Origin of the sequence: Pedococcus sp., assembly GCF_036000045.1 — a bacterium.
Lineage (GTDB): Bacteria > Actinomycetota > Actinomycetes > Actinomycetales > Dermatophilaceae > Pedococcus.
The window spans coordinates 1-55633 of the sequence record NZ_DASYGF010000014.1 but is presented as its reverse complement, the minus strand read 5'-3'; the positions used below and the strand labels follow the sequence as shown (position 1 = coordinate 55633).

Genomic DNA, 55633 nt, shown 5'->3' with positions numbered 1-55633 from the left:
CATACGGGGAGTCGCCGAGGCGCAAGGTGCCCTTGGCGCGGTGCTCCTCGATGAGCTCCTCGACCAGCACAGAGAGGCCGTGGGCATGTCCCTCACCCGACATCGAGGCGACGATGTACCCCTCGGGGTCGATGACCACCAGCGTTGGCCACGCGCGCGCCGTGTAGGCCTGCCAGGTCGCGAGCTCGGGGTCGTCGAGGACCGGATGGTGCACGGCGTATCGTTCGACGGCCGCTGCGAGGGCATCGGGGTCGGCCTCGTGCTCGAACTTCGGCGAGTGCACGCCGATGAGGACCAGGGAGTCGGCGTACTTCTCCTCCAGCGGTCGCAGCTCGTCGAGGACGTGCAGGCAGTTGACGCAGCAGAACGTCCAGAAGTCGAGGACCACGATCCGCCCACGCAGGTCGGCCAACGACACCTGTCGGCCGCCCGTGTTGAGCCAGCCGCGACCGACGAGCTCGGGCGCGCGCAGCCGCGCCACCACCCGCGTCGAGCCCATCACAGCCGCCGGTCCCGCAGTACGGGGAACTGCTCACGCCAGGCCGTCACGGCATCCAGGTCGATGTCGACGCTGAGCACCTCCTCGCCCGCTCCCGCCATCGCCAGCGCCTCACCGGAGGCGGTGACCACCTGCGAGTGTCCGCCCATCGCTGTGCCGGCATGCGTCCCCGCGGTGTTGCACGCGATGACCACGCACTGGTCCTCGACGGCACGAGCATGGGCGAGCAGCGTCCAGTGCCGCACGCGCGCCGCGGGCCACGCCGCGGGCACGATGAAGACCGTCGCCCCCGCGTCGAGCTGGCGGCGGTACAGCTCGGGGAAGCGCAGGTCGTAGCACGTCGACAGCCCGGCCTTGCCGACACCGCCGGGCAGGTCGACGAGGACGATGTCCTCGCCGGGGTCCATCAGCTTCGGCTCCCCCGCCCCGAAGCCGAACCGGTGGATCTTGCGGTATGCCGCGAGCAGGCCGCCGTCCGGACCGTAGACGAGCGAGGTGTTCCAGAGCCCGTGCCCGTCGAGCCCGACCTCACCGGACGACGGCCGCTCGACGATCGAGCCCGCGTGCAGCATGACGCCGGCGTCTCGGGCCGCGGCAGACATCGCGGCGCCGATCGAACCGCCGACCGGCTGCGCGCGCGCCTCCCAGTCGCGATAGGCGAACCCGCCGGGCGCCCACAGCTCGGGCAACACCACCAGGTCGTGGCCTGCCTGCCCTCGGACCAGGTCAGCCACCCGCGAGACGCGGTCCTCCGTCGGCTCCTCGTCGCCATAGGCCACCTGCACCACTGCCACTCGCATGGTTCAGCCTCTCCGCTCGGACTGCTGCTTCAGCTGGGCCAAGTGTGCGTTGTAGGCCACCAGCGTGGCATCTCCGTCGCGGTCGGCCTGCCGGTCGGTGCGCCGGGTCTCGGCCCGGTCGCTGCGCACCCATGCCACCGCCACGAGCAGGGTGAGCACGAGCGTGGGCGCCTCGCCGATCCCCCAGGCGATCGCGCCGGCCTCGTGCTGGTCCTTGAGTGGCTGCGTCATCCACGACAGGTGGATCGCCTCGAAGAACCCGGGCGCCAGCAGGGTGGTGCTGCTCGTCATGACCACCCCGAAGAACGCGTGGAACGACATGGTCGCGAAGAGGATGACGAGCAGCATGAGCGGCGGCCACTTCTTGGGACCGGGGTCGATGCCGATGAGGACCCAGGCGAACAGGTACCCGGTCGCCAGGAAGTGCAGGATCATCAGCACGTGCCCGGTGTGCGTGCGCAGTGCCAGCTCGAACAGCGGCGAGTAGTAGAAGACGGCGAGGCTGAAGAAGAACAGCACCGCCGCGACCACGGGGTTGGCCAGCGTTCGCAGGGCTCGGGAGTGGACCAGCTGGAGCAGCACCTCGCGCGGCCCCCACGTCTTGTCCCGGCGCGCGGGCAGCGCCCGGAGGGCCAGCAGGATCGGACCCGCCGGCACGAGCAGCACGGGCACCAGCATGGCCACGACCATGTGCATCACCATGTGAGCCGAGAAGAGGACGGCTCCATAGACCCCGGGCGCCGCGCAGGTGGCATAGACGAACACCGCCCAGCCCAGCACCCAGAGGATGGGGCGGTGGACGGGCCAGCTGTCGCCGCGCCGGCGCAGCTTGACGACACCGGCGAGATAGAGCCCCACGGCGACCAGGGCCAGGCTCAGCCAGAGCCAGTCCGTCCGCCAGGTCGTGGCCCAGCTCGACCCGACCAGCGGCGGTGGCGCCGGGTAGCCGGTCAGCGAGAAGGCCGGCGTCGCATCCCGCACTGGGGAGTCCGGCGCCGGCGGGGCGCTGCGAGCGAGCGCCACGGCGGTGCCGACGGCCACCCCCATCACCGTCAGCTCGGCCACGAGCAGCCGCACGAACGCCGCCGTCGAGCCGTCCCGACCCAGACGAGGCAGCAGCGAGCGGCGATGCCGCCACCCGGCATACCCGAGGACGAGCAGGGCCGCCGTCTTGACCAGGACGAGCGCGCCATAGCGGGTGGCGAGGTCGTTCCAGCCGTCCAGGCGCAGGACGGCACTCAGCACACCCGATGCCGCGACCGCGCCGTAGCACCACCCGGCGAGCACGGAGAACCGCGAGGCCGTGGGGGCCAGGTCCGCCCCGAGCGAGGCACCGGTCATGGCCAGGGCCAGGACGCCGCCCACCCAGACACTGACCGAAACGAGGTGGACGGCGAGCGCGTTGACGGCGGTCGCGTGGTCGCCGGACGCTGCCGCGTGGCCGGTCAGCGCCAGGGGCAGCAGGGCCAGCACCGAGCCGAGGGCGAGCCAGGCCATCGTGGACCTGGCCCTGGCGACCAGCGCGCCGATGGAGACCACCGCGGCGGCGATGGCCATGATGAGGATGACGCGGGTCTGCTCGAGGGAGAACGCGAAGGTCGCGAGCTGCGACCCGAACGACGGGTCGGTCAGCGGTACGCCGATGAGGTCCGCCATCTCCAGCACAGCACCGGCGATGCCCGCGAGCGCCCACAGCCCGGCAGCCAGCGCAGCCAGCCTGGTCGCAGTGATGCGCCGGTTCGTGCGGGTCGTCTCCGGGACGAGGAAGGCGGCATGGATGAGCAGGCCCACGGTGGCCGCGGCGGCCAGGTCCTGCACGACCCTCGCGTAGAGCAGCGCCCAGCGGACGAAGGCGCCCGGGTCCCCGATCACGGGGGCGGCGGCCGCCCCGCCCAGGGCTGCCAGCAGCGGCAGCGCGGCCAGCCCGGCGACCACGAGCACCACCCCGGGGAGTCGGGCGGGCGCAGTCGACGGCAGGCTCATGGGGACAGCGTAAGTAGGGTGGGGGCATGCCTCTGCACCCGGCAGCCCCGGAAGACCTCGCTGGACTCGTCTCGGCGTACCAGCAGACCGTTCAGGCGGTGGTCGACCTGGGACGTGCCTGCACCGACAAGGACTTCGACCGGCCGACCGCGTGCCCGGGCTGGTCGGTCAAGGACCAGATCTCCCATGTCGTGGGACTGGAGTCCTGGCTGCACACCGGTGAGGTGCCTCGCGTCACCGTGCCCGACTACGCCCATGTGCGCAACGAGCAGGGCGCCTTCGTCGAGCGGGCCGTCGAGCAGCGCCGCGCCATGGTCGGCAGCAAGGTCGTCGACGAGCTGGAGACGGTGCTCGGCAAGCGCGTGGAGCAGTTCAGCGCCCCCGGGATGACCCTGGAGACGGTGGTCCGGGGCGCCTTCGGCCCCAGTCCCGCGGGTCAGAGCCTGCGCCTGCGCATCCTCGACATCTGGACCCACGAGCAGGACATCCGCCAGGCCCTGGGCCGCCCGGGCAACCTCGACTCCGGCGGTGCGGCAGTGTTCATGGACGTCCTGTTCTCGCAGCTGCCCAAGCTGGTGGCGCGCAACGCCGGCATCGAGCCAGGCAACGTCGTCATCGTCGACGTGACCGGTCCGGTCATGGGCCGGGCCGGTGTCTGGGTCGAGGAGGGCGAGGAGGGCGGCAAGGCGCGCGGCATACCCCTGTTCTCCGGGGTGGCCCACGACGGGGACCCGCTCGACGTCTTCACCACGATCACCCTCTCGACCGACGCCTTGACGCGGCGGGCGGCCGGGCGCGGCACGGTGGACGACATCCACTTCACCGTGCACGGCGACGAGGGCGTGGGCCGGCGGGTGCTCGAGAACCTCGTCTTCGTGCCCTGAGAGGCGGCGCCTCGCCTCGCTTTATTTGCATCATACAAACACCCTGTGATATTTGTATGTCGCAAGCAAGTTCATAGCTCGACGGTTCCACCAGAGGTTTCTCATGTCCGACCACTCCATCGAGCGCGACACTGCGCAGCGTGTCAGCTTCGGCCTCATCCGCCTGATGAAGCTCATGCAGGCCGTCCGCCAGCACGCCCCCCGCATCCACCCCGCCGTGGACGCGACGGCCTACCCCGTCCTGTTCAACCTCGCCGCAGAGCCGCGGCGGGTGTCGGCCCTCGCCGAGTGCGTCCACTCCGACGTCTCGACCGTCAGCCGCCAGGTCAGCACCCTGGTGGGACACGGACTCCTGGAGAAGGTCAGCGATCCCGACGACGGGCGGGCCCAGGTGGTCCGGCTCAGCGACGAGGGACAGGCCCTGCTCGCCGACATCGCCCAGCAGCGCACCGAGTGGTTCCGCACGCTCATGGACGACTGGACGCCCGACCAGGCCCGTGACTTCGCGGCCAGCCTCGAGCGCTTCGGCGCCGCGGTGGAGGCCTCCGGCGAACATCAACCCGCACGACGCACCCCCCAACCGACTCTCAACTCCCCGGAGAACTGACATGGCAGCCACCGCCCCGGCGCGGCCCGACGGACCCCTCACCCATCGCCAGATCCTGACGATCCTGGTGGGCCTCATGATGGGCATGTTCCTCGCCGCCCTCGACCAGACGATCGTCGCCACCGCGATCCGCACGATCGCCGACGACCTCAAGGGGCTCGACCAGCAGGCGTGGGCCACCACCGCCTACCTGATCACCTCGACGATCGTCACCCCGCTCTACGGCAAGCTCTCCGACATCTACGGTCGCAAGAAGTTCTTCTCCACCGCGATCACGATCTTCATCCTCGGCTCGATCCTGTGCACCTTCGCCACCTCGATGCTGCAGCTCGCCTTCTTCCGGGCCTTCCAGGGCCTGGGCGCGGGTGGTCTCTTCTCCCTCGCGCTGGCCATCATCGGCGACATCGTCCCGCCTCGTGAGCGCGCCAAGTACCAGGGCTACTTCCTGGCCGTGTTCGGGACCTCGAGCGTCCTCGGCCCCGTCGTCGGCGGGTTCCTCGCCGGGCAGAGCAGCATCCTCGGCATCACCGGCTGGCGCTGGGTGTTCCTCGTGAACGTGCCGATCGGCATCGCGGCCCTGGTCGTCGTCTCCCGCACGCTCCACCTGCGCCACACGCGTCTCGACCACCGCATCGACTGGTGGGGGGCCGCGACGCTCACCATCGGCCTCGTGCCCCTGCTGCTCGTCGCCGAGCAGGGCCAGGACTGGGGCTGGGCCTCGGGCCGAGCGTTCCTCTGCTACGCCATCGGCGCCGTCGGTGTGATCGCGTTCCTGCTGGTCGAGCGCGCCATGAAGGAGGAGGCGCTGCTCCCGCTCACGCTGTTCCAGGAGCGCACCGTCGCGGTCGCCTCAGGCGCCTCGGTCCTCATCGGTATGGCCATGTTCGGCGGCCTCGCGTGCCTGCCGCTGTATCTGCAGATCGTCAAGGGGTCCAGCCCCACGAAGGCGGGCCTGCTGTTGCTGCCCTTGACGCTGGGCATCATGGGCGGCTCGATCATCTCGGGTCAGATCATCAGCCGGACGGGCCGCTACCGCGTCTTCCCCATCATCGGGTCGGCCCTGCTGGCACTCTCGCTGTTCGTGTTCCACTACGTCCACGCAGACACCCCGCTGTGGCAGACCATGATCGTGATGGTGTTCTTCGGGTTGGGACTGGGCTTCAACTTCCAGCCCCTGACCCTGGCCGTCCAGAACGCCGTTTCACCGCGCCTGATCGGGGTCGCGACCTCCTCGGCGACCTTCACCCGTCAGATCGGTGGCACGCTCGGCACCGCCATCTTCCTGTCGATCCTGTTCTCCACGGTGCCCAACAAGATCACCTCAGCCATGCAGAGGGTCGCCCCCACCAAGGACTTCCAGGCGGCCCTGCACGACCCGGCCAACGCGGCGTTCGCCAAGAGCTTCGCGGCGTCGCAGTCCGGCGGCCCGGGAGCGGCCGGTTCCTCGGGCGGCGTCCTGAAGGACTCCTCGTTCCTCAACCACCTGGACCCCCGTCTGGCCAAGCCGTTCCTGCAGGGCTTCTCCGACTCCATGGACCTGGTGTTCATCGTCGGGGCCGGCGTGATGGTGGTCGGGTTCCTCGTGATGCTGCTGCTGCCTCACGTCGAGCTGCGCGGCGGGTCGGCCTACTCGGAGCGTGGTGCCGCTGACCGGGCGGATGCCGAGGCGGCGACCGCCGCGACGGTGACCCCGGCCCACTGACCCGAGTCACCCTCCCCAACGAGTCGAGGTGAACACGCCGGCCATCGCCAGCGTGTTCACCTCGACTCGTTCCTCTTGGCGCTAGCCCCAGACGAGGCCTCGCGCCGGGTCGGCCAGGATCGCCCCGACGTCCGCGATGAACTTGCTGCCGAGCTCGCCGTCGACCAGTCGGTGGTCGAACGACAGCGCCAGCTGGGTGACCCAACGGGGCTCGATCGACTCGGTGCCGTCAGCCGCCTGCACGACCCACGGCATACGGCGGATCGCCCCGAACGCCAGGATCGCCGACTCGCCCGGGTTGATGATCGGGGTGCCGGTGTCGACCCCGAACACGCCCACGTTGGTGATGGTGATCGTGCCGCCCGACATCTCCGCGGGCTGCGTGCGACCCTCGCGGGCGGTCGCTGTGAGCGCGCCGATGGCATCGGCGAGCTCGCGCATGGACATCCGGTCGGCGTCCTTGATGTTGGGGACGATCAGCCCACGCGGGGTGGCGGCCGCGATCCCCAGGTTGACGTAGTGCTTGACCACGATCTCCTGGTTGGCCTCGTCCCACGTGGCGTTGATCTCGGGGTGGCGTCGCACGGCCACGCACAGCGCCTTGGCCAGCACCAGCAGCGGCGTGACCTTGACGTCCTTGAACTCGCGGTCCGCCTTGAGCCGCTCGACGAGGTCCATGGTCGCCGTCGCGTCGACGGTCACCCACTCGGTGACATGGGGTGCGGTGAAGGCGGAGCCCACCATGGCCGCGGCCGTCATCTTGCGGACGCCCTTGATCGGGGTGCGCGTCTCCCGCTCGCCCGCTCCCTGCACGACCGGCGCGTATGCCGGCTGGCCGGCACGCTCGGCGGGTGCACCGCTCGTGGCACCAGAGGCATGCGCCTCGACGTCGGCCCGGCTGATGATGCCGCCCTCGCCGGAGCCGGCGACCTGGGTCAGGTCGACCCCCAGGTCCTTGGCGTACTTGCGCACCGGTGGCTTGGCGAGCGCGCGGCCACCTCCCTCGCGGGCCACAGGCGCGGCGGGCGCGGGGACGGCTGGAGCCGGGGCGGCGACCGCGGGCGCGGGGGCCGCAGGAGCCACAGCCTGCACCGCCCCCTTGCGGGGGCGCCGCTTGGCCTCGGTCTGCTTGACGCCGTAGCCGACGAGCACGGCGGTGCGACCGGTCGAGGTCGTGCCCCCGATCTTGCCCTCCTCGATCTCCTCCTCGGCAGCCGCGGCGCGAGCAGCGGCCTCGAGCTTGGGAGCCGGAGAGCCCTCCATGCCGGGCTCGACGGCGCCGGCCGGAGGTGCGTCGTGGACGGACGTCGGGGCGCCGGCGCCGCTGCCACCGGAGGTGTCGACCGCGATGATCGGCGTGCCGACCTCGACGGTGTCGCCCTCGTTGACCAGCAGCGACGTGACCGTGCCGGCGAACGGCACCGGCAGCTCCACCAGGGACTTGGCGGTCTCGATCTCGACGACGATGTCGTTGACCTTGACGGTGTCGCCGACCTTGACGTTCCAGGTGACGATCTCGGCCTCGGTCAGGCCCTCACCGGGGTCAGGAAGCTTGAACTCGCGTACTGACATTGGTTTCGAGCCCCTCTCAGAAGGCCAGCGAGCGGTCGACGGCGTCGAGCACCCGGTCGAGGTCGGGGAGGAACTCCTCCTCGAGCTTGCTGGGTGGGTAGGGCAGGTTGTATCCACCGACCCGCAGCACCGGGGCCTCGAGGTGGTAGAAGCAGCGCTGCTGCAGCTCGGCCGCGATCTCGGCACCCATGCCGAGGAACGTGGACGCCTCGTGCACCACGACCGTCCGACCGGTCTTCTCCACCGACGCCGCGACGGTGTCGAGGTCGAGGGGGCTCAGCGAGCGCAGGTCGATGACCTCCAGGTCCTTACCCTCGGCCGCAGCCGCCTCGGCTGCCTGCAGGCAGGTCTTGACCATGGGGCCGTAGGCGACCAGCGTCGCGTCGGTGCCCTCGCGGCATACCTGCGCCTTGAGCAGCTCCCGCGGAGCGGCACTCTCGTCCACCTCGCCCTTGTCCCAGTAGCGGCGCTTGGGCTCGTAGAAGAGCACCGGGTCGTCGCTCTCGATGGCCTGCTGGATCATCCAGTACGCGTCCTCGGCGTTGGAGCAGCAGACGACCTTGAGGCCGGCGGTGTGCGCGAAGTACGCCTCGTTCGACTCACTGTGGTGCTCGACTGCGCCGATGCCGCCACCCACGGGGATGCGGATGACCATCGGCAGCTTCACCTTGCCGAGCGAGCGCGCCCGCATCTTGGCGACCTGGCTGACGATGTGGTCGAACGCGGGGTAGATGAACCCGTCGAACTGGATCTCCACGACCGGCCGGTAGCCGCGCAGCGCCATGCCGATGGCGGTGCCGACGATGCCGGCCTCCGCGAGCGGGGTGTCGATGACCCGGTCCTCGCCGAAGTCCTTCTGGAGGCCGTCGGTGACGCGGAAGACGCCGCCGAGCTTGCCGATGTCCTCACCCATGAGGACGACCTTGGGGTCGCGCTCCATGGCGGCCCGCAGGCCGTTGTTGATGCCCTTGGCAATGGTCATGGTGCCCATGTCAGTGGCTCCCCTCACCCTCGAAGCCGGCATGGTAGGCAGCGAACTCGGCGCGCTCGGCCTCGACCAGCGGGTGAGGCTCGACGTAGATGTGGTCGAACATCGAGTCGCCACTGGGGTCGGGCATGCTCAGGCAGCCCTCGCGGACCTCGGCGGCGAGCGCGTCCGCCTCGCGGTCGATGGCCTCGAAGAACTCGTGGTCGGCCTTCTTCTCGTGCACCAGGTAGGCCTTGAGCCGCTCGATCGGGTCGCGGTGTTTCCACACCTCGACCTCCGCGGAGACGCGGTACTTCGTCGGGTCGTCCGAGGTCGTGTGGGCACCCATGCGGTAGGTGTAGGCCTCGACGAAGGTGGGGCCCTGTCCAGAGCGGGCGGCGTTGAGCGCCTGGGTGGCCACGGCATAGACGGCCAGCACGTCGTTGCCGTCCACGCGCACACCGGGGAAGCCGAAGCCGCGGGCGCGCTGGTAGAGCGGGATGCGCGTCTGGCGCTCGTTGGGCTCGGAGATGGCCCACTGGTTGTTCTGGCAGAAGAAGACGACCGGCGCGTTGTTGACCGCCGCATAGACGAACGCCTCGTTGACATCGCCCTGGGCGCTGGCTCCGTCACCGAAGTAGGCGATCACCGCCGCGTCGCGCTCGGCGTCGCCCGTGCCCACGTCGCCGTCGCGCTGGATGCCCATCGCGTAGCCGGTCGCGTGCAGCGTCTGCGCGCCGATGACGATCGTGTAGAGGTGGAAGTTCTTCTCGTTGGGGTCCCAGCCACCGTGGTTGACCCCGCGGAACAGGCCCAGCAGGTTGAGCGGGTTGACCCCGCGGCACCAGGCCACGCCGTGCTCGCGGTAGGTCGGGAAGGCATAGTCCTGGGGACGCATGGCGCGGCCGGAGCCGACCTGGGCGGCCTCCTGCCCGAGAAGCGAGGCCCAGATGCCGAGCTCGCCCTGGCGCTGCAGGGCGGTGGCCTCGGCGTCGACCCGGCGGATCAGGACGAGGTCGCGGTAGAACCCGCGCAGGTCCTCGTCGCTCAGGTCCTCGAGGTAGTGGTCGTACTCGGCGTTCTCGACGCGCTGACCCTCCGGGGTGAGGAGCTGGACCATCTCGGGTCCGCCGTCACCCACCTCGGGCACTGGGGCGATGAGCTCGGCCAGCACGTCGTCCTCGGCGGGACGGGTGCTGGCTGCGCTGCCGGAACTGGCGACTGCGTTGTCGCTCACAGGCACTCCTTCTTCCTCCGGTGCCGCGGATGACGGCATCGTCGGCTCGGGCCGCGGTCACCCGGGCGGGGTCTCCGCTGCTGGATCATGCGGCAGGCTGGTCCCGCCGTGGGTGACGGCGTTCACATGTGGGCCTTGCTGCGCCCAAGATATCCGCCTCACCGAAAATCTCAGAATCCGGACTCCTCCACACCCCGGCCAGCGAGGGAGTGGGTCAGGAGAGCTGGGACTGGGTGCGCCAGAGGTCGATGCCCGCCTCGACGGCGTCGCGGTCGATCTGCTCCAGCTCGGCGTCGGAGAACCGCAGGTTGGCCACGGCTGCCGCCGAGTCCTCGAGCTGGGCCACAGACGAGGCGCCGATGAGCACCGAGGTGACCCGCTCGTCGCGCAACGCCCACGCCAGCGCCATCTGCGCGAGCGACTGCCCACGCTCCTGCGCCAGGTCGTTGAGCTTGCGGACGTGGGTGAGGGCCTCGTCCGACAGCAGGTCGGGCGACAGGGACTTGCCCTGGCTCGCCCGCGAACCCTCCGGTATGCCGGCGAGGTACTTGTCCGTGAGCATCCCCTGCGCCAGCGGGCTGAACGCGATGCAGCCGATCCCGCGCTCGCCGAGGGTGTCGAGCAGGCCTCCCTCGATCCAGCGGTTCACCATCGAGTACGAGGGCTGGTGGATGAGCAGCGGGACGCCCATCTCCTCGAGCAGGTCGGCGGCGCGGGCGGTGAGCTCAGGGCCGTAGCTGGAGATCCCGGCATACAGCGCCTTGCCCTGCTTGACGATGGACGCAAGCGCCCCCATCGTCTCCTCGAGCGGGGTGTCGGGGTCGGGCCGGTGGCTGTAGAAGATGTCGACGTAGTCGAGGCCGGTGCGCTGGAGCGTCTGGTCGAGGCTGGCGACCAGGTACTTGCGCGAGCCGCCGTCGCCGTAGGGCCCCGGCCACATGTCCCAGCCGGCCTTGGAGCTGATGACGAGCTCGTCGCGATAGGGCTTGAAGTCTGCCGCCAGGTGGCGGCCGAAGTTGGCCTCCGCGGCGCCGTAGGGGGGCCCGTAGTTGTTGGCCAGGTCGAAGTGGGTGATGCCGATGTCGAAGGCGCGCCGCAGGATCGCGCGCTGGGTCGCGAACGGCTTGTCGTCACCGAAGTTGTGCCACAGGCCCAGCGAGACAGCAGGCAGGCGCAGGCCGCTCTGGCCGACCTTGCGGTAGGGCATGGGGCCGTAGCGGTCAGGGTGGGCGAGGTACGGGGGGAGCCAGGTGTCGACCATGGCGCCCAGTCTGCCTGCCGTCGTGGCCGGCGGCAGCCCGGGGCCCGGCTAGGAGCCGAGGAACTCCCCGGCCACCCGGATGAGGGTGTCGTTGGCATCCGTCTCGCCGATGGTGGCGCGGACCCCGTCGCTGCCGTACTGCCGCAGCGTCAGCCCGGCCTCCTGGGCGGCCGCGGCGAACTCGCCGGAGCGCTCGCCCAGCCCGAACCAGACGAAGTTCGCCTGCGTGTCGGGGATCGACCACCCCTGGCCGCGCAGCGCTTCGACGACCCGGGTGCGCTCCGCCACGAGGGCGTCCACCCGCTCCTTGAGCTCGTCGAAGGCCGCCAGGGAGGCCACCGCCGCGGCCTGCGCGATGGAGCTCACGCCGAAGGGCACTGCGGTCTTGCGCAGAGCCGCGGCCACGGGTGGGTGCGCCACGGCATACCCGACGCGCAGGCCGGCCAGGCCGTACGCCTTGGAGAAGGTGCGCAGCACCATCACGTTGGGGCGGTCGCGGTAGAGCTCGAGGCTGCGGGGTGCGTCCTCGCCGGTGACGAACTCGACGTAGGCCTCGTCGACCACCACGAGCACGTGGCTGGGGACGGCGTCGAGGAACCGCTCCAGCTCGGTGTGGGTCACCATCGGGCCGGTGGGGTTGTTGGGCGTGCAGACGATGACGAGCTTGGTGCGGTCGGTGACCGCGGCGAGCATGGCGTCGAGCTGGTGCCGGGCCTGGTCGTCGAGGGGGACCTGGACGCTGGTCGCCCCGGCCAGCGCGACGACGATCGGGTAGGCCTCGAAGGACCGCCACGCGTAGACGACCTCGTCGCCGGGGTCGCAGGTGGCCTGGACGATCTGCCCGAGCACACCTACAGACCCCGTGCCGGTGGCCAGGTGCTCAGCGGGCACGCCGAGGCGGTCGGCCAGCGCCTGCGTGAGCGCGGTGACCGCCATGTCGGGGTAGCGGTTGACAGCGCCGGCGGCGTCGCGGATGACGTCGAGCACCGACGGTAGGGGCGGGTAAGGGTTCTCGTTGGAGGAGACCTTGTATGCCGTGACCCCCTCGGGCGCGGACGCAGGCTTGCCGGGGACGTAGGCCGGCACCTGGTCGAGGGCCGCGCGCAGTCGGACGTCGCTGTCGCTCATGGGGTCACTGTATGCGGCGCGTCGGCGGGCTCACTCGTCGCTGTCCGGGATGACCCAGTGCAGGATCATCGAGACGACCGTGATGACCAGGGCGCCGAGGATGGCGTCCCAGAAGAAGTGCCGGATCGTGAACGAGAGCCCCAGCGGCTGGGAGAGCCACTCGGTGAGCTGGAGCATGAAGGCGTTGACGACGAACGTGAACAGCCCCAGCGTCAGGATGATGAACGGGAAGCTGAGGAACTTCGCGATCGGCTTGACGACGGTGTTGACGAGCCCGAAGACGAGTGCCACCAGGATGACGGTCCCGAACGTCGAGCCGAGCTTGCCCCCGCCGAACGAGATCCCCGGGACCAGCCACGCCGCGGCCCACAGGGCGATCGCGTTCACCGCGATCTTGATGAGGAAGCGCATGCCCCGATGGTGCCAGAACGGCGGCGTCTAGACGTGGCGGCGGGAGGTCACCACCCTGAACCGGTTGGCCACGAAGGCCGCGTCGACGTAGGCCGCGTTCGCCGCGGGGTTGGCGCCCGTGCCGTGCAGGTCCGAGAACGCCGCCGTCTGGTTGACGAACACCGGCCCCGTGAGGTTCTCCGAGAGCGCCACTCCGGCATCGGCCGCAGCGTCGCGTGCCGCGTCGAGCACGTCCTCGGACGTCGAGTAGACCGCCGCCGTCATCGCCCCGTGCTCGCGCACCGTGTCGCGGAACTGCGCCAGCGACTGGTCCGTGCCGGCGGTGGCGATGAGGAAGCCGACCGGCCCGAAGCACTCCTGGGTGTAGACGTCCTCACGGCTCGCGTCCATGCTCACCAGCCCCGGGGCCCGGACCACTGCCTCGGGGTATGCCGGGTGGGTCACCTCGCGCGAGTCCAGCACGACCGTGCCGCCCGCCTCCTCGGCGAGGGCAGCCAGCCCGGCGGCGTTGGCGCGCACGCCGTCGTTGACCGTCGCGCCGAGCAGCTCCACGGCCTTGGCATCGTCACCGGTCAGCTTGCCCACCGCCGCCGCCAGCCGGGCCCCGAAGTCCTCGAACGACACCGTCCCCTCGTCCGTCGCGATCCCGTCACGCGGCACGTAGAGGTTCTGGGGTGTCGTGCACATCTGCCCGGAGTACAGCGTCAGCGAGAACGCCAGGTTGCCCAGGACCCCACGCAGGTTGTCGGTGGAGTCGACGACGACGGTGTTGACCCCGGCCTTCTCGGCATAGACCAGCTGACCGCGAGCGGCGCCGTTCTCCTCCAGCCAGGCGCCGAACGCGGGCCCACCCGTGTAGTCGACGATCCGGACCTCGGGCCGCTCGGCGAGCACCTTCGCGAGCCCCTCGCCAGGCGCGTCGGGGGCGAGCTGGACCAGGTCGGCGCTGAAGCCGGCGTCCGCGAGCACCTCGCGGCATACGGCGACGGAGAGGGCGAGCGGCAGCACCGCCCGCGGGTGCGGCTTGACCACGACGGGGTTGCCGGTGACCAGGGACGCGAACAGGCCCGGGTAGCCGTTCCAGGTGGGGAAGGTGTTGCAGCCGACGACGACAGCCACCCCGCGGGGCACGACGCGGTAGTCCTTCTGCATGCGGATGGGGGCCGGGTTGCCCTGCCTGTCGCGCCCGGGCTTCTCCCACACCACGGAGGCGGGGATCCGCTCCTGCTCGACGAGGCCTGCAACGATCGACTCGAGGGCGCGGTCCTGCGCGTGCGGTCCGGCCGCCTGGAACGCCATGACGAACGGCTGCCCGGTCGTGTGCATCACCGCGTGAGCCATCTCGAACGAACGCTGGTTGATCCGCTCCACGATCTCGACGCAGACCGCGGCTCGGGTGCGCGCACCGGCGTCGCGCCAGGCTGGCATCGCGTCGGCGGCCGCCGTGAGCGCGGCGTCGAGGTCGAGGTGGGGATAGGTGATGCCGAGCGCAGGCCCGTAAGGCGAGACCTCCTCGCCCACCCACTGACCGTCCGTGCGCACGTCGCCGAGACCGCCGAAGGCGTTGTCCCGCAGCGCCTCGTAGGCCGCGAGCCCGGCCTCCGCGGCCCCCTCGCCGTAGACCCGCGGCGAGGGCGACTCGGGGTACCGCGAGTAGTAGGAGCGGGCGGCGAGCGCCGCAGCTGCCTCGTCGAGAACCGACTGGTGCTTGTCGACGAAGGGATGGGAGGCGGGCGCCGTTGCCGTAGTCATGGCCTCATCGTACGAGCGCGCATCTGACAGTCGAAATGTCGTTCTGCGAGACTGCGTCACATGACGACGCCGCCTGGACCCAGCCATGTCTCCGTGGTCGGCGCGGGCGCGATGGGTGCCGGCATCGCCCAGGTGGCCGCCATGGCCGGCCACCCCGTCACCCTGGTGGACGCCGTCACCGGGGCGGCCGAGGACGGTGTCGCCCGCATCATCGCCGGACTCCAACGCCTCGAGGCCAAGGGCCGGATCGACTCCGCCCGGCTCGAGGCCGTCGCCCAGGCTCTGAGCACGGTGACCCACGTCGCCGAGCTGCCCCCGTCCGCCGTGGTCGTCGAGGCGGTCCGCGAGGACCTGGGCGTCAAGCAGCAGCTGTTCGCCGAGCTCGCCGCCCACCAGCCCGCCGACACCATCCTGGCGAGCAACACCTCGAGCCTGGACATCACCGCGATCGCCGAGGCGGTGCCGGACCCCGCGCGCGTGCTCGGTCTGCACTTCTTCAACCCACCGCCGGTCATGCGCCTGGTCGAGGTCGTGCGGGGCGCGCACACCAGCGACACCGTCGTGACCACCGCCACCGAGCTCATGACGGCCTGGGGCAAGACGCCGGTGCGCTGCGCCTCCACACCCGGCTTCATCGTCAACCGGGTGGCCCGCCCGTTCTACGGCGAGGCCCAGCGCCTGCTGATGGCCGGGGTCGCCGACGCGGCCACCCTCGACGAGGCGCTGCGTCGCGCCGGGTTCCGGATGGGGCCACTGGAGCTCACCGACCTCATCGGCCAGGACGTCAACCTCGCGGTGGGCACGAGCGTGTGGGAGCAGACCGACCATGACCCGCGCTACGAGCCGACCGCCGTGCAGCGCGACCTGGTGGCCGCCGGCCGGCTGGGGCGCAAGACCGGCGAGGGCATCTATCGGTATGCCGCCGACGGCACCATGCGCGACGCCGTACCCGACGAGCGGCGGCTCGAGGAGCTCGTGGGCGGCCCGGTGGAGACCGACCCCGTCGCCAGGACGGTCGCGATGCTCGTCAACGAGGCGGTCGACCTGGTCCACCGCGGTGAGGCCACGGCCGACGACGTCGACACCGCGATGCGCCTGGGGACCAACTACCCCCGCGGCCCGCTCGAGTGGGGCGCCGAGATCGGGTATGCCGTCGTCGCCGAGCAGCTGGCCACCCTCGACCGCGCCTTCCCCGGGGGCCGGTACCGGCCCAGCCCGGCCCTGGCTGCGAGGGTGGACCTGTGAGCGAGCCGCACGACAGCGCCCCAGCCGACCTGAGCCACGTGCTGCGGATGTGGGAGGACGACGAGGCCTCCCGCGCACTGGGGATGGACGCGGTGGTCATCGAGGTCGACCACGCTGTGGTCCGGATGACCGTCACGACCGAGATGGTCAACGGTCACGACATCGCCCACGGCGGCTACATCTTCACGTTGGCCGACTCGACCTTCGCCCTGGTCTGCAACTCGCGAGGACACCTCACCGTGGCCGCCGGCGCGGACATCACCTTCGTGAGCTCGGCCCGGCGCGGGGACGTCCTCGTCGCCGAGGGACGGGCTCGCACGGCATACGGGCGCAGTGGCCTCACCGACGTGACGGTGACCAGGGAGTCCGACGGTGCGGTGGTGGCCGAGTTCCGCGGTCGGTCGCGCCAGCTACGGTGACCCTATGCGCGTCCTCGTCACCGGCGGTGCCGGCTACATCGGGTCCCACACCGTCGTCCAGCTCGTGGCGGCGGGCCACGATGTCGTCGTCGTGGACAACTTCTCCAACGCCAAACCGACCGTCGTCCCCCGGCTCGAAGCCCTGACCGGCGGTCCGCTGGAGGTGCACGCGTTCGACCTGACCGACCGCGACAAGACCGAGTCGCTGTTCAGCGAGCGCCAGTTCGACGCAGTGGTGCACTTCGCGGGGCTCAAGGCGGTGGGCGAGAGCGTCGAGATCCCGCTCGAGTACTACCAGACCAACCTCGACTCCACGTTCGCCCTCGTGCGGGCCATGCAGCGGCACGGATGCTTCCGCCTCGTCTTCTCCTCGTCCGCCACCGTCTATGGCGAGCACGCGCCGGTCCCTATGCGCGAGGACCTCCCGACGTCGGCGACGAGTCCCTACGGCTGGACCAAGGTCATGATCGAGCAGGTCCTGCGCGACGTCGCGAAGACCGACGAGCGGTGGCGGATCGCGCTGCTGCGCTACTTCAACCCGGTGGGAGCGCACGCGTCGGGCACCATCGGCGAGGACCCGTCCGGCATCCCCAACAACCTCATGCCGTTCATCGCGCAGGTGGCCGTGGGCAAGCTCGACAAGCTGCGGGTGTTCGGCAACGACTACGACACCCCCGACGGCACGGCGATGCGCGACTACATCCACGTCGAGGACCTGGCGGCGGGCCATCTGGCCGCACTGACCAGGCTGGGCAGCACCGACGAGCGCGTCTCCACCTGGAACCTCGGCACTGGTCAGGGCACGTCGGTGCTCGAGGTGCTGCATGCCTTCGAGGCCGCGTGCGGTCGCGAGCTGCCCTACGAGATCGTGGGGCGCCGCGCGGGTGACATCGCCGCCTCGTACGCCGACCCGAGCCGGGCTCAGTCCGAGCTGGGCTGGAGGGCCACGCGCACTATCGAGGACATGTGTGCCGACCAGTGGCGGTGGCAGGAGGCCAACCCGCTCGGATACCCGGACTGACATGGCGACTACCCCGACCGGTCCGGCTCGCGCCGCTGGGCCTTACCGCGTCGTCGTCGTCTGCACCGGCAACATCTGCCGCTCGCCGATGGGCGAGTTCATCCTGCGCGAGCGCTTCGCCGAGGCCGGGCTCGGCCACCGCGTCGTGGTCGAGTCCGCCGGCACGCACTCCTGGGAGGTGGGCAACCCGGCCGACCCGCGCACGCTGGCCGTGCTCGAGCGCAACGGCCACGCCGACTTCGGCGGCGCCGACCATGTGGCCCGCCAGTTCGAGCGGGCGTGGTTCGACCAGGTGGACCTCGTCCTGGTGGCCGACCGCGGGCACCAACGCGACCTGACCCGGCTCGCCCGCACCGACGAGCAGCGCGCGAAGGTGCGGCTCTTCCGGTCGTTCGACCCCGAGTCGGCCCGGGCGGGCGACCTCGAGATGGACGACCCGTGGTACGGCCAGGACGACGCGTTCGACCAGACCTATGCCGAGGTCACGGCCGCCGCCGACGGCGTCGTCGACCACGTCCGCCGCGCCCTCGACCACCATCGGAATAGTCGAATCCGCAATTAGGTTCTGCGGGCATGACCACCATGTCGCGCCGAGTCGGGCCTGCGCGAGCTCGTCGCCGAGCGACCCACCGACGGCTACGTGCACCGGCTGCTCGGCCGGACTCTCCAATGGCAGGGACGCCACGACGACGCTCGACAGCACCTGGCCCTGGCCGAGGTCCTGGAGGTGTTCGAGCGGCCCAGCGCCTACGGTGAGCGGAGGGCTTCGGCGCCGCCTGACGCGGGGCGCTCCGGCGGGTGGTCGACCGGCTGTCCCAGACCCTGCTCGAGCACCTGTCCTTCGAGGAGGACGAGCTCGTCCCGGCGCTGGACCGCTATTGCTTCGGCTGAGGGCCCCCGAAGCCGAGGTTCAGCGGCCGCCCTCGAGGTTCCGATCGCGCTGGGCCACGCCGGCGGTCCCGTAGGGGTAGTCGTCGGGACGCGGCGCGCTGACCTCCGAGAGCCTCTGGAGCTGCTTGGCAGAGAGGTCGAGGTCGGCCGCGCCCAGGTTGTCGGTGAGCTGCTCGACCGTCCGCGCGCCCAGGATCACCGAGGTCACGGCCGGCTGGGCTGCCACCCATGCCAAGGCGACCTGCGCCCGCGACACACCGAGCTCGTCGGCGACCTCACCCACTGCATCCACGACGGCCCAGGTCCGTTCCTGGGCGTTGCGCGGACCCCAGGCCTCCATGCCCCGCTCCGGGTCCTCGCCCAGTCGGGACTCGCCCTGGGGTCGCTGGTCGCGCTGGTACTTGCCGGTGAGCCAGCCGCCGGCGAGCGGCGACCAGGGCAACAGCCCGAGACCGGCGTCGAGGCAGGCGGGCACGACCTCGTGCTCGATGTCGCGGACCAGCAGGTTGTACTGCGGCTGCAGCGTCGCCGGCGCGCTCCAGCCGTGCGCCCGAGCCGTCAGCGCCGCCTTGGTGACCTGCCACCCGAGGTAGTTCGAGAAGCCGTAGTACGAGATCTTGCCGGCGGTCACCGCATCGGCGAGGAACCGCAGGGTCTCCTCGATCGGCGTCACGGCGTCCCAGGCGTGCATCTGGTAGAGGTCGATGTGCTCGACCCCGAGGCGCCGCAGCGAGTCGTCGAGCGCCTGGCGCAGATGCCGGCGCGACAGCCCCAGGTCGTTGGGCCCGTCTCCCATCGGGAAGCGCCCCTTGGTAGCGAGTACGAGCTGGCGGGCCTCCGTCGGATGTGCGGCGAGCCAGCGACCGATGATCTCCTCGGACACGCCCTTGCTGTAGACGTCGGCCGTGTCGACGAAGTTGCCGCCGGACTCGACGAACGCCTCCAGCACCGCCCCCGATGCTCGCTCGTCCGCCTCCGAACCGAAGGTCATGGTGCCGAGGCACTGTGTGGAGACGACAGTGCCGCTGTTTCCCAGAGTCGTGAAGCGCATACCTGCCACCGTATGCCGCGGGCCCGACACCCGCGCGCTGTGCGGCTCCGCGGCATACCGGTGTGCGGCGCAGTCGTCGCGCTCTGGGAGACTGTGACCCATGGCCTCGCTTGCTGACGCGACCCCGCCCATCGCCCTCGGCGCCCTCGACGGGCGGTACCGGGGCGCGGTGGCGCCGCTGGTCGACCACCTCTCCGAGCCGGCGCTCAACCGCGAGCGGCTGCACGTCGAGGTCGAGTGGCTCATCTTCCTCACCACCCACCAGGTGGTCCCCGGCGTCCGAGCGCTCACCGACGACGAGCAGCGGCAGCTACGCCAGGTGGTCGCCGACTTCGGGGCGGCCGAGATCGCCGAGCTGGCCGAGATCGAGCGCGAGACCCAGCACGATGTCAAGGCCGTCGAGTACTTCCTCAAGCGGCGGCTCATGCGGATCGCGCCGCGCGAAGAGGACCGCGGCCTGGCCGAGCTCATCCACTTCTGCTGCACGAGCGAGGACGTCAACAACCTGTCCTACGCGCTCATGGTGAAGGGCGCCGTCACCCAGGTGTGGCTGCCCCGCGCGACCGCCCTCGCCGAGACCGTCGCCACGATGGCCTCCGACCTGCGCGACGTGCCGCTCCTCGCGCACACCCACGGGCAGCCGGCGACGCCGACCACCATGGGCAAGGAGCTCGCCGTCCTCGCGCACCGGCTCGGCCGGCAGCTGCGCCGCGTCGAACGTGCCGACTACCTCGGCAAGCTCAACGGCGCGACCGGCACGTATGGCGCGCACCTCGCCGCCGTCCCGGGTGCCGACTGGCCCGCGCTGAGCAGGGAGTTCGTGGAGTCCCTCGGTCTGCAGTGGAACCCGCTCACCACGCAGATCGAGTCGCACGACTGGCAGGCCGAGCTCTATGCCGACGTGGCCCGCTTCAACCGCATCCTGCACAACCTCTGCACCGACGTCTGGACCTACATCTCGATGGGCTACTTCGCCCAGGTGCGCGGGCAGGGGACGGTCGGCTCCTCGACCATGCCTCACAAGGTCAACCCGATCCGTTTCGAGAACGCCGAGGCCAACCTCGAGGTCAGCAACGCACTGTTCGACGTGCTGGGCTCGACGCTCGTCCAGAGCCGCCTCCAGCGGGACCTGACCGACTCCTCGATGCAGCGGAACATCGGGACGGCGTTCGGGCACTCGCTGCTCGCGATCGACAACGCCGGTCGCGGCCTCGCCGGCTTGGACGCGGTGCCCGAGGCGATGGCCGCCGACCTCGACGCCAACTGGGAGGTGCTGGGCGAGCCGGTGCAGTCGGCCATGCGCGCCCTCGGCGCCCAGGGCGTGGCCGGCATGGAGAACCCCTACGAGCGGCTCAAGGAGCTCACCCGGGGGCGGCGCATCACGGGCGACGACCTGCGCGAGTTCGTCGCCGGTCTCGGCCTGCCCGACGACGTCGCCCAGCGGCTGTCGGAGCTGACGCCCCAGACCTACATCGGCGCCGCTCCCCAGCTGGTCGACTTCCTCGACTGACGGCCTTCCCCCACTGACAGACTTTCTCGACCGACCGGGCGACGGGCAGACTGGCCCCGTGGTCGCTGCCGGATGGGTCGTCCTTGCCGCCGTCTTCCTCGACGAGCTCCTCGCCGCGGCTGCGGCCGCCGTCTGGGGGCACGCAGCGGGGGGTGCGCTGCTGGCCACCGCCATGGTGGTGCTCGTCGTCGCGCTCTGGTGGGGCTTCGCCTCGCCCAAGGCGCCCATGGGTGGACCCGTCGTGCGGCCGGTGACCAAGGTGCTGGTCTTCGGCCTCGCCTCGATAGGTCTCTGGGCTGCTGGTCACCACGGCTGGGCGGTCGGTCTGCTGGTGTTCTCGATCGTGGTCAACGGACTCGCCCAGCTGCCCGCGGTCCGCGGCCTCGCCACCGCGGAGCCGGCGACCCCGCACTGACCGGGCTCGTATCCCGTTCGCCCCGTATGCCGTTCACAGAGCGATGAGCACGTCGGGATGACGTGGGGAGCAGCCAGCGCCCCCAGGGGTCAGACGGTGACCTTGCCGTTCGGGGTGTCGAACGTGACGGCCAGCAGACCCGGAGTGCCGTGCGGGGCCACGAAGGTGAAGTCGATCACCGAGGACGTCTCGTCGGCCGGCAGGTCGAGCCACTCGCGGACGCGCTCGGGGTCGCCGGCGATCTGGAGGTTGTCGATGGTGACCTCGGTGTGCGCCCCCACTGACGGGTGCAGGCTGGGGTCGGCCCACTGGACGAAGAACGGCAGCTGTGGGTCGGAGATCAGCCCCTTGACGCCGAGCTGGCGCCACCGGATCTCGGTGCCGTCCGGGCGGTAGCGGTTGCCGTCGACGGCGTGCCGCCCGATCCGCTCCTCGAACGGGGACAGGTCGTCGACCGCCACGACCCAACCCAGCCAGCCTCCGCCGTTGGCGGAGCGGGCCCGCACGGCCTGGCCGAAGGGCGCCTTGTCGGACGCGGGGTGGTCGAGGACCTCGACGACCTCCACGTATCGGTCGTGCGCCAGCGGAAGGATGATGTTGCGAGTGCCGAACCTCGGGTGCACGCCCCCGTCGACAGGATCCACCCCGATGCGCTTGGACAAGCGCTCAGCTGTCGCGCGAAGACCGTCGTGCTCCGCGGCATACGAAACGTGATCAACTCGCATACCCGACATCGTTACACACCCCAGACAGTGCCCCTGACACGGGTCTGCTCAGTGGTGCTGGCTTGACCTGCGGCGTTGCCGCACCGCCTCGTAGATGACGATCGCAGCCGAGGTGGCGACGTTCAGGGAGTTGGCGCGGCCCACCATGGGGATGCGGACCCTGTATGCCGCGTGGCGCAGCACCTGCTCGGTGAGGCCGTACTTCTCGGCGCCGACGGCGATGGCCACGGGCCCGGTGTAGTCGACGTCGGTGTAGTCGAGATCGGTGTCGGGAGTAGTCGCCACGAGCGCGATGCCCTGCTCGTCGAGCCAGCGCAGCGCCTCACCGGTCGGGTCGCTCGCGACCGGCACGCTGAACACGGTGCCCTTGCTCGAGCGAACCAGGTTGGGGTTGCCCCAGTCGGTCACCGGGTCGGCGGCGATGACGGCCTCGGCCCCCGCTGCATCGGCCGTCCGCAGCATGGCGCCGAGGTTGCCGGGCTTCTCGACGCCCTCGCACAGGACCGTGAGGGCACGAGGCCCCACCTCGAGGTCGGCGCATCGGCGCACAAGCGCGGGCACCACGGCGAGGAAGCCGTCCGGTCCCTCGCGGTAGGCGGCCTTCTCGAAGGCCACGCGCGAGACCTGGACCGTCTCCACGCCGTCGGCGCGCGCCCGCTCCACGACCGCGAGCTGGGACGGCGCGTCCAGCATGAGCTCGGGGCAGTAGTAGACCGACTCCGGCAGGACGCCTGCGTCCAGAGCCAGGGAGAGCTCCTCGAAGCCCTCGACGAGGGTGCGACCGAGCTCTTCGCGGGTGCGGCGGCGGCGCAGCGCCGTCAGCGACTTCAGGCGCGGGTTGGCCGGGGAGGAGATCAGCAGGTCTGGCATGGCGGAGCCCAGTGTGACAGCCCGGAGGCGCTCGCCGGGGAGGCCACCCGGCCGCCCCGTCTCACAGGAGCGACCGCAGCACTGGGACGAGACCGTCCTCGTCGACGTCGAGCGTGACCTCGTCGGCCACCGCCTTGACCGAGTCCGGCGCGTTGCCCATGGCCACGCCCCGGGCCGCCCACTGCAGCATCTCTATGTCGTTGCGCTGGTCACCGACCGCGAGGGTGTGCCGTGGGTCGACACCGAGCCGGCGCCTGAGGATCTCCAGGGCGGAACCCTTCGAGACGCCCTCGGGGTTGAGGTCGAGCCAGGCGCTGAACCCGACTGCGTAGCTCACGCCGTGCAGACCGATCCGCTCGGTCAGCGCGAGGAAGTCCTCGGCCGTGCCGTTGGGTGCCCGGAACGTCACGCGGGTCACGGGGTCGGCGACCAGCTCCTCCCACGGGACCACGCGCAGCTCGCCCTGGAGCTCGCCGTCGGGGAACGGGGCGCTGAGCTTGAACCCCACGCCCAGCTCCTCCACCGCCACCACGGCGTCGGGCCACTCGGCGCGGAGCAGGTCGAGCGCCGGGGCCGGGTCGAAGGTCACCGCCTCGATGATGCGGAAGCCCCGGCGCTCCATGGGGTCCAGCTCGAGGGTGACGGCACCGTTGGAGCACACGGCATACCCGTCGTAGACCCCGAGCTCGTCGAGGACCGTGGTGGTCGCGACGATCGACCGCCCGGTCGAGACGATGAGGTGATGGCCCGCGGCGACCACCTCCTGGACCGCCGCACGCACCGCCGGCGAGAGCTCGCCGGCGTGGTTGATCGTGGTGCCGTCGAGGTCGAGGGCGACCAGGTGGGGGGCGACCGTCATGCCGGTCTGAGGACCTCGAGCCCGAGGAACGGCCGCAGCGCCTGGGGCACGACGACCGACCCGTCGGCCTGCTGGTGGTTCTCGAGGATCGCCACGAGCCAGCGGGTCGTCGCGAGCGTGCCGTTGAGGGTCGCGACGGCGCGGGTGCCCGAGCCGTGCGGGTCGCGCTCGCGGGTGTTGAGCCGCCGGGCCTGGTATGTCGTGCAGTTCGAGGTGGAGGTGAGCTCGCGGTAGCGGCCCTGGGTCGGCACCCAGGCCTCGCAGTCGAACTTGCGCGCCGCCGGTCCGCCGAGGTCGCCGGCCGCGGTGTCGATGACGCGGTAGGGGACCTCGATCTTGGCCAGCATGTCCTTCTCCCAGGACAGGAGCCGCTGGTGCTCGGCGGCGGCGTCCTCGACCCGGCAGTAGGTGAACATCTCGACCTTGTGGAACTGGTGCACGCGGATGATGCCGCGGGTGTCCTTGCCATGCGACCCCGCCTCGCGGCGGTAGCAGGCCGACCACCCGGCATACCGCTTCGGGCCCGCAGAGAGGTCGAGGATCTCGTCGGCGTGGTAGCCGGCCAGGGCGACCTCGGACGTGCCGGTGAGGAACAGGTCGTCGGCCTCGAGCCGGTAGACCTCGTCGGCGTGCTTGTCGATGAACCCGGCACCGGCCATCACGTCGGTCTTGACCAGCGTCGGCGTGATCATCGGCGTGAAGCCGTGCTCGACCGCCTGGGCGATCCCCATGTTCAGCAGGGCCAGCTCGAGGCGCGCGCCCACGCCGGTCAGGAAGTAGAACCGGGACCCGGCCACCTTGGCGCCCCGCTCCATGTCGATGGCCCCGAGCGCCTCCCCGAGCGCCAGGTGGTCGCGCGGCTCGAAGTCGAACTCAGGGATGGCGCCCACGGTCTCGAGCACGGTGTAGTCGTCCTCGCCGCCGACCGGCACGCCGTCCTCGACGATGTTGCCGATCTGGCGGACCAGGAGGTCGAGCTGCGCCTCGGCCGCCTCGGCTTCGGCCTGCAGGGTCTTGACCCGCGCCGACATCTCCTTGGACCGGGCGAGCAGGGCCTGCTTCTCGTCACCGCTGGCCTGAGCGACCTGCTTGCCGAAGGACTTCTGCTCGGCCCGGAGCTGCTCGAACTCGGTCAACGAGGAGCGGCGGACCTGCTCGGCCTTGAGGATCGTGTCGACGATCCCCTCATCCTCACCACGGGCGCGCTGGCTCGCCCGGACCCGGTCCGGGTCCTCGCGCAGGAGCTTGATGTCGATCACCGGGCCAGCCTATCGAGGCCTGGTCAGGCGCCGACGTCGACCAGATGGTGGGCCAGGTCGTGCAGGAAGTACTGGCCCAGGGTCAGCACGGTGAACTGCGAGCCGTTGCTGCGCAGCCCCCGCCGGTCCCACTGGACGTCGCCCACCTCGTCGAAGGCGGAGGATGCTCGAGCAGCCGCCTCGGCCAGAGCGGCGGCAACCACGCCAGGGTCCTGCTCTGCATAGCCCTCCTGGACCGCGGTGGCGTCCTGGTCCCAGTTCTCGAACCGCGGGTCGTCCTCGGCGAGCATGAGCCGCACACGGGCCTCGAACACACGGCATACGTCCCGCACGTGGCACCCGTACTCCAGAGGCGACCAGACGCCCGGCTCCGGACGCCGACGCACGTCAGGTCGTGACAGCACCGCGGGCCAGGGGCCGGTCAGGGACAGGACGCGCTCCGCCACCTCCGGAGCCTGGACGGCAGAAGCCTCGAACCCGCACTCGGGACAAGCGCGGGCGATGGTCCACGTCCAGTCCTTGGTGTCGGCGACCACCGCCTCGCTGCCGCTGGTCTGCACGTCACCGGTCCGCTCGTCGCCCATGGCGCAAAGGTATGCCGCCAGCGAACCGTGCGAGCGGGCGCCGTGCGTGAGGTAGCGTCGGCCCGTGCTTCACGACCATGCCGGCTGGCTCACCATCGGCGCCATCGCCCTCGTCCTGATCGTGGCACTGGGCATCGCCGGGTGGGCTGCGGCGCGGCCCCGGCGAGGTGGCGACGGCTCGACCAGGCCCGGCCGCTGGGGACGGCGTCCCCACCGCAACGAGTTCCGCCCTGAGGGCACCGTGGCCGACGACACCCCCCGGCGCCGGGCGGCAGTGATCGTCAACCCCACGAAGTTCGACAACCTCGAGTCCGTGCAGCGACGCATCACCGCGCGGTGTCGAGAGCTCGGCTGGCAGGAGCCGTTGTTCATCAGCACGACCGAGGACGACCCCGGCACGGGCCAGGCCAAGGAGGCGCTGTCCCAGGGCGTCGACCTGGTCTGCCCGTTGGGCGGGGACGGCACCGTGCGCTCTGTCGCCGCCGGACTGGTCGGCACGGACACCCCGATGGGCCTGCTGCCCGGGGGCACCGGCAACCTGCTGGCCCGCAACCTCGACCTGCCGGTGGACGACCTCGACGACGCGCTCCGCGTGGCTCTCACTGGTCAGAACAAGCGCATCGACGCCGGTGAGCTGACCCTCGACGCGTCCGGCGAGCACGAGCGGCCGCAGCGCCACGTCTTCGTCGTCATGGCCGGACTCGGCTTCGACGCGGCGATCATGGCGGGTGCGCCCGAACGTCTCAAGGCGACGGTCGGACCGGCGGCGTACGTCGTGTCGGGAGCCAAGAACCTGCGTGGACCCCAGTTCAAGGTGCGCATCCAGGTGGACGAGCAGGAGGAGTTCAGCCGACGCACCCGCACGGTGGTGGTGGGCAACTGCGGCCGGCTGCTCGGCGGGCTCGTCCTGATGCCTGAGGCCGTGCTCGACGACGGGCTGCTCGACACCGTCATCCTCTCCCCGCAGGGCGTCGTGGGCTGGGCGGCCGTGGCAGCACGGATCGCCTCGCAGCGGCGCAAGGGCCACGAGCGCGTCGACCACCACACGAGCACGCAGATCCAGGTGCGCGCGGACCGGGCGCAGGAGGTCCAGATCGACGGCGACCCCATCGGCAAGGCCATGGCCATCTCGGCACGGGTGCTGCCCGGGGCCCTGGTCGTCCGAGTCGGCGCAGGCAGCTGAGCCCCACGGGGCTGTTCGCTGGGTGAACCCTGCCTCCAGGCACTACGTTCTCCCCATGTCTCGGATCCACCGCCAGGACGGCGTCGACCTGCTCACCCGGGCCATCGCGCCCGGAGTCGTCGTCTGGGGGGTCATCGTCGGTATCGGCCTGCTGCTCAAGGGGCCGCTGCTCCCCCTGTCTCGTGACGAGGAGTCCGTCAACAAGGACCTCGCGAGCCACCGCACCGCAACCTGGAACTCCATCACGGCGGTCTGGTCCCACCTGGGCAACACCGAGATCGTCATCGGCGTCTGTGTCGTGATGACGGCCATCCTGCTGTGGCGCACGCGCAGCTGGCGGCTCTCGGTGACCCCGGCCATCGCGATCGCCCTCCAGGCCACGATCTTCGTCATCGCCACCCACGTCATCGGGCGCCCCCGGCCACACGTGACCGAGCTGGACCCCGCTCCCCCGACCTCGAGCTATCCCAGCGGGCACGTGGGCGCCTCGTTCGCGCTCTACCTCACCCTCACGCTGCTCGCCATGGCCATCAAGCGCGCCTGGCTGCGATGGCTCACCTCGGTGGTGTGCATGCTCGTCCCGCTGCTGGTGTCCTATGCCCGGCTCTACCGCGGCATGCACCACGTCACCGACGTCGTCGTCGGCATGGCGAACGGCGTCGTCTGCGCGCTCCTTGCCTACGGCTGGTACCGCCACCGGCAGCAGGAGGAGTCGCCCGAGCGGGTCAAGAGCACCGAACCGACGCCCGCTGTCGCCGCCTGAGCGGTGGCGTGAGCCCGCTCAGCGCAGGGTCGGCCTCCACTCACGTGACGCGTGCGCCCGCTGGGCCCCGGTGACATGATCGGAACGTGTCCGAGCAGGCGAGGCGAAACGCCCAGACCATCAGCTACCCCGCAGCCGTGAGGTCGACCTCCAGGTCGCCGATCGAGGCGGCCGACCCGCACGTGGTCGTGCTCTTCGGCGCCACCGGGGACCTGGCCCGGCGCAAGCTCCTCCCGGGACTGGCACACCTGGACGTCTCAGAGCTGGCGCCCGAGATGCGGCTCGTGGCCACCTCGCTGGACGACCTCGACGCCGAGGGCTTCCGCGCTTTCGCCAAGCAGGCATTCGACGAGTTCACCCACCGGCCGCTCACCCAGGAGCAGTGGGACTCCTTCGCGAGCACCCTGACCTACGTTCCCCAGACGGCCGGCCCCGAGGCGCTGGCCAAGGCCGTCGCGGAGGCCGAGGCCGAGCTCGGCCCGGACGTGCGGCGCCTGCACTACCTGTCCGTGCCCCCCAAGGCTGCGGTCAACGTCATCACGATGCTGCGCGAGGCCGGACTCGTCGAGCGCTCCCGCGTCGTCATGGAGAAGCCCTTCGGCACCGACCTGGCGAGCGCGATCGCACTCAACGACCAGGTGCACGAGACGTTCGACGAGAGCCAGGTCTTCCGGATCGACCACTTCCTGGGCAAGGAGGCGGCCCAGAACATCCTGGCGTTCCGCTTCGCCAACGGGCTGTTCGAGCCCATCTGGAACCGCAACTTCATCGACCACGTGCAGATCGACATCCCCGAGACCCTGGGCCTGGACCAGCGGGCCAACTTCTACGAGTCCACCGGCGCCTACAAGGACATGGTGGTGACGCACCTGTTCCAGGTCATGGCGTTCGTGGCGATGGAGCCTCCGACGGCCTTGGAGCCGCGCTCCATCAGCGAGGAGAAGAACAAGGTCTTCCGCTCCCTGCTGCCGATCGAGCCGGCCAACGTCGTGCGCGGCCAGTTCGCCGGTTACACCTCGCTCGACGGGGTGGCGCCGGACAGCGACACCGAGACCTTCATCGCTTTGCGCGTGGGCCTGGACAACTGGCGCTGGGCCGGCGTGCCGTTCTACCTGCGGACCGGCAAGCGGATGGCCGAGGGTGCCCGCATCATCTCGATCGCCTTCAAGGAGGCGCCGCGGACGATGTTCCCGGCGAACTCGGGGGTGGGGTCGGCCGGACCTGACCACCTGACCTTCGACCTCGCCGACGAGTCCAAGGTGTCGCTCTCGTTCTATGGCAAGCGGCCCGGACCCGGCATGCGGCTGGAGAAGCTGTCGATGCAGTTCTCCACCCAGGAGACCGAGCGCGCCGGTGACGTGCTCGAGGCCTACGAGCGGCTGATCCTCGACGCGATGCGCGGTGACCACACGCTGTTCACCACCGCGGAGGGCATCGAGAGCCTGTGGGAGCGCTCGGCGCCGCTGCTGGAGAACCCACCCGAGGTCAAGCCCTACGGGGTCGGCACCTGGGGTCCGAACGCGATCCACCAGCTCATCGCGCCGCACGCCTGGCGGCTACCGTTCGAGCGGGCCTGGCGCGAGAAGAAGTAAGCGTTCCTACACGCTGCGCAGCGAGCGCAGCCAGGCCCGAGCCTCGCCGAACGCCTCGTCGCTGGTGTGCGGCGTGACGCGCACCGCCGTGCCGTGCGCGGCCGGGTAGCTGCCGAGGAAGCGCACCTCCGCGCACACCCGCTTCAGCCCCAGCAGCGCCTCGCCCACCCGCTCGTCGAGGACGTGGCCCTCGATGTCGATGGAGAAGCAGTAGCTGCCCATCGAGTCCTTGGTGGGCCGGGACTCCAGGCGGGACATGTTGATACCGCGGACCGCGAACTGCTCCAGCAGCTCGAGCAGGCCACCGGCGTGGTCGTCGCGCTGGAACAGGACCAGCGTCGTCTTGTCGGCCCCGGTGCGCTCGGGAAGGACACCCGGCCGCGAGACCAGCACGAACCGGGTCACGGCCGCGGAGTTGTCACCGATGTTCTCGGCGAGCACCTGCAGACCGTGGTCGGTGGCCGCGACCGGTGCGCAGACCGCCGCGTCGTATGCCGCGTGCCCGCCGCCGTCGCCCAATGCGGCCGCGGCGGCGGCGGTGGACAGGGTCGGGACGTAGACCGCGCCCGGAAGCTTGGCGTCCATCCAGCCGCGCACCTGCGCCCACGCGTGGCTGTGGGTGCCGACCGCACGGACGTCGCCAAGCGCCATACCGGGCCGCGCAGCGAGGACGAAGGTGATCGGGACGAGCACCTCGGCCACCACCACCAGGGGGTCACCACTGGACAGGGCGTCGAGGGTGGCGCTCACGCCGCCCTCCACAGAGTTCTCGATCGGCACCATCGCGCCGTCGACCTCGCCGTCGCGCAGGAGAGTGAGGGCGGCGTCGACCGACCCGCACGGCCGGTGCTCGGCACCCGCCGCAGGCGGCCAGGCGTCCAGCGCCATCTGGGTGAACGTGCCCGCCGGCCCGAGGTAGGCGTAGGTCGTCATGCCTTCTCCTGTCCGGTGCGCGCCGAGGCCAGCGCCTGCTGCTCCTCGGGGGTCAACGTGGCGTCGGAGGCGCCCCCGACGACGCCCTTGGCATAGGTGCGCGACTCGCCGCGGGCGTGGATCGAGGAGAAGACCAGGCCGTCGCCGCGGTCGTCGACGACGGCGGCGCTGAAGGACAGCCGCCCACCCATGTCGCCGAACGCGTCGTAACGGACGACCGCCACATGTCTCAGCGCCTGGGCGATGTCGGCACGCAGGGCGGCCAGGTCGCCCGAGCCCACGGGCCGCTGGCCCTCGTACTGACGGAGCCGGGCGCCCACCCTCGCCAGCCGGGTCAGGGCAGCCGCGGCCACCGCGAGCGCCACCACGGCGACGCCGAGCGCGAGGGTGGAGGTCGTCTGCGGGTCGGGCACGACGTCAGCGTATTAGGGCCGCGTCGATAGAGTCGACGCGATATGGAACTCCACCTCCTGACCGTGGCCATCGTCTTCGCCGCCATCTTCGTGGTCGAGCTTCCTGACAAGACGTTCATCGCTACGCTCGTGCTGGCGACGCGGTTCCGTCCGCTGTTCGTCTGGATCGGGGTCTCGCTCGCGTTCCTGGTCCAGACCGCCGTGGCGGTCACCGTGGGCGGCCTGTTGGCGCAGCTCCCCAAGCAACCCGTCGAGATCTTTGCTGCGGTGATGTTCGTCATCGGTGGTGTGATCCTGCTGCGGGGGGCCGGCAACGCCGACGAGGAGGAACGCGAGACCGAGGAGGAGTTCGCGCACAAGGGGCCGCCCAGTGCGCTCGGGCTCAGGGTCATCCTCGTGTCGTTCACCGTGCTGTTCCTGGCCGAGTGGGGCGACCTGTCCCAGCTCCTGACCGCCTCGATGGTGCTGCGGTTCCACCAGCCGGTGTCGGTGTTCCTGGGCGCCTCCCTCGCCCTGGTTGCCGTCTCCGGGTTGGGGGCGCTGCTCGGGCGCGCACTGCTCACGCGGGTGCGGCTGTCGACCATCCGGCGCGTGGGCGGCGGGCTGTGCCTGGTGCTGGCGCTACTCAGCGTGCTGCAGATCCTGGGCGTGCTCGGCGCCTGACGACACAGTCACCGGGCGCGTGGGTGGCGGCTCCGCCTCTGTGTCGGGAACGGGACGGCGGTGCAGGGCCCACCACATCAGGGCCAGCGACCCCAGGCAGAAGAACGTGTCGGTGTTCTGCAGGATGCGGCCGGGCCACGCCGGCAGCTCGGGGTGGGTGAGCCAGGTGATGCCCCACCACGGCATACGGCACAGGAACGCGCCGGTGACGGCGGTCGCGGCCAGCAGCCGTCGCCGGTCGCGCAGGGGGTCCGGCCCCAGGATCGCGAAGACCACGACGACCATCCAGTGCAGGTGGTGGATCCAGGCCACAGGCGACAGCAGCACCGCCATGAGCCCGACCACCGCGACCTCGCTGATCGAGTCGTCGGCCCGGTACGCGCGCCGCGCGAGGGCGAAACCCAACACACCGACGATGGCGATGAGCACGATCCACACGACGTCGCCGAGGTGACCCGAGGGACCCACCCGGAGCAGGAACCCGCGGATGCTCTGGTTGGAGGTGCCCGCGTTCGGGCCCAGGCGGGTCGGATCCTGCAACGCGCCGTCCCAGAAGGCGAAGGACGCCTCCGGCAGGAGCACCCATGACCCCACCGTCACGACCGCGGCGGTCGCGACAGCGGTGAAGGCCTCGCGCCAGCGCCGGTTCACGAGATAGTGCACGACGAACACGCCCGGCGTGAGCTTGATCGACATGGCGAGGCCGACGAGCACTCCCGGCGGGACCTTGCGCAGGATGCCCGGGCGGGGCCGGCGCAGGTCCATCAGGCAGGCGAGCACCATGAAGGCGTTGACCTGGCCGAACCGGATGCCGTCCGAGACGGGCTGGATCCACAGCATCGGGGCGGTGAGGAGTGCGAGGACGATCGGCACCCAGGGGCCGGCACGGTGGATGAGCCGCCAGGCGGCATACCAGACGATCGCGGTGGTGGCCGCGATCTGCGCAAGCGTCCACAGCCAGCCCACCGCCCCGAACGGGATCAGTGCGAGCGGGATGGCCAGCACGGCCGCGAAGGGCGGGTAGGTGAAGGGCAGCAGCTGCGGCGCCTCGGTCATCGCCGAGTAGATCGGGCGACCGGTGAGGATGGAGACGCCGGCCTCGCGGTAGACCTCGACGTCCACCTGCCACTGGTCGATCGGCCAGAAGACCAGGTAGCGCAGGACGGGGATCGCCGCCGCCGCGAGGATGAGCACGACCGCGAGAGCCCAGCGCCCTCGGCGCGGCCAGGTACCGATGCGAGCCCACGCGGCGCGCAGGCGGCGGCCACGACCAGAGGACACGGGGGCGGTCGAGGTCGTGGTGCTCACGCCCCCCATTGTTGCGTGTCGCCGCCCCGTAGCCTGTACCGGTGACCCGCCGTGCCCTGCTCCTGCTCGCCGGGCTGCTCATCGCGTGCTCCGGAGTGCTGCTCCCCGCCCCGTCCTGGGGAGCGACCCGTGACGCCTCCGTCGGCACCACCCGCCTCAACCCGACCATCCTGGTGGGCACCGGCGGCGTCACCTGGAGCGAGGTGTCCCCGCGCATCACACCGGCGCTGTGGTCCCTCCTGCGGGACGGTGCCACCGCCGCGCTGTCGATCCACTCGGTGTACCTCAACACCTGCCCCGTCGATGGCTGGCTCGGCCTCTCGGCCGGCAACCGCGCGGCCGCTCCCGGACCGGGCCAGGACGGGTCCCGCCAGGCCGGCGACGCGTGCCCGCGAATCCCCACCGTGGACAGTGGCGTCGTCCCGGGGTGGGGCAGCGACGTGGCCGCCGCGGCCGCGACCAAGTTCGACTCCCGGCTCGGCACCCTGGGCGAGACCCTGGCCGCCAACGGCCAGTGCGTGCAGGCGGTCGGGCCGGGCGCCGGCCTCGGGGCGGCCTACCTCTCCGGCTCAGTGCCGCGGTATGCCGCGTACGACGCCGCCCAGCTCACCGACCGGCTCTCGCGCTGCCGCGTCACCCTGGTCGACGTCGGCTCGCTGCGTGACCCGGCGGATGTCGCACCGTCGGAGCGACAGGGCGGTCTCCCGTCTCGCGACGCCCAGCTCAGGGCCATCGACGCGCGCATCGCCGAGGTCCTGGCCGCCGCGCCGAGCGGTTCCGACGTGATGGTCGCCAGCATGGCCGACGCCGGCCAGACCGCCCGGCTCGGCCTGGTCGCCGCGAGGGGCCCGGACTTCGGGTCGGGCACTCTCCGGTCGACCTCCACCCGGCAGACCGGTCTGGTCCAGGCCCCGGATCTCACAGTCACGCTGCTGGCGGCTGGGGGGGTGCCAGCGCCCCCAGAGCTCGGGGGAGCCGTGCTGCGACGCGACTCCGCCGGGGACAGCTCGGCCGACGGCGCCACCGCCCGGCTACGCGGGCTGGTCGACCAGGACGAGGCGAGCCAGGAGGTCCACGATCTCGTGCCGCCCTTCTTCTACGGCCTCGTGGGCGCTCAGCTGGCGATCTACGTCATCGCCCTGCTCCTGTGGCGCAGCGGTCGCGGCTCGACGGCGAACCGCCGCCACCTGCTGGCGACCATGCGTCGCATTGCCGTCGTCGGGTCGGCCGTCCCGGTCTCGACGTTCCTGGCGAACCTCCTGCCATGGTGGCGGTTCTCAGTGCCGATGGTCTCCCTCGTCGCCAGCGTGGCCGTCTTCACCGCCGTGATCTCGGCCGTTGCCCTGGTGGGCCCCTGGGCCCGTCGGGTGACCGGCCCGATGGCGGTGGTCTCGCTGGTCACCGTCATCGTGCTGGCGGCGGACGTGGTGCTCGGGTCCCACCTGCAGCTGTCCTCGTTGCTCGGCCTGCAGCCGGTCGTGGGGGGTCGCTTCTACGGGGTCGGCAACGTGACGTTCGCCGTGTTCGCGAGCGCCGCCCTGCTGTTGGGGGTGGCCGTGTCGGGTCACTTCGTGAACCAGGGGCGACCCCGACACGCGGCTGGCGCCGCAGTGGCCATCGGGCTGGTGGCGCTCGCCGTGGATGGGGCTCCCATGTGGGGAGCGGACGGCGGCGGTCCGCCCGCGCTGCTGCCAGGCCTGGCGTACTTCGTGCTGGCCATCCTGGGCATCCGGATGACCTGGCGTCGGGGCCTGCTCGTGGTAGCCGGCACCGCCGGGCTCTTCGTGCTCGTGGCCGTCGGGGACTGGCTGCGCCCGGCTCAGTCGCGCTCGCACCTCGGCCGATTCGTGCAGTCGATCATCGACGGAGGCGCCTCCGACATCGTGACCCGCAAGCTCGACCAGAACCTCTCGATCCTGCTCAGCACTCCGCTGGCGATGCTCGTCCCGGTCGGCCTCGTCCTCGCGATCGTCGTGCTCGCCAGACCCGTCGAGCGTGGGCCTCGCGCCCTACGTCCGGTCTACGAGCGGTGCCCGACCCTGCGCCCCGGCCTGGTCGCCCTGCTGATCACGCTGACGATCGGTTTCGTCGCCAACGACTCCGGCGTGGCGATCCCGGCCAACGGCGCCATCATCGCCATCCCGCTGGTCATCGCGCTCTGCCTTGGGGTGCTGGAGGAGCAGGTTCGCGCCAGCGGCGCGACCCGTTCCCCGCGTCGCTGAGCCTCACCCAGGCCACCAGGCCCCCGGGCCACCAGGCCCCCGGGCCACCTAGCGGGGGCGCCGAAGCCGGCGGCGCGCCCGCCGTGCCGCGAGGGCGAGCGCGACATCGCGGTACTGCCGCCCGCGGTGGAGCTGCCCACGCCAGTCCGACCCACTCACGCGGTGGTGCAGCTCGCAGGGCACCTCCTCGATGCGCAGCCCCGACAGCAGGACGTCCACGGTCAGGCCGACCTCGACGCCCCAGCCCCGGGAGAGCGGGGTGGCCGCCTCGAAGGCTGCCCTCGTCAGGCACCGCATGCCCGACAGCGGTTGCACCGCTCGGAACCCCGTGAGGTCTTCGATCCCCTGACGCGCCAGCCGGACCACCAGTCCACGGCCGCCGCCCGGCGTGTGCTGGGGAGGCAGCGTCGCCACCGTCATGTCGACCCGGCCCTCGATCACGGGGGTCACCAGGACGTCGAGGTGGGCGGCGGACGCCTCGAGGTCGGCATCGACGAAGAGCAACGGGCGAGGCCCATCCGGTATACCGGCCTGCTCCACCGTCTCGTGCCTGGCCACGTAGTCGGCGCCGGTCGCCAGGGCGGCGGCCTTGCCGCGGTTGCGGGCGTGACGCACCACCTCTGCACCGGCCGCGCGAGCCAGGTCTGCGGTCGCGTCCCGGCTGCCGTCGTCGACGACCACCACGAGGTCCACACCCGGCAGCTCACGGACCGCGCGGACGGTGGCGCCGATGCGCTGTGCCTCGTCCTTGGCCGGGACCACCGCGGCGATACGCGCGCTCATGTCGACGCCCTCAGCGCAGGGTGACCTGGCGGCTGAGCAGGCCCGACCGGGCGCGCCGCTCCTGCGCGGTCAGGGCGTCCTGGGTGTCCAGCGCTTCGGCATACCGGCGCATGAAGGCCGCGAGCGGCTCCTCGTAGTCGGCCGCCGCCTGCTCAGGGTCGAGATCCCACACCGGGACCAGCAGGCCACACGCGCGGAAGGCGCCGAGGAGCCGGGTGTCCTCGCCCAGGCCGCTGTCACCGGCCGCATGCAGCCGGGCCAGAGCGTCCGTGGCGAGGTCCTCCTCGTCGGGCAGCACGAGGCGGATGTGGGTGCGCTCGCCAATGCGGCACCAGTACGCGGAGGGGGCGGCGGCCATCTTCGCCGTCGGGACGACCGACTCGTTGGCCCGCTCGAGCGAGGCCTGCCCCTCCTCGTCCAGCTCGTTGTCACCCACCCAGAAGTCGAAGCCGTCGTGGATGGTGACGTCCAGGGGGCTCGAGAGGTCGAGCAGGTCCTGCAGCCTCGGAGACTCGGCCGTGGCCGGGGGCGTGCTGGCGACGGGCGTGCCCAGCTCGGCGGACGCCGCCGCCAGCAGCGAGATCGCCAGGTCGCGGGAGGCGTCACCGGAGACCGAGCCGGACTGCGTCCCGAAGAACACGGTGCCGTCGGCGCGATGCAGACCCGGCCATGCCAGCGGCAGCACGGTGGCGACGGTGGCCTCGTCCTTCGCGCCCTCGGGCGCCTGGCCGGCGGCGAAGCTCACCACGGCCGTCGCCGCGGGCAGGATCTCGCGCATCGCCACCCACTCGGTCTCACCCGGTAGGCCCTCGAACGGGCGGCGCACGAAGGGCGCGGGGTCGACCCGGGTGGTGGTGGAAGCGTGGTCTGCGCCCTTGCGACGCCGTGATGCCTTACCCATGGGACAAACCCTAGTGGCCTGGTCTCAGGCGTCAGCCGCGGTGGCTCCGGCGCCTGGAGGGACCTCCGAGGGAGGCCCAGACGGTGGAGCCGGTGCGGTCCTCAGTGACGCCCCACTCGTGCGCGAGACTGCGGACGATCCGCAGTCCGCGCCCCGACGGCGCCCAGATCGTGCGTGGAGCCGGACGCGGCGTACGGTCGCCGCCGCCGTCGGTGACCTCGACCTCGACCACGCCCGCCTTGACCTTCCAGTGCACCCGAAGGGTGCCGTCAGGCAGAGCGCGGGCGTGGCGGACTGCGTTGGAGACCAGCTCAGAGACCACGATCTCTGCCTCGTCGATGACGTCCGGGGCAACGTCGCGCTCCTGGAGGTCCTGGACGACGACCTTGCGAACCTCGGCCACCGAGGCGGCGCTCCAGGGCACCCTGACCGTGCGCGAGACCTCGCCGCCGCCCCGTGGCGTCGGCGAGGCCGACGGCACGGGTGGCTGCGGGTGCGGAGCGGAGGTCATGCGTGGTCCGGTGGTCCTTCGTGGGGGGTCGAGCTGACGGTGGCGCTGATGGCAGGCAGACGATCTCGGAGGGAGACTACCTAGTCGCCCTCACAGCGTCGAGAACCGCACGTGGATGGTTGCTGATGATGGCCTCCACACCCAGGTCGAGGCACAGTGCGACGTCCTCAGGCTCGTCGACGGTCCAGGCGAACACCTGGTGGCCGCGAGCGTGCTGGCGCTCGACTGTCTCGGGCCAGCGGCGCAGGATCGCGATGTCGACGCCGAGGGTCGTCACCCCCCGCGGCAGCGCGCCGTCGCGGAACCGCAGTGGCACGGAGTCCTCGACCAGGAAGACGGCCGGGACGTCCGGGCAGAGCTGCTGCATCCGCTGCAGGGCCAGCTGGCTGAACGACATCACACGCACCCAGGGCCGGCCCGGAGCGGGGACGCCGTCGAGGTCGAACTCGGCGAGCATCCGGGCGAGCTGGCGCTCGACGAGCCCGGCATAGCGGGTCGGGTGCTTGGTCTCGATCGCCAGCCCGAGGGGTCGGTCGGAGTGGGCCGTCAGCGTGGTGAGCAGGCGGCGCAGCGTCAGCAGCCGATTGCGGTCACGGTCAGGGAGCTCCTGGTCCTCGGGGTGCTGGGCCTTCCAGGACCCCCAGTCCAGACCCTCGAGCTCGGCGAGCTCCAGCGTGGACACGGTGCCCCGGCCGTTGGAGGTGCGGTTGACCCGGCGGTCGTGCACGCAGACGAGGTGCGAGTCGGCGGTGAGCCGGACGTCGCACTCGAGGGCGTCGGCCCCCTCGTCGATGGCGCGGAGGTAGGCCGCGAGGGTGTGCTCGGGCTCGGCCAGGCTTGAGCCACGGTGGGCGATCACGAGAGGGGTGTGACGGGTGGTCACGGCAAGGCGTCGGGAGACGGCGTCGTCGAGCACTCGACCATGGTTCCACACGGGGCACGAGGGTGCGGCACGATGGCCGGCAGGCACGCGGCATACGGGCTGCGGGTCCACTCACACGGGTGGGAGGCACGACGTTCCATGGGGGTGACACTGCCCGCCTTCCAGACCCTCGTCGACGCGCACTGGCGCGACGTGGCTCGCCTCGCCCATGCCCTGACCGGACCCGTCGACGGCGACGACGTGGCCCAGCAGGCGTGGACCCAGGCACTGGCCGCCTATCCGTCACTGCGCTCGGCGACGAACCTGCGGGGGTGGCTGCTCACCATCACGCACCGGTGCGCCATGGACGCGCACCGGGGACGGGCCCGCCGCGCGGTGCCCCACGACGACCCTCCCTCGTTGGCCAGTGTGCCGCTGTCGCCGGGGGCCGACGCCGACCTGCCCGACGGCGCCCTCTGGGCCAAGGTGGCCGCGCTGCCCGAGCGGCAGCGCGAGGCGGTCGTCCTCAAGTACGTCGCCGACCTCGACCACCCCACCATCGCCGCGGCGCTGGGCACCACCCCCGCGATGAGCCGCCGGCTCGTCAGCGACGCGCTCGCGACTCTGCGCAAGGACCTGCCATGACCGATCCCGTGGACCTGCTCCGCTCCTACTCCCCCGGCATCCGGCCGCCCGTCCTGGAGCCCTCGGACGTCTCGTACGTCGTCGAGGACACCGCGATCGGCCGGATGTTGTTGGCGCGTAATGCGTCTGGGGCACTGGTGGCCTCGACGTTCGTCCCCGACGCGGTCGCCGAGGAGCACGTCCTCACGCGGCTGAGTGCTCGCGTCTCACCTCGGGTGCTGCGTCAGCCGGGCCGGCTCGACGACGTGCGGGCCGAGCTGGACGCGTATCTGGCGGGGCACTCGCACGGTTTCTCCGTGCGCACCGACCTCGCCTTGGCGTCGGACTTCCAGCGGGCGGTGCTCCCGCGGCTGGCCGCCAGCGTCGGCTATGGCGAGCGGGCGACCTACGGCCAGCTCGCGGCGCTCGTGGAGCGGCCCAGCGCAGCCCGCGCGGTCGGCGCCGCGCTCGGCGCGAACCCCCTCTGTGTCGTCATCCCGTGCCATCGCGTGGTCGCGTCCAGCGGTGCCCTGACCGGGTATGCCGGCGGGCTGGCCGCCAAGCGCTTCCTTCTCGACCTGGAGGCGGGCGCTCAGCCGCGGGGCTGAGTGGCCCAGGGCGAAGCATCGGAGGCTCCCGGGGCCTCCCCATCCGCACCCCCGGCCGGGTTCGGTTCGCGAAGCGAAACTGGCTTTCGCATATCCACAGGCGACTTTCGCAACGCGGGACTCGCGGGGGCCTCCGTTGGGCGGCCGATTCCAAGGACCCCTGGTCAGAGGCCTGGCCCACGAACGCTTCGGACCGAGGAAGGCAGGTCGAGGCACCAGCGAACAGGGCCCAGCTTGGACCTCCCGCTGGCGAACAGCTCGAGCCGCCGAGCTCCGACCAGTTCTGTTGGGGAAGCGAAAGTGGCTTTCGTACTTCCACAGGCGACTTTCGCAACGCGGGACAACGGTTATCGGAAACCGAAGGGGGTTCCATCGGCGGCCTTGTGGTGGTCGACTGGATGGTTACCGGTGCAGGGTCAGGCGGTGACAAGTAGGCCCTGCGGATCGTCCCGATCGAGTCCAGCTGCCTTGCCGACGGCGCCGGTCGTGGGCAGGTTCGCCACTCTGACCCGTTCGAGTGACTCGGCGCCTACGGCCACGGTGTAAACGTGAGCTGGACGCTCGCTGAGTGCTCGGAGTCAGGTCGTGCGCAGGTAACGGCCGAAGTGCGGGACGGTGAAGGCGATCCGGCCGCGCTCCCCCGAGTAGATCAACCCCTTCTTCAGGAGCGCGTCACGAGCGGGAGACAGTGACTGGGGCTTGCGGTCCAGCACCGAAGCCACAGCCGAGGTGGGCACGGACTCGGTCTCGTCGACCTCTTCGCCGGCCTCGGCCAGGGCGACGGCCGCATCGGCCATGGCGCGCAGGTACTCGCGCTCGGCGGGCGTCGCCCGCTCGTAGCGCGACCCGAAGAACCCGACCGCCAGCTCGGCCTCGGCCTCGGGGGCGGCAACCGACACGTCGTCGGCAGTGATCGGCGACCTCGGCGCGACGTCCCAGGCGACCTTGCCGTAGGCCTGGACGAAGTACGGGTAGCCCGCCGTCGCGGCATACAACGCGTCGAGCGCCTCGGGGGTGAACGCCGCCTCCTCGTCGGCTGCCGGCGCAACGAGCGCCAGGTCGGCCGCGGCACGGTCAAGACGGTCGATGCGCTGGTACCGGAACAACCGCTCGGAGTAGGACTTGGAGGCCGACAGCACGGCGGGCAGATGCGGCAGCCCGGCACCGACGACGATCACCGGCAGGCCCGACTGGGAGATCTCGTGGCATGCCGCGCAGATCGCCGAGACGTCGTCGGGCGCCAGGTCCTGCATCTCGTCGATGAACACGGCGACACCGCGTCCGACATCTGCGGCCAGTCCACCCACGTCGGTGAGGAGCTCCACGAGGTCGATCTCGATGTCACCGGAGTCGGCGCGCCCGGTGATCGCCGGCGCGTCGATGCCAGGGTTCCACCGGTCGCGCAGCTTGGCGCCCGCCGCGGAGTCGCGCTGCGCGAACGCCTTGATCACGCCGAGCACGTGGTCGACCTCGTCGCCAGCAGGGTGTCCGAGCTCGCGGACAGCAACGTGCAGTGCAGCCGACAGTGGTCGGCGTAGACCCTGGTCGGGCCTCGCCTCGAGCTTGCCGGTGCCCCAATGGGCGCGCACGGCAGCCGACCGCAGGGCGTTGAGCAGCACGGTCTTGCCGACGCCCCGCAGACCGGTCAGCACGATGGAGCGCTCCGGGCGCCCGCGCGCGATCCGCTCCAGCACCACGTCGAAGGCGTGGAGCTGCTCGTCGCGGCCGGCCAGCTCGGGCGGTCGCTGGCCGGCGCCGGGGGCATAGGGGTTGCGAATCGGGTCCACGATCGCAGCGTATGGCCATCTCTAGGAAAAGCCCGAGATTTCGGCATACGCGCCGATCGTGTTGGGTGCCGTTGCCTATCGGCGGTTGCGGCGTCGCACGATGTGTCCGACGACCGGCTCGACCCATCCGGTCTCGCCACGCATCCACCGGCCCGCGACGAGGTTGTGGGGCACGACGACGAAGCTGCCCTTGAAGCCCTCGGTGAGCGCCAGGTCGGTCCCGAAGACGTCGGTGACCACCTGCCAGTCGAGGTCGGTGTGGCGGTCAAGGTGCTCGCCGATGCCGAGGGCGTAGCGCTCGACGACCGCAGCATGGTCCGGACGCGCGCCCTCGGGCGCCTCCGACCACGAGGCATACGCCCGGTCCAGCCCGGCCCCCAGGGAGTGGAGGTCGTCCACCTCGACGCCCTCCGCGCCCAGCGCTGCCAGGGCCGCAGCGATCCGCGCCCGCTCGTCCTCGCCGAGGGGCTCGACCACGGGCTGCAACGACGCGCCCATGTCGAGACTGTCGCCCGCGTCGGGCAGCCTCCGCTGCGACGCACCGTCATCGGCACGATCCGAGGGTGTCTCCTGCTGACGACGGCCGAACCAGGCCATGACCCGGGCTACTTCACCGACGGGGAGCCGGAGTCGGCTACGAGCTGCTTGCCGGCGCTCTCCCAGGCCTTCATCCCGCCGTCGAGGTTCGCGACGTCGAAGCCCTGCTGGCTGAGCCAGGCCACCGCTCGGGCCGAGCGCCCGCCGCCTCGACAGGCCACGGCCAGCGGGGCCGTGTCGCTGTCGGGGAGCTCGTCGAGCCGCGAGGGCAGCTCGCCCAGGGGGATGTGGACAGCGCCGGGGGCGTGCCCCGCGTCCCACTCGTCCTGCTCGCGGACGTCGAGGACCACGGCGTCGTCGGAGACCTCGTGAACGGCGATCTGCGGGATGCTCATGCGCGCCATCCTCTCATCGGCGCCGTCCTCGTGGCGCCGGACGGGTCACTTGAGCAGCCGGGACATGCGGCGGTCGGCCAGCGGCTTGCCACCGGTCTGACACGTGGCGCAGTACTGCAGCGACGAGTCGGCGAAGGACACCTCGCGCACCACGTCGCCGCACACAGGGCAGGTCTCGCCGGTGCGCCCGTGCACCCGCATGCCGGCACGCTTGGCGTCCTTGAGCTCCTTGGCCGGCTTGCCTGAGGCAGCGGCGACGGCCGTCGACAAGGTCGAGCGCAGCGCGGCATAGAGCCGGTCGACCGCCTCGTCGTCGAGGCTGGAGGCCATCGCGAACGGTGACATCTTGGCCACATGGAGGATCTCGTCCGAGTAGGCGTTGCCGATCCCCGCGATGAAGCCCTGGTCGCGCAGCAGCCCCTTGACCTGCGACCGGCGACCGGTGAGCAGCGCGGCGAAGGCGTCTCTCGTGAACTCGGGTGAGAGCGGGTCGGGGCCCAGCGTCGCGATCCCGGGCACGTCGTGAGGGTCACGGACCAGGTATGCCGCGAGCCGCTTCTTCGTGCCCGCCTCGGTCAGGTCGAAGCCCGACCCGTCTGAGAACCGGGCCCGTAGGGCGATGGGCGACTTGCCGGGTCGCAGGACCGTGTTGGGGAGGGCATCCGACCAGCGCAGCCAGCCGGCGCGGGCGAGGTGGAACACCAGATGCACGCCGTCGCAGTCGAGGTCGATGAACTTGCCGTGCCGCGAGACCGAGTCGACCGGCGCCCCCGCGAGCGCCTGCGGTGGCGGGTCGAACGTCTTGAGCACCGAGAACGAGCCGAGCTCGACGCCCGTGACGCCCAGGCCGACGACCCGCCCGCCGAGGAAGTCGACGAGCGCCTGGACCTCCGGCAGCTCTGGCACCCCGTCATTGTGGCGCAGTGGTGCGACGATGGTCGGCATGTCAGCCACGGCGCCACCCACCGAGCTGCTGCGGATGAGCTCTCGGCCCGGCCGGCTGGTCCTCGCCACGACCGTGCTGGGCAGCGGCATCGCACTGCTCGACGGCACCGTCGTCAACGTCGCGCTCCCGACGATCGGGCGCGAGCTGCACGCGGACCTGGCCGGACTTCAGTGGGTCGTCAACGCCTACGCGCTCAGCCTCGCGGCGCTGATCCTGCTCGGCGGCTCGCTCGGTGACCGCTTCGGCCGCCGCCGGATGTATGCCGTGGGCGTCGGCGGCTTCGGGGTCGCCTCGATCCTGTGTGCGCTCTCGCCGACCATCGGTGTTCTCGTGGCCGCGCGCGGGATCCAGGGCATCTGCGCGGCCCTCCTCGTGCCCGGCAGCCTGGCCATCCTGCAGGCGTCGTTCCACCACGAGGACCGCATGGCCGCCATCGGGGCCTGGACCGGGCTGCTGGGCGTCGCCACTGCGTCGGGACCCGTCGTGGGGGGATGGCTCGTCGAGCACAGCTGGCGCTGGGCGTTCTGGCTCAACGTCCCCCTGGCGGCACTGGTCGTCGGGCTGGCGGTCTCGGTCGTCCCCGAGTCACGCAACCCACGGTCCGCCAAGCACATCGACCTCTCGGGCGTGCTGCTGGCGGCCTTCGGCCTGGCCGCAGTGACCTATGCCTTGACGATCACCGCCTCCCGGCCAGGCCCCTGGTCGCTGGTCCTCGGCGCCGTGGGGGTGATGGCGCTGGGCGCCTTCGTGATGGTCGAGCGCGGCTCCTCGCACGCGATGGTGCCCCCGAGCCTGTTCCGCAACCGCGTCTTCACGACGATCAACCTGGTGACCCTCGTCGTCTATGCCGGCCTCTCGGCCGCTCTGCTGTTCCTCGTGCTCGACCTGCAGACGGTCGGACGCTGGTCGGCGCTGCAGGCGGGCAGCGCCACCCTGCCACTGAGCCTGGTGATGCTGGTGCTGGCCGGACGGTTCGGCCGGCTTGCCGCGCGAACGAGCCCACGCCCGTTCATGGTGGGCGGGACGCTCGTGGCGGCGTCGGGCTTCGGGCTGCTGGCGTTCCTGCCGAGCGACCCGTCATACCTGACCAACGTCCTGCCGGGGATCGCGCTCGTCGGACTCGGCCTCTCGATGACGGTCGCGCCGCTGACCGGCACGGTGCTCGCCGCCGCGCCCGACGAGCTCGCCGGGACGGCGAGCGGCGTCAACAACGCCGTCTCGCGCACCGCGGGGCTGCTCGCCGTAGCGGCTCTGCCGCCGCTCGTCGGACTTCGAGGTGAGGACTACGCCAACGCGCTCGCGCTGGCCCCGGCATACCGGACGGCGATGCTCGTCTGCGCGGGGCTGCTGGTCCTCGGCTCGGCCATCACCGCCGGCGGCCTCCAGCACGAGAAACCGGCCTGCGCCGACCTGCCGCACCTGGACGTCACGGCCCGCTGACCGGTCAGCGGTCGGGTGACCCCTGCGCGGGGTGGCCGAGGACCACCTGCAGCTGGCGCAGCAGGCCGTAGCCGTCGGGCGCGCGGCAGACGGGGGCCTCCTCGAGCTGACGGTCACGCGGTGCGGCGAACTCCTCGAGGGACATCGGTATGCCGTGGGACAGCACCTGCTCGGACGGCGTCAGCTCGCGGATGGCGATGGCCGCCACCCGGTCCGGCCTCTGCTCGGAGAAGTCGCCGTAGATCTTGGGGTCGTGCTGACCGTCATCCCCGACCAGCACCCATCGGATGGCAGGGAACTCGTTCGCCAGACGGTGCAGGCAGGCGCGCTTGTGATCCTGGCCCGAGCGGAACCAGCCGGTGTTCGTCGGACCCCAGTCGGTGAGGAGGAGAGGGCCTGCGGGGTAGCCATGGCGACGCAGGAACCGGGTCAACGTCGGCGCGGTGTTCCACGCTCCGGTCGACACGTAGACCATCGGGGCGCCCGGGTGGCCGTCCAGCAGGGTGCGGTACATCGTCGCCATGCCCGGGACGACGTGGCGGGCGTTCTCGTTCTTCACGAAGGTGTTCCAGGCGGCGATCATCGGCCGCGGGAGATAGGTCGAGATCACCGTGTCGTCGATGTCGCTGATGAGCCCGAACGTCTGGTCGGACCCCACCACGACCACAGCGGCCCGCACCTGCTCGGCATCCGGCGAGTCGAGGATGGCCTCGTGCCACCCCGGCTCGAGGCCGTGGCCCTTGACGCGCACGTCGAAGTGACCGCTGCGGTCGCTCATGGTCTCGACCCGCGCCTGACCCAGGGTGATGGTCACGGGGACGCCCATGGCGGGCGCGGTGATGAAGGCGCGCCAGCCGCGGCGCTCGTCCTCGGCGGAGCGCAGCTCGGACGAGGAGGCTCCGGCGTCCTCGCGCGCGTCCGCCTCGGGGCGGCGCGTCAGCAGCACGCGGCCGAGGACGCGGGCGAAGTCCTCCGAGCCGTAGCCCGTGTGGCCGACGATGCGCGTACCCCAGCCGCGGGCTCGCAGGACGGCGTCGACACGTCGGTGCCAGGCGTCCTCGACGATCGCGGCGGCGTGCGGTCTGGCCATGGTCAGACCCTACGGCCTCGCCAGCACGCTCCTGAACTGGTCCACGAGGCGGGCCCCGGTCGCGCCCAGACCGTCGAACTCGAACACCCGGCCGGCATGACTCGCCAGGAGCAGTGGGCCTCCGGCCTGGTCGAAGTCCATCGCCATGGCGAAGTCCTCCGCCGCGAGCTCGCGCGCCCGAGGCGTGTCGGCGAAGACCTCGATGGCGTGACCGTCCACGCCGAGCCGGTCGCCCAGTGAACGCACCACGCCTGGAGTGTTCAGGGGCCGTCCGTGGACGAAGAACTCGTCCTGCACCGCGCTCAGCACCTCGGTGACTGACAGGTCACCCGCCGCGAGCAGCCCGATCATCGCGGCGGCGGCCTGCTCGGCGTCCAGGCGCACTCCGCCCCGAGACAGCAGGTCGACGAACCCGTCGCCGAAGCGGATGTCGGTGGAGGCGGCCACGGCCGCCGCGGCCGGTGCGAGGTCGCCGACGTCCCACCCGGCATACCGCCCGGTGTTGACCAGCTCGACACCCACGAGCGGCGACGCGGCGACGAAGACCTCCGCGACGGACGGCAGGTAGGCATAGGACCACGGGTCGTACACGTCGAGGACGTAGACCAGCAGGGTGTGGTCATGCGCTGCGGCGCCCCCGGGCACTCGACGGCTCGCGCTGTTGGGTCGCCGACAGACCGGCCGCACACCGCGTGGGCTCTGGCCGAAGGCACACCACGACTCCACCCCGTGGGTTCTTTCCATCGAGCAACCTCCTGGCAAACAAAAAAAGCAACCGGGCGGCCGTGTGGCCGGACCCGGTTGCTTCAGGTAGTCAGGAGACTAGCTCACAACGCCTGCGAACGGGGAGATCGCGCCTCGGCAACCAGCTGGGCGGCCAGCACGCGCAGCTTGAGGTTCTGCTCCTGGGACTGCTGCCGGAGCAGCTCGAAGGCCGCTGTCTCGGTGATGCCGTGGCGGGCGATGATGACGCCCTTGGCCTGCTCGATGACGGCGCGGCTGGCCATCGCGTGCTCCATCTGGCCGGCGACGGCGCGCGCTCCGACGAGCGCCACGGCGGCGGCCACCGCATCGGCGGCGCGCCGGGCCGCCATCCGGACGACCACGAGGTCGGTGTGGTCGAAGGCGTGCGGCGCGTAGGCGTAGAGGTTGAGCGCGCCGAAGCGTCGCCCACCGGACTCCAACGGCAGCGCCAGGAGCGTCTGCACGTCACCCGGGTCACAGGCCTCGATGAACGCTGGCCAGCGCTGCTCGGCCTCGCTGAAGTCGACGAGGTTCTCGCGACCGTTGCGGAAGGCGTCGAGGCAGGGACCGTCGCCGACGGAGTACTGCGCCGCGTCGATCTCGAGCGTGCCCGCAGTGGTGTATGCCGCGGTGCGCGGCCGGTCCTCCATCACCACCGTGACGCCGACCGCGTCGCAGCCGTCGATCGCGACGTTGACCGCCTGGACGAGACGCTCGAGATAGGGCGCGAGGTCGTCGAGGCTCTCCAGGTTGCCGGCGAGCTCGTTCATCAGGCGGTGGGCGGCGTCCAGCGCGTCGGCCGGCTGGTCGGAATCGCTGCTGACGGCGACCAGCTCTGCCATGGGAACTCCTCGTGCGTGGACTCAACTGCCGGGACACCGTATACCTACGGCCGCCGCCTGCTACACCGTTTGGCGCAAGGATGTGCGGGTGAGCGACGCCGCCGTCTTCCGCAAGGGCAGCAGCACCGCGCCCCCGGGGTACTTCCGATGGGAGGCCGCGGGTCTCGCGTGGCTTGGCCAGGCTCCGGGCGGCGCCTCAGTGGCTGAGGTCCTCGAGGTCGGCGAGGACCATCTCGACCTACGGCGCCTGACGTTCGTCAACCCGGACCCGGCGATGGCGGAGGCCTTCGGCGCGGCCCTGGCCCGGACCCACGACGCGGGGGCACCCGCCTTCGGCGCGGCACCCCCGGGGTGGGAGCGAGACGGGTTCCTCGGACCCCTCTCCCACGTGCTTCCGCTACCGCTGCGTCCGGTGCCCACCTGGGGTGAGCTGTATGCCGGGCAGCGCCTCCTGCCTGCGCTGGCGATGGGAGTCGATAAAGGTCTCTACAGTCATTCCGATACAGCGCTACTCGAGGCAATCGCGCGCAGGGTGGCGGCCGGCGAGTTCGACGACGGGAGCCTGCCCGCACGACTGCACGGCGACCTCTGGTCGGGCAACATCCTCTGGACCGCGGGAGGAGCGGTGCTCATCGACCCCGCGGCATACGGGGGTCACCGTGAGACCGACCTCGCGATGCTCGCGTTGTTCGGATGCCCGCACTGGGACTTCGTCATCGGCGGCTACCTCTCGGCGCATCGGCTCGACGCGCAGTGGCCGACCCGAGTGGCGTTGCACCAGCTGCACCCGTTGATGGTGCACGCGGTGCTCTTCGGCGGCGACTACGCCCGTCGGGCGGTCCAGCTCGCCAAGCGCTACCGCTAAGCCAGGAGACCGCGGACGTAGGCGGCCTGGCCGAGATGCTGCGCGTCGTCGTTGATGACGCTGACCAGGCGGACGCCCAGCGTCACGGGCGGGTCCCAGCGCTCGTCCACCACGCGGTCGAGGTCCTCGGCGGTGAGCGGCTCGAGGTAGCGCACCGTCTGTTGATGCACGGCACCGAGGTATCCGACCAGCTGGTCGGCCCCGATGCCCTGCACCTGGGCGACCTGCTCGGGGCGGTGGCCATAGCCCGTGTCCCTGGCGGGGAAGGGCAGGCCCAGCCGCTCCTTCCAGCCACCCGCGGTCCATACCTGCTCCACCCCTGCCACATCGGCGATGTGGTCGTCCTGGATGCGGGTCAGGTGCCACACCAGCCAGCCGATGGAGTTGGCGTCCTCGGCCGGGCGATGGGCCAGCTGCTCCGGGCTCAGCCCGCTCACGGCGTCCTCGACACCGCTGCGGATCCGTGCGAAGGCGTCGAGGAGCAGGTCAACTGGGGTCATGACTCGAGCCTAGGACGAGAGCAGCAGTCCGGCCACGACTTCTGCCGCGTCGTCAGTGCTCGTGGTGGAAAGGCAGCTGCGGCCACGAGGGCTGTCCTCATGCCAGCAGTCGTGAGATGGGTCGGGACTGCCGGTCGGCATCCTTCACGTCAAAGTGAACTTCAGGTCAAGGAGCGATGTAGCGGCTGGCGTTCATCCGCGCGGCGAGCAACGTCGGGCTGAGCCTGGAGCAGGTCCGCGGCGAGCTCGACCAGCCCGACTCCCGCATCGGTGGCTCAGCCGCGCTCGACCCGGTCTCGACGCGCCTGCCGTGCGATCCGCCGGTCCGTCCCCACGATCCACACCACGAGGGTCCCGCCGCCCAGAGCGGCCAGGAGGAAGAAGACCATCGCGATCGCCGGATAGCCCAGGATCGTCGAGCGCGTGGGGACCTGCATCATCAGCGCTGCGCCGACCACGATGGCGGCCAGCACCAGCCCCATCGTCAGCCGGTTGGCGAGGCGCTGCAGCACGGTCAGCAGTCGCTCCTCATCGATGGCGTTGACGCGAACGGTGAGCTCCCCGTCGGCCAGCGCGTCGAGGATCCGGTTGGCGCGCCGGGGCAGCTGGGCGGTGAACTCCTTGGCCTCGATGGCGGCCGCCATGATGCCGCCCGGGCTGACCGAGAGGCCGCCACGCAGGATGCTCGACGCGTTGTCGCGGATCGCCTCGGCCGGGGAGAACGTGGGGTCCAGGTGCAGGGTGGCCTGGTCGAGGTTGAGCAGAGCCTTGCCGATCATCGCCATCTCGGCGGGCGGCCGCAGTCCGTGCACTCCGGACAGGCGGCTGAGCTCGACGAGCACCGAGCCGGCCTGCAGGTCTCCGCCGAGCTCCACCGAGCTCGACACGAGGTGGCTGACGTCCTCGCGGAACTGCGCGGCGTCATACCCGGGCAGCGGGTGTCCCATCGACGCGAGCACGACCGCCGTCTCCTCGCCGTCGCCGTCGCTGATGGCGAGCAGGAGCTTGACGACCTGGGTCTGGATGCGGGGCGGGACCGTCGCGACCATGCCGAGGTCGAGGAGGGCGACCCGCCCGTCCGGGGTGAGCAGCAGGTTGCCCGGGTGCGGGTCGGCGTGCAGGACGCCTGCGTCGAGGATCATCCGCAGATAGCACGCGAACAGCTCCTCGACCAGCGGCCGGGCGTCGATGTCGAGCAGCCCGAGGGGCCCGACCTCGGTGACCTTGCGGCCCTCGAGGTACTCCATGGTCAGGACTTTGGAGGTGCTGAGGTCGCGCAGTGGCTCCGGGACGACCAGGTGCTCGTAGTCGGCCGTCAGCTCCCGGAACCGCTCGAGGTTGCGCGCCTCTCGCGTGTAGTCGAGCTCGCCGGCCAGCGAGCGGCGGAACTGCGCGAGCAACCGGGCGAAGCCGAACCGTCGCCCAGCCCCGGTGTGAGAGTCGGCGAGGTTCGCGAGCTTCTCGAGGACCTCCATGTCGTCGCGGACCGTCTCGCGTATGCCGGGCCGCTGCACCTTGACGACGACCTCGCGGCCCGCTCGGGTCCGGGCCCGGTGGACCTGGCCCAGCGACGCCGCAGCGACGGGGGTCTCCTCGAAGCTGTCGAACAGGTGCCGCAGGCTCGCCCCGAGCTCGGCCTCGACGATCTCGCGCACCTCGTCGAACGGGAACGGCTGGACGCTGTCCTGCAGGCGGGTCAGCGCGGTGGTGTAGGCCGGCGGCAGCAGGTCGAACCGGGTCGAGAGGAGCTGCCCCAGCTTGACGTACGTCGGGCCCATCGCCTCGAGGTCGTCGGCGAGCTGGAGGGCCTTGTCGGTGTCCCCGGTCGGCAGGTCCTCGTCGACCATGAACTCGTCGAGGCCGGCACCGCTCACCAGGTCGGGCCGCCCGTGGCGCATCAGCAGCCGGACCAGGGCCGCGTAGCGCGCCGCGTGAGCGCGGGACGGCGTCGACATCACAGCGTCACGCAGGGGCGACAGCGCAGGTCAGACATGGAACCGGAGCCTAGCCGCCCCGCACGAACGCTGGGCTCAGGCTGGGCCGGCCGCCACCGAGTCCCGCCAGGGCGCGGCCTGGTTCACCGACCTCCCCACGCGTGCTGCCGTGTCGTCGATGCACGCGCCCAGCAGGGTCACGAGGCGCGAGCCCGGGTCGTCGACGCACGCCGCGGCGATGCCCTCCACGGCATACGAGACGATGTGCGGTGCGGTCTGGCGGCGGAACGTGCGCTCGGAGGTCCGCGCGTCACGCGCGTAACGCCTCGCCCACGCGTGGGCCTCCGGCGCGGCGATGAACGCCGCGCGGCACAGTGTGTGGAGATCGTCGTAGCCGTCGCCGAGGCCGGCCAGCGCGCGCTGGCTGGTGAGCAGGCCGACAGCCATGACGTTCTGGCGTGCTGCCGGGGCGATGGGCAGCGCAGCGGCAGCCGCCCTCGTCGCGATGGCCACGTCGATCTCGAACGCATCGCTCGTCAGTCCCACGACGTCCGGGATCCGCACCACGATTCGTGACCGGTCAGCGTCGGACAGGCAGTCGTTGACCATCCGGGCCAGCGAGGCGAGCAGGGGGTGGGTGCACTGGGGGTGGTCGCTCCAGCGCTCCCCAGCGAGGAAGGACGCCATCTCCATGAAGCAGGCGCCCTTACGGGGGTTTCGGTGACGACCCGCCGACAGCACCGGGACGATGTCGGGGATTGGCGCGACGCGTGACATGGGCGGCTCCTCGTCCGGATCCGGTCCTGGCCGCAGCCGGTCAGCGCGGCTAGACGTCCACTATGCGCCTGCGGGAGGCGTGGCGCCACCCCTCACCGGACGTACCTCTTCAGACCAGTTCTGCGTCGTCCAAATGGTCAAGAGAGAGCATGGCAATGGTAAGGGAATGGTAAAGTCACGACTGCGTGGAGGCCTCGCCGGATCGACCACCTGGTGGAGGTCAGCTGCCGTCATCTGACCGATCTCAGGTCCCGGCGAGCCACACATGCTGGGGGACCGGGCGCACTTCGCCCGCACTGGCTCCATCTCGACTGCAGGGATCCGCGATGACTGTCACCGAACGCCTTTTCGACAACGCGTGGTTCGTCGCCCATGCCGCCCCCGGGGTCCGCGAGGAGCTCGCCGCCGACGTGACCCGGACCTGGATGAACTGGGAGACGGCGCGCGAGGACGCCAACCGGGCCAGGGCGGTCGCCGGCGTGATGCCGGGCCGCTTCGCTCTGGCCCTCTCCAGCGGCAACGCGGTGCAGGCCGACTACCACCGCGCCAAGATGCGGGCCGAGCAGGCCGCCCGGTGCACCGACATCGTGGGTGGCCACGCGTTCACCATCCGGCGGTCGCGGTCCGTGGGCGGGGCCATGACGGTCGAGATCGCCTCGTGCACCCTGCTGCGGCGGGTCACCCTCACGGTTGCCGGACGCGACCACGCCTGGACCGCACAGCTCGACGACCCTCAGGCGCGCTGGGGCAACGCGCAGACGGTGCCGCTCGGACCCGACCCCTGGGAGAGCCTGCACTGGGCTTGCGACTGGATCGTCACTGGCCGGCGCTGAGCGGCGCGTCAGGCCTCGGGAACGCCATCGCGCAGCTCAGCCAGCCACAGCCGCGAGCTCACGTCGGACGGCATACGCCAGTCGCCGCGTGGGGACAGCGAGCCACCAGCGAGCACCTTCGGCCCGTTGGGCACCGCCGACCGCTTGAACTGGTTGGCGAAGAACCGCGTGAGGAACACCTCGAGCCAGTGCCGGATCTCGGCGAGGTCGTATGCCGTGCGTCGGCTCTCGGGGTAGCCGGGCGGCCACTCGCCGGCGTCCGCATCGGCCCAGGCGTGCAGGGCAAGGAAGGCGATCTTGCTGGGGAGGTAGCCGCGGCGCAGGACGTGGTAGAGCGTGAAGTCCTGCAATGCGTAGGGGCCGACGACGTCCTCCGTGCTCTGGATCGGCTCGCCGTCCCTGGCGGGGACCAGCTCGGGACTGATCTCGCGGTCGAGGATCTCCAGCAGCGTGTCGTTCACGTCGCCCTCGAACTGGCCTGTGCTCACGACCCAGCGGATGAGGTGCTGCATGAGCGTCTTCGGGACTCCGGCGTTGATGCCGTAGTGCGACATCTGGTCACCCACGCCGTAGGTGCACCAGCCGAGCGCGAGCTCCGACAGGTCGCCGGTGCCTAGGACGATGCCGCCTCGCTGGTTGGCGGCGCGAAAGAGGTAGTCGGTGCGCAGACCGGCCTGGACGTTCTCGAAGGTCACGTCGTAGACGGGCTCGCCCTCCCCGAACGGGTGGCCGAGGTCCTTGAGCAGCTGGGTCGCCGCGGGCCGGATGTCGATCTCCTCCCAGGTCACGCCCAGCGAGGTCATCAGGTGGGTTGCGTTGGCCTTGGTGGCCTCGCTCGTGGCGAAGCCGGGCAGCGTGAACGCGACGATGTCGGTGCGCGGTCGCTCGAGCCGGTCCATCGCCTTGGCGGCGACGATCAGCGCATGGGTCGAGTCGAGGCCGCCGCTGACGCCGATGACGAGCCTGGGGTTGCCGATGGCGCGCAGCCGCTGCTCGAGCGCCGAGACCTGGATGTTGTACGCCTCGTAGCAGTCGACAGCCAGCCGGGCCGGGTCGTCGGGCACGAAGGGGAACCGGTCGACCGCGCGGCGCAGCCCGATGTCGCCCGTGGGCGGCTTGAGCGCGAACCCGAACGTCCGGAAGTCGGAGCCCTCGGCCGCGTCGACGCCCTCGGCGCGGCGGTTGTCGTCGAACGTCCCCTGCCGCATCCGCTCCTGCCGGATCCAGTCGAGGTCCACGTCGACGACCGTGGCCGCCGGCCCCTGGGGGAACCGCTCGCTCTCAGCAAGCAGGGTGCCCAGCTCGTAGACCATCGTCATCCCGTCCCACGACAGGTCCGTGGACGACTCACCGGCCGACGCGGCGGCATACAGGTATGCCGCGGTGCATCGCGAGCTCGCGGAGCGCGCCATGAGGTGACGGTCCTCGGCGCGGCCCACCGTGATGGGTGAGGCCGAGAGGTTGAGCAGGACGGTCGCACCGGCGAGCGCGGCCTTGGCGCTGGGGGGTACCGGGACCCACATGTCCTCGCAGACCTCGGCGTGGATCGCCAGGCCGGGGACGTCCTGCGCCTCGAAGATGAGGTCGGGACCGAAAGGCAGGTCGCCGTCCTCGTCGGCTCCCGGCCAGTGCGGCGCGTGGAACCAGGCTCCGCGCGCGTCGTCACCGGGCGCGAAGTGCCGCTTCTCGTAGAACTCGCGGTAGTTCGGGAGGAAGGACTTCGGGGCGATGCCCAGGACCGCACCGCGATGGATGACCACGGCGCAGTTGAAGAGCCGGTTGCCCAGGCGCAGGGGAGCCCCGACGACGATCACCGGCAGCAGGCCCGTGCTGGCGTGGGCGATCGTGACGATCGCCTGGTCGACGGCCTCCAGGAGCACGTCCTGCAGGAGCAGGTCGTCGATCGCATATCCCGACAGGCTCAGCTCGGGGAAGAGCGCCACTGCGACACCCTCCTCGTGCAGGTGCCGGACCTGCTCGATGACAGCCTCCGCGTTGCGCTCTGGATCGGCGGCCGCGACGGGCAGGCTGCAGGCCGCGACACGGGCGAACCCGTGCCGGTAGGCAGAGGCGAACTCGCGGTGGTCCATGCGCCGAGTCTGTCAGAGCACCTCCCGCCGGGTCCGGGGAGTTTGCTCCATTTGCCTGCCAGGGCGCCGGGGCGGTCGCTATGTTGCCCCAGCGTGGCCAGGGCATTCTGTGGAGGTTCGCCCCCTCGCGCATCAGGCCACTCGTCGATCCTCCGTCACGAATCGGGTGAGCTATGTCTGGTCCACGTCCTGTCGTCCACCCAATCGGGTCCGTCTCTGCCCGGGTCTTGGCGATCGCCGCCGGAGCAGGCCTGGCGACGGCGATGACGGCCTCGGGCGCGTCGGCGCTGACTGTGCCGTCCGTGCCGGTCGGATCCGTCTCGGTGCCGTCGGTATCGGTGCCGTCGGTCCCACTCCCGGTGCCCTCGGTGTCTGCCCCCAAGCTGCCGGTGCCCTCGGTGTCAGTGCCCTCGGTGTCGGTGCCCTCGGTGTCGGTGCCCAGCGTCCCGGCACTGCCCCTTCCCTCGGTGCCTGCGCCCAAGCTGCCGGTCCCGTCGGGGTCGGTGCCGCCGGTGTCCGTGCCGTCCCTCCCGGTTCCCGTGAGCACCGCCCCGGTCCCGGGCGTGCCCTCGGTGCCCGGGGTGCCTGCTCCGGTGGGTTCTGTCCTCTCGGGAGTCCAGTCCGGGGCGAAGTCCGGCGTCGGCCAGCTCAGTGGTGGTCTTTCCGGGATCACCGGGGTCTCCGGGGGCACCCCCGGGTCGCTGCTGAACCTCGGCGTCAACGCGTCACCGATCGCCACCGCCTGCGTGCAGGCGAAGGGAACCGGGACGGCGATCGCCAACGTGACGGTGACGGTGGCCGGACACGACATCACCGCACCGCTCGTCCAGGCATTGCCCGGTGTGCTCGCGCCGTGCCCCGGTGGCGCCACGCCCGGGTCGCCGGGCGTGGGTGCCTCGGCGGGCGGCGGCCTGGTGGGCGCCTGCGTGCAGGCGACCGCCAAGGCACCCCTCAACGCCAGCGTCCTGGTGCTCGACACTGAGCTGGTCGGCACGCTCACCCAGGCTGGCGTTCCCCTGCAGCAGGTCGTCGTGCCGTGCCCGAAGGGCATCACTGGCGGTCAGCCCGGCACGGGCGGCACGGGTGGCACCCCCGGCAGCTCGGGCGCCGGCGGGGCATCCGGAGCGGGAAGCGCCGCTGGGCGAGGTCCCGCTGCCGGCAGCGCCGCCGGCTTGGCCGCAGCGGGTGGGAAGGGTCAAGGCGGCTCGGGGGCCGGCTGCGCCAACGGCTCGGGCGGGTGGTCGAGCCTCAACGCCGAGACGCTGGCCAGTGTCATCCCGAGCAACGTCCCCCAGACGCTGCCGTGGATCCTGCTCGTTCTCGCCCTCCTCGGCCGGCGTCGCCTCGGTCGTGCGGTGGCGAGCGTGCGGACGTTCCGCGGCTTCGGGCGGTTCCGCGTCCAGACCTGAGGGAGGTCGCCTGCTGGGTCACTGTCTGCGCAGAGCTCCGGACCACTGCGGAGACACCCGCTCTGCGCGCGGTGGGACAGACCTCTGCGCAGAGGCGGCCCAGCCCGCACAGACGACAACGCCCGAACCCCTCAGGGGTTCGGGCGTTGTCGTCGTCACGCGTGGACGGTACATGTCTGCAGGTGAGCGGACGGTTTCAGAGAGCTCTTCACTAGGATTGTTGAATTCCTTCACAGGGTTTCTGACGTCTGCGCACCGGCGTGCTTCTCACGGACGAGTCTTGACGATTCGCCCTCTGCACCGTCATTCGGGCTGATTGCAGGATGGCGGGGGCCGGACTCGGAGGTTGATAGCGGCGGCCTCGCGCGCGCGGGTTTCGGCGGCGCATTTCCCTTCCCCGAGTTTCCAGGCATGCCGAGGGGTGGG

Annotated in this window: 54 protein-coding genes (1 of these 54 cut by a window edge); 20 read left to right on the top strand and 34 right to left on the bottom strand. The window is 71.2% G+C overall.

Annotation, left to right across the window (positions count from 1 at the left end; all coding sequences use genetic code 11):
* The 3 genes in view from VGN50_RS02030 to VGN50_RS02020 are tightly spaced (at most 3 nt apart) and all read right to left on the bottom strand, a layout consistent with a single transcriptional unit that may run on beyond the window.
* A protein-coding gene (locus VGN50_RS02030) for an NHL domain-containing thioredoxin family protein (RefSeq protein ID WP_414694520.1) crosses the window boundary here: on the bottom strand, positions 1-502 show its 5' portion. Its footprint begins 1385 nt before the window's first position; the window shows 502 of its 1887 coding nt (coding positions 1-502); it begins with the start codon at positions 500-502; its stop codon lies beyond the left edge, outside the window.
* A complete protein-coding gene (locus tag VGN50_RS02025; protein ID WP_327442964.1) occupies positions 499-1299 on the bottom strand; it encodes a carbon-nitrogen family hydrolase in 801 nt (266 codons plus the stop codon). Before VGN50_RS02025 ends, VGN50_RS02030 begins: the two co-directional genes overlap by 4 nt.
* A gap of 3 nt (positions 1300-1302) precedes the next feature.
* Positions 1303-3282, bottom strand: coding sequence for a cytochrome c oxidase assembly protein (locus VGN50_RS02020; RefSeq protein ID WP_327442963.1), 1980 nt, complete (start codon positions 3280-3282; stop codon positions 1303-1305).
* Between the two features lie 26 nt (positions 3283-3308).
* Here VGN50_RS02020 and VGN50_RS02015 point away from each other — a divergent pair, with 26 nt between their 5' ends.
* The 3 genes from VGN50_RS02015 (at position 3309) to VGN50_RS02005 (ending at position 6475) form a co-directional block, all read left to right on the top strand.
* Positions 3309-4166 (top strand): maleylpyruvate isomerase family mycothiol-dependent enzyme, encoded by an 858-nt coding sequence (locus tag VGN50_RS02015; RefSeq protein ID WP_327442962.1) that lies wholly within the window; start codon positions 3309-3311, stop codon positions 4164-4166.
* Positions 4167-4269: 103 nt separating this feature from the next.
* Positions 4270-4773 carry a MarR family winged helix-turn-helix transcriptional regulator gene (locus tag VGN50_RS02010; RefSeq protein WP_327442961.1) on the top strand — a complete coding sequence of 168 codons (504 nt, stop codon included), beginning with the start codon at positions 4270-4272 and terminating at the stop codon, positions 4771-4773.
* A gap of 1 nt (position 4774) precedes the next feature.
* Entirely contained in the window at positions 4775-6475 is a 1701-nt protein-coding gene (locus VGN50_RS02005) for an MDR family MFS transporter (RefSeq protein WP_327442960.1), read from the top strand.
* An 81-nt stretch (positions 6476-6556) separates the two neighbouring features.
* On the opposite strand, the gene VGN50_RS02000 is transcribed toward VGN50_RS02005, so the two are convergent.
* From VGN50_RS02000 to paaN, 7 genes are all read right to left on the bottom strand, one after another.
* A complete protein-coding gene (locus VGN50_RS02000; protein WP_327442959.1) occupies positions 6557-8047 on the bottom strand; it encodes a dihydrolipoamide acetyltransferase family protein in 1491 nt (496 codons plus the stop codon).
* A 16-nt stretch (positions 8048-8063) separates the two neighbouring features.
* On the bottom strand, positions 8064-9038 hold the full coding sequence (locus tag VGN50_RS01995) for an alpha-ketoacid dehydrogenase subunit beta (protein ID WP_327442958.1): 975 nt from the start codon (positions 9036-9038) through the stop codon (positions 8064-8066).
* A gap of 1 nt (position 9039) precedes the next feature.
* Positions 9040-10251 carry a pyruvate dehydrogenase (acetyl-transferring) E1 component subunit alpha gene (gene pdhA, locus VGN50_RS01990; protein ID WP_414694519.1) on the bottom strand — a complete coding sequence of 404 codons (1212 nt, stop codon included), beginning with the start codon at positions 10249-10251 and terminating at the stop codon, positions 9040-9042.
* 214 nt (positions 10252-10465) lie between these two features.
* Positions 10466-11512: an L-glyceraldehyde 3-phosphate reductase gene (mgrA, locus tag VGN50_RS01985; RefSeq protein ID WP_327442957.1), complete on the bottom strand. Its 1047-nt coding sequence runs from the start codon at positions 11510-11512 to the stop codon at positions 10466-10468.
* Positions 11513-11560: 48 nt separating this feature from the next.
* Positions 11561-12640, bottom strand: coding sequence for a histidinol-phosphate transaminase (gene hisC, locus VGN50_RS01980; RefSeq protein ID WP_327442956.1), 1080 nt, complete (start codon positions 12638-12640; stop codon positions 11561-11563).
* 30 nt (positions 12641-12670) lie between these two features.
* Positions 12671-13051 carry a phage holin family protein gene (locus VGN50_RS01975; RefSeq protein ID WP_327442955.1) on the bottom strand — a complete coding sequence of 127 codons (381 nt, stop codon included), beginning with the start codon at positions 13049-13051 and terminating at the stop codon, positions 12671-12673.
* A 27-nt stretch (positions 13052-13078) separates the two neighbouring features.
* Entirely contained in the window at positions 13079-14803 is a 1725-nt protein-coding gene (gene paaN / locus VGN50_RS01970) for a phenylacetic acid degradation protein PaaN (RefSeq protein WP_327442954.1), read from the bottom strand.
* A gap of 60 nt (positions 14804-14863) precedes the next feature.
* On the opposite strand from paaN, the gene VGN50_RS01965 reads away from it, so the two are divergent.
* From VGN50_RS01965 to VGN50_RS01950, 4 genes are read left to right on the top strand one after another with little or no spacing between them, the layout of a single operon-like run.
* Positions 14864-16048, top strand: coding sequence for a 3-hydroxyacyl-CoA dehydrogenase NAD-binding domain-containing protein (locus tag VGN50_RS01965; protein ID WP_327442953.1), 1185 nt, complete (start codon positions 14864-14866; stop codon positions 16046-16048).
* Positions 16045-16467, top strand: coding sequence for a hydroxyphenylacetyl-CoA thioesterase PaaI (gene paaI, locus VGN50_RS01960; RefSeq protein ID WP_327442952.1), 423 nt, complete (start codon positions 16045-16047; stop codon positions 16465-16467). The genes VGN50_RS01965 and paaI overlap by 4 nt, the downstream gene beginning before the upstream one ends.
* Before the next feature lie 4 nt (positions 16468-16471).
* Positions 16472-17488, top strand: a complete 1017-nt coding sequence (galE, locus tag VGN50_RS01955) for a UDP-glucose 4-epimerase GalE (RefSeq protein ID WP_327442951.1) — start codon at positions 16472-16474, stop codon at positions 17486-17488.
* Position 17489: 1 nt separating this feature from the next.
* Entirely contained in the window at positions 17490-18050 is a 561-nt protein-coding gene (locus VGN50_RS01950) for a low molecular weight protein-tyrosine-phosphatase (protein ID WP_327442950.1), read from the top strand.
* A 348-nt stretch (positions 18051-18398) separates the two neighbouring features.
* On the opposite strand, the gene VGN50_RS01945 is transcribed toward VGN50_RS01950, so the two are convergent.
* Positions 18399-19430 (bottom strand): aldo/keto reductase, encoded by a 1032-nt coding sequence (locus tag VGN50_RS01945; RefSeq protein ID WP_327442949.1) that lies wholly within the window; start codon positions 19428-19430, stop codon positions 18399-18401.
* A 100-nt stretch (positions 19431-19530) separates the two neighbouring features.
* Between VGN50_RS01945 and purB the strand changes: the two genes are divergently transcribed.
* A complete protein-coding gene (gene purB / locus VGN50_RS01940) occupies positions 19531-20940 on the top strand; it encodes an adenylosuccinate lyase (RefSeq protein WP_327442948.1) in 1410 nt (469 codons plus the stop codon).
* Between the two features lie 58 nt (positions 20941-20998).
* Positions 20999-21355 carry a DUF2568 domain-containing protein gene (locus VGN50_RS01935; RefSeq protein WP_327442947.1) on the top strand — a complete coding sequence of 119 codons (357 nt, stop codon included), beginning with the start codon at positions 20999-21001 and terminating at the stop codon, positions 21353-21355.
* A gap of 89 nt (positions 21356-21444) precedes the next feature.
* On the opposite strand, the gene VGN50_RS01930 is transcribed toward VGN50_RS01935, so the two are convergent.
* The 5 genes from VGN50_RS01930 to VGN50_RS01910 all read right to left on the bottom strand — a co-directional run bounded on the left by VGN50_RS01930 (position 21445) and on the right by VGN50_RS01910 (position 25652).
* On the bottom strand, positions 21445-22080 hold the full coding sequence (locus VGN50_RS01930) for a VOC family protein (protein WP_327442946.1): 636 nt from the start codon (positions 22078-22080) through the stop codon (positions 21445-21447).
* A 48-nt stretch (positions 22081-22128) separates the two neighbouring features.
* Positions 22129-22950, bottom strand: a complete 822-nt coding sequence (locus tag VGN50_RS01925) for an RNA methyltransferase (protein WP_327442945.1) — start codon at positions 22948-22950, stop codon at positions 22129-22131.
* A 61-nt stretch (positions 22951-23011) separates the two neighbouring features.
* Positions 23012-23809, bottom strand: a complete 798-nt coding sequence (locus VGN50_RS01920; protein ID WP_327442944.1) for an HAD family hydrolase — start codon at positions 23807-23809, stop codon at positions 23012-23014.
* Positions 23806-25068 carry a serine--tRNA ligase gene (gene serS, locus VGN50_RS01915; protein WP_327442943.1) on the bottom strand — a complete coding sequence of 421 codons (1263 nt, stop codon included), beginning with the start codon at positions 25066-25068 and terminating at the stop codon, positions 23806-23808. Before serS ends, VGN50_RS01920 begins: the two co-directional genes overlap by 4 nt.
* 23 nt (positions 25069-25091) lie before the next feature.
* Positions 25092-25652 carry a DinB family protein gene (locus VGN50_RS01910; RefSeq protein ID WP_327442942.1) on the bottom strand — a complete coding sequence of 187 codons (561 nt, stop codon included), beginning with the start codon at positions 25650-25652 and terminating at the stop codon, positions 25092-25094.
* A gap of 64 nt (positions 25653-25716) precedes the next feature.
* Between VGN50_RS01910 and VGN50_RS01905 the strand changes: the two genes are divergently transcribed.
* The 3 genes from VGN50_RS01905 (at position 25717) to zwf (ending at position 29190) form a co-directional block, all read left to right on the top strand.
* Positions 25717-26835 carry a diacylglycerol kinase family protein gene (locus VGN50_RS01905; RefSeq protein ID WP_327442941.1) on the top strand — a complete coding sequence of 373 codons (1119 nt, stop codon included), beginning with the start codon at positions 25717-25719 and terminating at the stop codon, positions 26833-26835.
* Positions 26836-26890: 55 nt separating this feature from the next.
* Positions 26891-27598: a phosphatase PAP2 family protein gene (locus tag VGN50_RS01900; protein WP_327442940.1), complete on the top strand. Its 708-nt coding sequence runs from the start codon at positions 26891-26893 to the stop codon at positions 27596-27598.
* A gap of 182 nt (positions 27599-27780) precedes the next feature.
* Positions 27781-29190, top strand: coding sequence for a glucose-6-phosphate dehydrogenase (gene zwf / locus VGN50_RS01895; protein WP_414694522.1), 1410 nt, complete (start codon positions 27781-27783; stop codon positions 29188-29190).
* A 6-nt stretch (positions 29191-29196) separates the two neighbouring features.
* On the opposite strand, the gene pheA is transcribed toward zwf, so the two are convergent.
* Together pheA and VGN50_RS01885 are read right to left on the bottom strand one after the other, a co-directional pair.
* Entirely contained in the window at positions 29197-30123 is a 927-nt protein-coding gene (gene pheA / locus VGN50_RS01890) for a prephenate dehydratase (protein ID WP_327442939.1), read from the bottom strand.
* Positions 30120-30536, bottom strand: a complete 417-nt coding sequence (locus VGN50_RS01885; RefSeq protein ID WP_327442938.1) for a DUF4446 family protein — start codon at positions 30534-30536, stop codon at positions 30120-30122. Before VGN50_RS01885 ends, pheA begins: the two co-directional genes overlap by 4 nt.
* Before the next feature lie 42 nt (positions 30537-30578).
* On the opposite strand from VGN50_RS01885, the gene VGN50_RS01880 reads away from it, so the two are divergent.
* The gene (locus tag VGN50_RS01880) at positions 30579-31199 is read left to right on the top strand and encodes a TMEM165/GDT1 family protein (RefSeq protein ID WP_327442937.1); all 621 of its coding nucleotides are present in this window, start codon (positions 30579-30581) and stop codon (positions 31197-31199) included.
* On the opposite strand, the gene VGN50_RS01875 is transcribed toward VGN50_RS01880, so the two are convergent.
* On the bottom strand, positions 31158-32507 hold the full coding sequence (locus VGN50_RS01875; protein WP_327442936.1) for a glycosyltransferase 87 family protein: 1350 nt from the start codon (positions 32505-32507) through the stop codon (positions 31158-31160). The two genes, VGN50_RS01880 and VGN50_RS01875, sit on opposite strands and share 42 nt — an antisense overlap.
* Before the next feature lie 41 nt (positions 32508-32548).
* On the opposite strand from VGN50_RS01875, the gene VGN50_RS01870 reads away from it, so the two are divergent.
* Complete coding sequence (locus VGN50_RS01870; RefSeq protein WP_327442935.1) at positions 32549-34729, top strand: hypothetical protein; 2181 nt, start codon at positions 32549-32551, stop codon at positions 34727-34729.
* A gap of 48 nt (positions 34730-34777) precedes the next feature.
* Here VGN50_RS01870 and VGN50_RS01865 read toward each other — a convergent pair whose 3' ends face one another.
* The 4 genes from VGN50_RS01865 to VGN50_RS01850 all read right to left on the bottom strand — a co-directional run bounded on the left by VGN50_RS01865 (position 34778) and on the right by VGN50_RS01850 (position 37840).
* The gene (locus VGN50_RS01865; protein ID WP_327442934.1) at positions 34778-35512 is read right to left on the bottom strand and encodes a glycosyltransferase; all 735 of its coding nucleotides are present in this window, start codon (positions 35510-35512) and stop codon (positions 34778-34780) included.
* A gap of 10 nt (positions 35513-35522) precedes the next feature.
* The gene (locus VGN50_RS01860; RefSeq protein WP_327442933.1) at positions 35523-36413 is read right to left on the bottom strand and encodes a DUF5926 family protein; all 891 of its coding nucleotides are present in this window, start codon (positions 36411-36413) and stop codon (positions 35523-35525) included.
* A gap of 31 nt (positions 36414-36444) precedes the next feature.
* Positions 36445-36924, bottom strand: a complete 480-nt coding sequence (locus VGN50_RS01855; RefSeq protein WP_327442932.1) for an ATP-binding protein — start codon at positions 36922-36924, stop codon at positions 36445-36447.
* A gap of 76 nt (positions 36925-37000) precedes the next feature.
* Positions 37001-37840 (bottom strand): glycerophosphodiester phosphodiesterase, encoded by an 840-nt coding sequence (locus VGN50_RS01850; protein WP_327442931.1) that lies wholly within the window; start codon positions 37838-37840, stop codon positions 37001-37003.
* Between the two features lie 39 nt (positions 37841-37879).
* Between VGN50_RS01850 and VGN50_RS01845 the strand changes: the two genes are divergently transcribed.
* Both VGN50_RS01845 and VGN50_RS01840 read left to right on the top strand, forming a co-directional pair.
* A complete protein-coding gene (locus tag VGN50_RS01845) occupies positions 37880-38431 on the top strand; it encodes a sigma-70 family RNA polymerase sigma factor (protein ID WP_327442930.1) in 552 nt (183 codons plus the stop codon).
* On the top strand, positions 38428-39018 hold the full coding sequence (locus VGN50_RS01840) for a methylated-DNA--[protein]-cysteine S-methyltransferase (RefSeq protein ID WP_327442929.1): 591 nt from the start codon (positions 38428-38430) through the stop codon (positions 39016-39018). The genes VGN50_RS01845 and VGN50_RS01840 overlap by 4 nt, the downstream gene beginning before the upstream one ends.
* Positions 39019-39596: 578 nt before the next feature.
* Here VGN50_RS01840 and VGN50_RS01835 read toward each other — a convergent pair.
* From VGN50_RS01835 to VGN50_RS01820, 4 genes are all read right to left on the bottom strand, one after another.
* Positions 39597-40805: an ATP-binding protein gene (locus VGN50_RS01835; protein WP_327442928.1), complete on the bottom strand. Its 1209-nt coding sequence runs from the start codon at positions 40803-40805 to the stop codon at positions 39597-39599.
* Positions 40806-40880: 75 nt separating this feature from the next.
* A complete protein-coding gene (locus VGN50_RS01830) occupies positions 40881-41303 on the bottom strand; it encodes a DUF3806 domain-containing protein (RefSeq protein WP_327442927.1) in 423 nt (140 codons plus the stop codon).
* Between the two features lie 107 nt (positions 41304-41410).
* On the bottom strand, positions 41411-41746 hold the full coding sequence (locus VGN50_RS01825) for a rhodanese-like domain-containing protein (RefSeq protein WP_327442926.1): 336 nt from the start codon (positions 41744-41746) through the stop codon (positions 41411-41413).
* A gap of 36 nt (positions 41747-41782) precedes the next feature.
* Positions 41783-42643, bottom strand: coding sequence for an Fpg/Nei family DNA glycosylase (locus VGN50_RS01820; RefSeq protein ID WP_327442973.1), 861 nt, complete (start codon positions 42641-42643; stop codon positions 41783-41785).
* 37 nt (positions 42644-42680) lie between these two features.
* Here VGN50_RS01820 and VGN50_RS01815 point away from each other — a divergent pair, with 37 nt between their 5' ends.
* Complete coding sequence (locus VGN50_RS01815) at positions 42681-44123, top strand: MFS transporter (RefSeq protein ID WP_327442925.1); 1443 nt, start codon at positions 42681-42683, stop codon at positions 44121-44123.
* 4 nt (positions 44124-44127) lie between these two features.
* Here VGN50_RS01815 and VGN50_RS01810 read toward each other — a convergent pair whose 3' ends face one another.
* The 3 genes from VGN50_RS01810 to VGN50_RS01800 all read right to left on the bottom strand — a co-directional run bounded on the left by VGN50_RS01810 (position 44128) and on the right by VGN50_RS01800 (position 46799).
* A complete protein-coding gene (locus VGN50_RS01810) occupies positions 44128-45213 on the bottom strand; it encodes an App1 family protein (RefSeq protein ID WP_327442924.1) in 1086 nt (361 codons plus the stop codon).
* A 9-nt stretch (positions 45214-45222) separates the two neighbouring features.
* On the bottom strand, positions 45223-45957 hold the full coding sequence (locus tag VGN50_RS01805; protein WP_327442923.1) for a hypothetical protein: 735 nt from the start codon (positions 45955-45957) through the stop codon (positions 45223-45225).
* Between the two features lie 83 nt (positions 45958-46040).
* Entirely contained in the window at positions 46041-46799 is a 759-nt protein-coding gene (locus VGN50_RS01800) for a GAF and ANTAR domain-containing protein (RefSeq protein WP_327442922.1), read from the bottom strand.
* Between the two features lie 88 nt (positions 46800-46887).
* Here VGN50_RS01800 and VGN50_RS01795 point away from each other — a divergent pair, with 88 nt between their 5' ends.
* Positions 46888-47664: a fructosamine kinase family protein gene (locus VGN50_RS01795; protein ID WP_327442921.1), complete on the top strand. Its 777-nt coding sequence runs from the start codon at positions 46888-46890 to the stop codon at positions 47662-47664.
* Here the strand turns inward: VGN50_RS01795 and VGN50_RS01790 are convergent.
* From VGN50_RS01790 to VGN50_RS01780, 3 genes are all read right to left on the bottom strand, one after another.
* On the bottom strand, positions 47661-48164 hold the full coding sequence (locus VGN50_RS01790) for a mycothiol transferase (protein WP_327442920.1): 504 nt from the start codon (positions 48162-48164) through the stop codon (positions 47661-47663). The genes VGN50_RS01795 and VGN50_RS01790 overlap by 4 nt on opposite strands.
* Before the next feature lie 275 nt (positions 48165-48439).
* Complete coding sequence (locus tag VGN50_RS01785; RefSeq protein ID WP_327442919.1) at positions 48440-50119, bottom strand: AarF/ABC1/UbiB kinase family protein; 1680 nt, start codon at positions 50117-50119, stop codon at positions 48440-48442.
* 75 nt (positions 50120-50194) lie between these two features.
* The gene (locus VGN50_RS01780) at positions 50195-50875 is read right to left on the bottom strand and encodes a hypothetical protein (RefSeq protein ID WP_327442918.1); all 681 of its coding nucleotides are present in this window, start codon (positions 50873-50875) and stop codon (positions 50195-50197) included.
* Between the two features lie 326 nt (positions 50876-51201).
* Between VGN50_RS01780 and VGN50_RS01775 the strand changes: the two genes are divergently transcribed.
* A complete protein-coding gene (locus VGN50_RS01775) occupies positions 51202-51708 on the top strand; it encodes a hypothetical protein (RefSeq protein ID WP_327442917.1) in 507 nt (168 codons plus the stop codon).
* A gap of 8 nt (positions 51709-51716) precedes the next feature.
* Here VGN50_RS01775 and VGN50_RS01770 read toward each other — a convergent pair whose 3' ends face one another.
* Positions 51717-53798, bottom strand: coding sequence for an NAD(+) synthase (locus tag VGN50_RS01770; protein WP_327442916.1), 2082 nt, complete (start codon positions 53796-53798; stop codon positions 51717-51719).
* A 368-nt stretch (positions 53799-54166) separates the two neighbouring features.
* On the opposite strand from VGN50_RS01770, the gene VGN50_RS01765 reads away from it, so the two are divergent.
* Entirely contained in the window at positions 54167-55207 is a 1041-nt protein-coding gene (locus VGN50_RS01765) for an MYXO-CTERM sorting domain-containing protein (RefSeq protein ID WP_327442915.1), read from the top strand.
* Positions 55208-55633: the final 426 nt, after the last annotated feature.

What these genes read in the sequence shown, in the direction of transcription:
- VGN50_RS02025 (WP_327442964.1), bottom strand. Translation starts at nt 1,299, where the DNA reads ATGCGAGTGGCAGTGGTGCAGGTGGCCTATGGCGACGAGGAGCCGACG.
- VGN50_RS02020 (WP_327442963.1), bottom strand. Translation starts at nt 3,282, where the DNA reads ATGAGCCTGCCGTCGACTGCGCCCGCCCGACTCCCCGGGGTGGTGCTC.
- VGN50_RS02015 (WP_327442962.1), top strand. Translation starts at nt 3,309, where the DNA reads ATGCCTCTGCACCCGGCAGCCCCGGAAGACCTCGCTGGACTCGTCTCG.
- VGN50_RS02010 (WP_327442961.1), top strand. Translation starts at nt 4,270, where the DNA reads ATGTCCGACCACTCCATCGAGCGCGACACTGCGCAGCGTGTCAGCTTC.
- VGN50_RS02005 (WP_327442960.1), top strand. Translation starts at nt 4,775, where the DNA reads ATGGCAGCCACCGCCCCGGCGCGGCCCGACGGACCCCTCACCCATCGC.
- VGN50_RS02000 (WP_327442959.1), bottom strand. Translation starts at nt 8,047, where the DNA reads ATGTCAGTACGCGAGTTCAAGCTTCCTGACCCCGGTGAGGGCCTGACC.
- VGN50_RS01995 (WP_327442958.1), bottom strand. Translation starts at nt 9,038, where the DNA reads ATGGGCACCATGACCATTGCCAAGGGCATCAACAACGGCCTGCGGGCC.
- mgrA (WP_327442957.1), bottom strand. Translation starts at nt 11,512, where the DNA reads ATGGTCGACACCTGGCTCCCCCCGTACCTCGCCCACCCTGACCGCTAC.
- hisC (WP_327442956.1), bottom strand. Translation starts at nt 12,640, where the DNA reads ATGAGCGACAGCGACGTCCGACTGCGCGCGGCCCTCGACCAGGTGCCG.
- VGN50_RS01975 (WP_327442955.1), bottom strand. Translation starts at nt 13,051, where the DNA reads ATGCGCTTCCTCATCAAGATCGCGGTGAACGCGATCGCCCTGTGGGCC.
- paaN (WP_327442954.1), bottom strand. Translation starts at nt 14,803, where the DNA reads ATGACTACGGCAACGGCGCCCGCCTCCCATCCCTTCGTCGACAAGCAC.
- VGN50_RS01965 (WP_327442953.1), top strand. Translation starts at nt 14,864, where the DNA reads ATGACGACGCCGCCTGGACCCAGCCATGTCTCCGTGGTCGGCGCGGGC.
- galE (WP_327442951.1), top strand. Translation starts at nt 16,472, where the DNA reads ATGCGCGTCCTCGTCACCGGCGGTGCCGGCTACATCGGGTCCCACACC.
- VGN50_RS01950 (WP_327442950.1), top strand. Translation starts at nt 17,490, where the DNA reads ATGGCGACTACCCCGACCGGTCCGGCTCGCGCCGCTGGGCCTTACCGC.
- VGN50_RS01945 (WP_327442949.1), bottom strand. Translation starts at nt 19,430, where the DNA reads ATGCGCTTCACGACTCTGGGAAACAGCGGCACTGTCGTCTCCACACAG.
- purB (WP_327442948.1), top strand. Translation starts at nt 19,531, where the DNA reads ATGGCCTCGCTTGCTGACGCGACCCCGCCCATCGCCCTCGGCGCCCTC.
- VGN50_RS01930 (WP_327442946.1), bottom strand. Translation starts at nt 22,080, where the DNA reads ATGCGAGTTGATCACGTTTCGTATGCCGCGGAGCACGACGGTCTTCGC.
- VGN50_RS01925 (WP_327442945.1), bottom strand. Translation starts at nt 22,950, where the DNA reads ATGCCAGACCTGCTGATCTCCTCCCCGGCCAACCCGCGCCTGAAGTCG.
- VGN50_RS01920 (WP_327442944.1), bottom strand. Translation starts at nt 23,809, where the DNA reads ATGACGGTCGCCCCCCACCTGGTCGCCCTCGACCTCGACGGCACCACG.
- VGN50_RS01910 (WP_327442942.1), bottom strand. Translation starts at nt 25,652, where the DNA reads ATGGGCGACGAGCGGACCGGTGACGTGCAGACCAGCGGCAGCGAGGCG.
- VGN50_RS01900 (WP_327442940.1), top strand. Translation starts at nt 26,891, where the DNA reads ATGTCTCGGATCCACCGCCAGGACGGCGTCGACCTGCTCACCCGGGCC.
- pheA (WP_327442939.1), bottom strand. Translation starts at nt 30,123, where the DNA reads ATGACGACCTACGCCTACCTCGGGCCGGCGGGCACGTTCACCCAGATG.
- VGN50_RS01880 (WP_327442937.1), top strand. Translation starts at nt 30,579, where the DNA reads ATGGAACTCCACCTCCTGACCGTGGCCATCGTCTTCGCCGCCATCTTC.
- VGN50_RS01865 (WP_327442934.1), bottom strand. Translation starts at nt 35,512, where the DNA reads ATGAGCGCGCGTATCGCCGCGGTGGTCCCGGCCAAGGACGAGGCACAG.
- VGN50_RS01860 (WP_327442933.1), bottom strand. Translation starts at nt 36,413, where the DNA reads ATGGGTAAGGCATCACGGCGTCGCAAGGGCGCAGACCACGCTTCCACC.
- VGN50_RS01855 (WP_327442932.1), bottom strand. Translation starts at nt 36,924, where the DNA reads ATGACCTCCGCTCCGCACCCGCAGCCACCCGTGCCGTCGGCCTCGCCG.
- VGN50_RS01845 (WP_327442930.1), top strand. Translation starts at nt 37,880, where the DNA reads ATGGCCGGCAGGCACGCGGCATACGGGCTGCGGGTCCACTCACACGGG.
- VGN50_RS01840 (WP_327442929.1), top strand. Translation starts at nt 38,428, where the DNA reads ATGACCGATCCCGTGGACCTGCTCCGCTCCTACTCCCCCGGCATCCGG.
- VGN50_RS01830 (WP_327442927.1), bottom strand. Translation starts at nt 41,303, where the DNA reads ATGGGCGCGTCGTTGCAGCCCGTGGTCGAGCCCCTCGGCGAGGACGAG.
- VGN50_RS01825 (WP_327442926.1), bottom strand. Translation starts at nt 41,746, where the DNA reads ATGGCGCGCATGAGCATCCCGCAGATCGCCGTTCACGAGGTCTCCGAC.
- VGN50_RS01815 (WP_327442925.1), top strand. Translation starts at nt 42,681, where the DNA reads ATGTCAGCCACGGCGCCACCCACCGAGCTGCTGCGGATGAGCTCTCGG.
- VGN50_RS01810 (WP_327442924.1), bottom strand. Translation starts at nt 45,213, where the DNA reads ATGGCCAGACCGCACGCCGCCGCGATCGTCGAGGACGCCTGGCACCGA.
- VGN50_RS01805 (WP_327442923.1), bottom strand. Translation starts at nt 45,957, where the DNA reads ATGGAAAGAACCCACGGGGTGGAGTCGTGGTGTGCCTTCGGCCAGAGC.
- VGN50_RS01800 (WP_327442922.1), bottom strand. Translation starts at nt 46,799, where the DNA reads ATGGCAGAGCTGGTCGCCGTCAGCAGCGATTCCGACCAGCCGGCCGAC.
- VGN50_RS01790 (WP_327442920.1), bottom strand. Translation starts at nt 48,164, where the DNA reads ATGACCCCAGTTGACCTGCTCCTCGACGCCTTCGCACGGATCCGCAGC.
- VGN50_RS01785 (WP_327442919.1), bottom strand. Translation starts at nt 50,119, where the DNA reads ATGTCGACGCCGTCCCGCGCTCACGCGGCGCGCTACGCGGCCCTGGTC.
- VGN50_RS01780 (WP_327442918.1), bottom strand. Translation starts at nt 50,875, where the DNA reads ATGTCACGCGTCGCGCCAATCCCCGACATCGTCCCGGTGCTGTCGGCG.
- VGN50_RS01775 (WP_327442917.1), top strand. Translation starts at nt 51,202, where the DNA reads ATGACTGTCACCGAACGCCTTTTCGACAACGCGTGGTTCGTCGCCCAT.
- VGN50_RS01770 (WP_327442916.1), bottom strand. Translation starts at nt 53,798, where the DNA reads ATGGACCACCGCGAGTTCGCCTCTGCCTACCGGCACGGGTTCGCCCGT.